Below are 56692 nucleotides of genomic sequence, written 5' to 3' on the forward strand. Positions count from 1 at the left end.
CTGGCCGTGCACTGGGCCTATCAGCTCCAAGAGCGCTTTCCCGACGGGCAGCTCTACATCAACCTGCGCGGATACGACCCCGGAGCCCCGGTGGGAGCCCACGAGGCGCTGCGCCGCTTCCTCACATCCCGGCCCTGAATTCGGCGTCCACGCCGCTGCGGCACTCGTCGGCATGTCGGCGTCTCGAACCCGGCAGATACTGGATTCCCTGGTCGGCGCGCATCTCATCGAGCAATGCGGCCCCGACCGCTACGAGTTCCATGACCTGCTCCGCGCCTATGCCACCGACCAGGCGCAACGCGAAGAGCCGGCCGAAGAACGGGCGGAAGCGATCCAGCGTGTGCTGACCTGGTACCTCCACACGGCCGCCGCCGCCCAGGACTGGATTAGGCCGACCAAGGAACATGTGGTCCCCGCGTCACCAGCAAACGACGTGCACCCGTTGGCTTTTCCGGACTTCGACACCGCCGTGGACTGGGCGGAGGCCGAGCACACGAACATGCTCCGATCCGTACGTGCCGCCGAGGCGGCGAGGCTCGACCGGCTCACCTGGCAGCTGGCCGCCGCCCTGTGGAATGTCCTGCCCTCGTCCGCCTCCGTCCCCGATTCCCTGGCCGTGGACCGCATCGGGCTGAACGCGGCGGTCCGGCTGGGCGACCGCGCCGCCGAAGCGCTGCTGCTCACCTGTCTCGGCGTCGATCAGACCCGGCTGAACCGCTTCTCTGAGAGTCTGGACCACTATCAGCACGCTTTGGCGATCCGGCGCGACTCCGGCGATCGCGGCGGAGAGGCGGATTCGCTCAACCTACTCGGGCTGACCCACCTTCGAATGAGGCACCTCGATGACGCGGCCCTAAACTTCGAGGCGGCGATCACCCTGTTCCAGGAGCTTGGATCCACTCGTCGGGCGACGAACTCACTGTCCAACCTCGCCAGCACCCACTACCGCGCCGGGCACCTGACTGATGCTGATGCCGCCGTCCGCGAGGTACTGGCGGCACACCGGCCGATCGAAGACCGGCGGGGTGAGGGCAATGCCCTGCGCCTATTGAGCGATGTCCAATGCGAACAGGGCGACATCGAAGGCGCACTGCACACGGCCCACGCCGCGCTCGACATCGCCCTTGACCTGCGCAACCAGCGGCTTGAGGGATTCTGGCTCAGCACCCTCGGAAACGCGCAGCACGCCAACGGGGATTTCGCGGACGCCCTGGAGTCCTTTCAGCGGTCCGCTGTACTGCACCGGCGCCTCGGCGACCGCAGCAGGGAAGCCGTGGCCTGGCAGGGTGCCGGCGAGACCTACCGCAGCCTCGGCCGCCCCGATGAGGCCGCCGACTTCCACCGCCAAGCCGCGGCAACACACCGCGAACTCCACGACCCGTGGAACGAGGCCCTGGCCCTCGACGGCCTGGCGGCAGCCCTCATCGGAGAAGATCCGGCGACGGCGCGGCGGCACTGGACGGCGGCGCTGGACCTGATCGCCGAGTACAACGACACACGCGCCACACAGACGCGGGAGCGCATCGGCCGCCGACTCACAGACCCGACCTGACCCGCGTGTCCCCCCCTGCGCATCCGTCCCGCCGTCGACCGCAAACGATGTGGCCGCCGGCGGCTCCTTTCCCTCGGTCGCGTGCCTAGGGCTCCTCGGGCCGGGGGGCCTCACCCTCGTCCGCCGGGCCGCGGGTGACGGCCAGCGCGCCCTCGACCGCGCGGCGCAGGTGGACGCGGGCGCCCCCGGTGTCGGCCTTGGACCTGAGGATCGCGAGGAACTCCGCGTCCGGGTACCCCGCGACCCCCGCCCGCCGGGCGGTGTCGGTCTGCGCCCACAGCGCGATCATCATCTCGTTGCACGCCCGCGCCTGGCTCAGGGCGTCCGGGGCCTGCTCGGCGAAGATCTCGCGCGCGGATATGCCGAGCCGGTGCCCGAGCGCGCGCAACAGCGCGTCCCGCGACCCCGACTCCAGGACCGCGCGGAACTCCTGTTGGACCGTCACTGGTCCATGTCCCAGAAGTCCTCGTCGGTCATGGGCTTCTTTCCTCCGTACGGCTCCCGGGGAAGGGAGTCGATGTCGTACCCGCGTTCCCGCAGGACCGCGATCCTGGTGTTGCCGTTCATGATCGTTCCGTCCGGCTTGACCTTCAGCGACTCCTCCGCGCCGGGCCGCAGCGAGGCGACGATCTCGTCGGTGTCCTTCTTCTTCCAGAAGTCCAGCGAACTCTTGTCGAGGGAGCTGTCCGGGTGCAGCGACTTCAACGGGGGGCCGCACGGGTCCGCGTTGGAGTTGTGGACGAGGACCGGCTCGACCGCGCCCGCTCGCACATAGTAGGTGTGCAGGTCGGCGACCGTCAGGTTGTACACCCGCTGCGGGGCGCTGCGGACCTCGGCGCCGGTGACCCGGGCCCAGTCCCCGGTGTCCGTGCGGAGCACCGTTCCCGTGGCCAGTTCCTCGGCGGCGGCCCACTCGGCGGACTCCGGGTCCCAGAAGGGGTGGCCGCCGGTCGCGGTGATGGTGCCCGTTGAACCGCCGCCGATGACGGTGATGTCGACGAGGGTCTTCTCGCCGGAGCCGCGGATGAGGTCGGTGACCGGGCGCGGGCCCTCCTCTCCGGTACTCGGATCGAAGGCGTGGACCTCGTCGCCGACGCGGATGTCCTCGATCGGAGCGGTGGAGCCGTCGGCCAGCAGCACCGGGGTGCCCGGGGCGAAGCTGTTGGGCGCGGGTGCGCGCGTGGGGCAGCTCTTCGGCCTGTCCTTGTCGCCGTTCTTGTCCGGGTCCTTCTTCTGCTGGTCGCGCTTCTTCTTGAGGTCGTCGAGCTTCTTCTTCTGCCTGTCGAGCTGGCCCTTGATCTTGTCGTAGGCCTTGGTGCCCTTGCGCCACTTGTCGAAGAGCTTGTACGCCTTGGGGATCTTGGAGACGAACTTCAGCGCCTTGCCCCACGGAAGGGCCGTGATCGCGGTCTCCAGGCACGCGAGGATGTCGCCCTCGGTGAAGCACTTCTTGGCGTCGTTCCAGCCGATCAACTCCTTGAGGAGATCCATCAACTCCTCGTCGATGTCGCCGGCTTCGCCCTTCTTCTCGTCGTGCTCCTTGAGAAGGTCGTCGTACTTCTCTTGGGCATCCTTGATCTGCTGTTCCAGTTCGGGGTCCGACCCGGGGCCGGTGCCCGCCTCCTGCACGCCGTCCTGCGGATCCCCTGAACCATCAGAGTCGCCGGGGCCTCCCTCGCCGGGGCCGTCACCCGGGGCCCCGCTCGGCTCGCCTCCCGGCTCTCCGCCCGGCTCTCCGGATCCGCCGTCGCGGTCAGCGCAGTGACCGGCGTCGTACAGGTCGCACACCGCCGCTGTGACGGCCGGGGTCACCTGGCTCGGCACTCCGCTGCCGATCAGCGCCGCGACCAGCGCGGCGGCCAACGCGACCAGCGCGCCGTACTCCAAGGTGCCCGCGCCGGAATCGGCTCGCCACGACCAGCGCATCGGATCTCACTCTCGTGATGGGGGTGACCCGCCGGAATCCGACACAAGCGGTGCGCGGGCGGCCCTCGCGCGCAGGATGTCGGCCTGAATCATCCAGATATCGGGAGAATGTATCGGATACCCGGCACGGGAATCGCCTGGGACCTCCGGCGCAACCGCTACCGCGCCAGGCTTCCTCGCCAGAACGGCCACCCCCTGGGCCGCCTGTGGCGCTGCACCGCGCCCTCAGGCAGAGGCGTGCAGGAAGTGCGCCAAGGTGATGCCGAGTTCGGCGGGGGCGTCCTCGTGGACGAGGTGGCCGGCGCCGGGGATGGCGCGGAACCGGGCGCCCGGGATGCGCGCCGCGAGTTCGCGGCCGCGATCCACCGGGATCCAGGTGTCGTCGGCGCCCCAGCACACCAGGACGGGGACCTCGATCGCGCCGTACCGGTCCTGCATGGCATCGGTGTAGTCCTGGTCGTCCAGGCGGCCGATGATCTGGCGGTAGAAGGCCGCCTGCCCGGCGTCGCCGAGCCACGGCTCGACCAGCGCGTCGAGGACGGCGGGGTGCAGGCCGGGGCTGCTCGCGGAGTCGACGTACTCGCGCACGAGGGCGCCGTGCAGCGCGTGCGGGAGCCGCGCGAACGTCCCGGCGTCCGCTCCGACCAGGCGGAAGAACGGGCTCCCCCACGGAGCGAGGGAGACGGCGTCCACGAGGGCGAGCCGGCGGTAGCGCGCACCGTGCACCAGGTGCGCGCCCAGTGCGACGGCTCCACCGGAGTCGTGGGCGACCACCTGCGGCTCCGCCAGTCCCCAGTGGTCCAGCAGTTCGGTGAAGATCCGCGCCTGCGCCGCAAGGGAGATGTCGTGGCCCTCGGACTTCTCCGAGGCGCCGTAGCCGGGCATGTCCCAGACGTGGACGCGGTACCGGTCGGCGAGCGCGCGGGCGATGCCGCGCCAGATGAAGGACGAGAACGGCGTGCCGTGCAGCAGGACGACCGGAGGGGCGTCCGGCTCACCGAAGCGGGCCCAGCGCACATCGCCCGAAGTGCTGCGGTAGGTCTCGCCCAACTGCCAGTCGCTCACGACTGCTCCGTCCGATCGTCCGCTGAGTGCCGACGGGGCGCGGCCTCCCGCGATGGTCAGAGGCTGCGGTGCTTCGCGACGGAGAGGAAGGCCCGCCACTCGCCGGAATCGAAAAGAAGCGCGCCGAGTTCGCGGTGCTGGGTATCGCGCACGGCAGAGGTGGAAAGAGCGTCGGCAATCTCCACGCAGTTGCCGTTACCTGCGCTGTAGCTGGACTTGCGCCACTGGTGATCTTGGCGGTTCACGGTAGCTCCTTGCTGATCCGATCGATGAGTTCGTGCGATTCGGATGCATTCAACGCTACCTGGCTCAGTCGCCGCACCGTCTCCTGGTACACGGCAACTTCATCCAACTCCTCCAGGAAGAGCCCGGAGATCTTTCCCTCCAGATACACGATCGCCGGGTCGTCCCCGAACTCGAATACGACGCACGGCGACTCGGCGCTGGCGTGCTGGCCCGCTGAGAATGGGACCACCTGGACGAGCACGTTCGGACGCTCGGCGGCGTCCAGGAGTTGCTTCAACTGGCGCTTCATGATTTGCGGGTCGCGAGCACGGTGCAGCGCAGCTTCGTCCAGGATGGCGACCAGCTCGGGCGCATGATCCGGCCGTGACAGTACAGACTGGCGCGCCATCCGCGCGGCGACCTTGGTCTCGATGACCTGTGGACTGTCATCGAAGTTGCTGGCCTGGATGATGTCGCGCGCGTACTCGGCCGTTTGCAGGAGGCCGGGAATGAGCATCAGCTCGAAGTTGACGATGCGACTTGCTTGTTCTTCCAGCGCAATCGTGCTCTGCGCGTCTTCGCGCAGATGACTCTCGTAGGGCTGCCACCAGCCCAGCTCGTTCGTTCTCTCAGCGAGATCCAGGATCTTGCGTTGCTTAGTCAGCGGGACGTCGTAGACATCGAGCAACCGCTCGGTCTCGTCAACGCTCACCCCGCGCTTACCCGACTCGATGCGGCTGAGCGTGGGGCCCGACATGGCTGCACGGCTCCCGGCTTCGTCCGTGCTCAGGTTCACGCTCTCGCGCAGCAGCCGAAGGTCTCGGCGCAACCTCCGACCACGGGCCGTCGAGCCGAACTTTCGGGACATCCGGGTATCTCCTCCTGGGTCAACACAGACCTTAGCCGGGTCACCTGGTTCCACCGGCACCTCCTAGATTCAATCGGTGCAGTTTTTCTGAAGCGCTTCAGTTTTTGTGAACTGTAACTTAACCTAAAGCCGTTGGTTCACAGACTGTCATCGGCTCAACGGAGGACACCATGGTCGGAACCCAGCCGCCCCGAGGGGTCGGCGTCGGGATCGCAGACTCGGACAACGGGGACTGGACGCGGTTCGGTCAACGCGTGCGGGCTGCTCGCGAGCGCGTGAAGCTGTCGTCGGCCGAAGTGGCACGGCGCACGGTGATCACGGAGCGCGAGCTGAAGGCGATCGAGTCAGGCGACTCCGACCCCGGGCGCCGAGTGATCGACGCTATGGACGGGGCATTCGGCGCAGAAGGCGTCCTCATGGACGCCTGGGCGCAGATCCACATCAGCCGGCACGTCAAGGCGGGTTCATGCGTCGATGACGTGACGTCCGAAGCCGCCCAGATCCGCATGTTCGCGCCGCTGATGATCCCCACCTGCTGGCCTACACCCCGCACCCGCGCGGCCCCGGGCACCTCGTCACCGACGCGACCCAGATCAAGGGCTACGCCGACCTGTTCGCGACATTGCAGGGCGCCGCTCTGCCCACAGACGCATCCCTCGCACTCCTGGACCAGGCCGCGGGCGGCGACCAACCGCGCCGCGCTCTCACCGCCGGGGCCGACCCGGTGCCGCCCGTCCCCGGATCCGCAACCGGCCGTAGGGTCCCGGCCCGCGCCGCCCACTACTGAACGCTCCGGTCGGCCGGGGCATGAAAAAGCCCTGGGGGCGCGTGAACACCCCCAGAGCGGGCCGACAGCATGCCACCTCGAACACGAACTGCCAAAGGACTGCCGACATGGCCATCATGCCGCACACCACACCCGCCTCGTATGCGTTACCCGGAATCCGGTGGGCGCCGCGCCTCTACCCGGGGGAGGCGGCGGAGGCCGCCCGCGTCCGATCCGAACTGCGCACGGACCTCGCGCGGCTCCCCGGCCTGCCCGCCGAACTGGTGGACGCCATGGCCCTGTGCGCCAGCGAGGCGTTCGCCAACGCCACCGCGCACACCCGCTCGGGTGAGCAGGGCGGGCGGGTCGTGCGCGCGCTGTCGTTCCGCGGTCCGGGGCGACTGCGGTTCACCCTCATCGACGACGGCGCGGCCACCGCGCCCCGAGTCCCGCACCAGCGCACCGACGAGGAGTGGGACGGCGCCGAAGACGGTCGCGGGCTGCTGCTCATCGACTCCCTGGCCGCCGCGTGGGGCACGTTCGCCGTCGTCCCGTTCCCGTTCTGCGCGGGGCTCGGTACAGCGGTGTGGGCCGAGTTCCCGCTCTCCTCAGTGGGGGACCGCTGCGGCCTGGGCCGCTCGGTCCACACCGGTTAGGGACTGTGGCGGCCGTTCGGAACCACACGGTCTTGAGCCTCCTACCGACCGCCATTCCATTCACGGGCCGAGGCCCACACGACGCTACGAGACCGAGGAACCACCATGTCCGAGCACGTCACCCAACGGACCCTCACCGACACGCGACGCATTCACGCGGAGGAACCGCCGGTCCCACCGCAGCGCCCGCCGAGCGGGCGCGCTCCGCGCGACCGGGAGCAGGACGCGGAACTCGCATCACTGATCCGCCGGCTCGCGACGATCCGCCCCGACGTACTCCTCACGCCGAGCGGGGCCGCCCAGTCGGCTGCGGAACGTACGGCAGCGGCGGCGCCCGTGGCGCTTGCGACAGCGGTGGGATCCGCCGCGATGGCCACGACCGACGCAGGTGCCGCGACAGTGCCGACGCCTGTCCCGGCGCCGCAGACCCTGCCCATCGGCGGCGGACACGAGCAGGCCGCGGGCGGGGCCGGGGTCGGGGCCGGGCCCAGGCACGCCGACGTCCCGCTGCACTTGCTAACACGGGAGGACTTCCCCGTCGACCGCGACAGCGTCGTCCTTGTCGCCAAGTTGCGGGCCATGTCCAACGGCGCGCACAAAGCCGGTGACTACTGGCCCGTCCATGCGGGCCCCGACTTCCTCGACCGGAAGCGCCGCCCTCCCCTGCGCCGCCGCGTCGCCCGTGCCGCCGCCCACTGCGCCCGCCAGGCATGCATGGCCACAGGGGCGATCACCCTTACCGCGCTTCCCGTCCTGGGGGTCGCGCTGCTCGCCGCCGCGCAGCTCCCGCATTGACGACGGCGGAGCATCCGCGACCAGGCGCACATGACAAGTCCGCTTGACACTAAATTTGGGTGTCAAGTACGCTTGTCATGTGGAAAGCGAAGTCAGGGACCTCCGAGTCAAAGCGGGACTGTCCCAAGGATCATTCGCGAAGATCCTCGGCGTATCCCGCCAAACCATCAACGCAATCGAGACCGGGCGCTACGACCCGTCGCTCACATTGGCCGTGCGAATCGCCCGACACTTCGACAAACCAGTAGAGGAGATCTTCCATGTTGATGACTAAACGCCTCTGGCTGGTCGCAGCAACACTCGTCCTCGTCGGCGTCGCATTCAGCACCTTCGCGTTCATGGTGTCCGCGAACTGGATCTTCCCGACGATCCTCGTCGCCGTCTTCTGCTACTCCCTCTGGACCATGTTCCGGACCCACCTCCGCCCGGACGAAGCCTCAGACGGAGCCCGACTGGGATCAGGGAAACTGCTCGATGAGCGCGACAGGTCGATGCAGCAGAACACCTTCGCGATCGTCGGCTACGTCGCCGTTCCGCTGGGAATCCTCAGCTCGTACTCCATCATCCTCTTCGACACCCTCGACCCGAAGAACGTCGTCCACGCCCAGTTCGTGATCCTCCTGATCACCTGGACAGCGGCAGGCACCTACGTCACCCGCAAAAAGTAACCCGAAGCCCTGCTGTTCGGCTCCGTCCACGACGGCTGGAGCGGTCTGTCTGATCCGCGCCCTAAGTTGGCGGCGTCACCGCCACGGTTATCTCTCCTGAGGGACGGCATTCCAGAAGTACTCGACGCTCCGGGGCGAACACCCAGAACACGGGGCCGACCTCAACAACGGACTCGACGTGGGAAATGAGGGTGCTCGCAGGCAGCAACATGCTGGGCAGGTCGAGCGAACCCCAGAACAGCACGACAACTGGTTCCCGATCGATTCGGTCAACCACGAGCTGTCGGACGAGCATGACTGCGTCGGCTTCATCCTCGTAGATGTGAGTTTCGGCATCGGGCGTCGAACTCCAGTCCAGCCCTCCTGTCGATTCCGCAGGGAACAGGTCCATGCTAACGGACTCGAACTGACGACTCTCATCGAAGGAGAGAAAACGGACTCCGGAATTCTCGGTACGAGCCGCCCTCCGCAATCCGTCGGGAACGGATCCGCGGTTGGCCCCGTAGACCTCGCTGGGCCTCATGTGTTGTTCTTCAGGAGTTTGGCGAATTCGTCTTCGGTTCCCTCCCAGGGAACCGCGTACTTCTTCGCAGTTTTTCCTTTCCCAACCATGATGTTGATGTGCGGTCCCTTCTTTGGGTCGTAGTCCATGCGGAACTCCTTGTAAACACCATTCACTCTTGTGGTGAACCCAGTTTTCTTTCCGTATGTGGAGGTCGCCGTCTCCAGCCGGCCGTAGAGCGGCTTGCGAGTTGCGGGGTCGATTTCCCCGAGCAGATCCAACGCCTTATTGCGCGCCTGCTCGAACTTGTCGAACTTGTCGAGGACGATTTCAGGGCAGCGCTCATCGTTGTGCGTCAGGAGACCGGAACCGCGTCCTACATAGTAGGTGTGCAGGTCGGCGATGGTCAGGTTGTACACGTCCCGGTCAGGGGAGGTGCGGGTGGCGGTGGCGCGGACCTCGGCCCATTCGCCCTCGGCTGTGCGCAGCCGGTCACCCGGGCGGAGGTCTTCGGCGTCGAGCCACTCCGCGTCTTCTGGGGACCAGAAGGGGTGTTCGTCGGTGGCGGTGACGGTTCCAGTAGCGCCGCTGTCGTCGGTCACGGTGATCGTGACGAGGGTCTTCTTGCCTGAGCCCTCGATCAGGTCGGTGACCGGGCGGGGGCCCTCTTTGCCCGTGCGGGGGTCGAAGGCCAGCACCTCGTCGCCGACCGCGATCTCTTCAATGGGGAGAGTTGAGCCGTCGGCCAACAGGACCTGGGTCCCTGGAACGAAGCTGTTGGGCTTCTTACCGCCGGCCTGCGGCATCGGGCAGCTGGTCGGCTCCGGTTCCTTCTTTTTCTTCTGCTCTTCGCGCTTCTTCTTGAGGTCGTCGAGCTTCTTCTTCTGATCGGCGAGCTGCTTCTTGACCTTGTCGTAGGCCTTGGAACCCTTGCGCCACTTGTCGAAGAGCTTGTACGCCTTGGGGATCTTGGAGACGAACTTCGCCGCCTTGGTCCACGGGATCACCTCCAGCGCGGTGCTCAGGCAGGCCACGACGTCGCCCTCGGTGAAGCACTTCTTGGCGTCGTTGTAGCCGATCAGTTCCTTGAGCAGGTCAAGCAGGAGCTTGTCGATCTTCCCCGCGCCGGACTTCTTCTCATCGGCGTCCTTGAGAAGGTCGTCGTACTCCTTCTGGGCGTCCTCGATCTTCTTGTCGAGGTCGGGGTCCACCGCGGCGTTGTTCCCGGCCTGCGAGGTCCCGCCGTCCGGGGCCGCGGGGTCCCCCTGACCCGCTTCGTCAGGGTCGCCCGCTGCGTCGGGGTCGCCCCCACCGCCATCGGGATCGCCCGGTGCGTCCGGGTCGCCGCCCCCGCTGGGGTCGCCCTGGCCGGGTGCCGCAGGGTCGCCGGGCTCGCCCGGGCCTCCCTGGTCGTCGGGTTTCGACGCGGAGCCGTCCGGGCCGCCCTTCGCCGGGTCGCAGTGCGCCGCGTCGTACAACTCGCACACCGCCGCCGACACGGCCGGGGTGACCGCAGTGGGCAGACCTGCCGAGATCAAAGCTGCGACGATGGCCGCGGAAAGGACGACGAGTGCGCCGTACTCCAAACTTCCCGCACCGGAATCGGCGCGCCAAACCCAGCGCATTGGATCTCACTTTCGTGATGGGGGATGATCCACTGCTTCCGACGCATCGTAGCCGGGCCGCGTTCCGACCGCGCATTGGTTTTCGACCGCATCCGGTCACGCGGATTGATCGGCGCTCTCCGGATATGAGTCACCTGCATGGTTGCGGCCGTCGCAACGAATGGTGAGGGGGGTCCAAGCGACCATCCGCAGATTCCGGACGGTCAGGCGAGAGCGCTCCGCAGCCGGTCGAGGAAGGGGCGCTGGGCCTTGATGATCTTCTCGGCGGCTTCTTCGAGGGGGAACCAGGCGGCGCGGTCGATCTCGGGGAAGGTCTGCATTCGACCGGAGCCTTTCGGCCATTCCATCTCGAAGGTGCCCGGCACCACCAGGCCCGGGTCGAGGTCGCCGCGCAGCGCCCAGGCCGTCACGATCTTGCCGCTGGACTGGCGGACGGTGCCCAGATCCAGCAGCTCGCCCGATGGCACCGGAAGCCCCAGCTCCTCCTGGAATTCACGCCGCGCCGCGGATTCGGGTGTCTCGCCGGGCCCGTACTCGCCCTTGGGGATCGACCACGCGCCGGCGCCGCGCCGCTCCCAGAACGGCCCGCCCATGTGTCCGAGGAGCACCTCGGTGTCGGCGTCCGACCTGCGGAACAGCAGGATCCCGGCGCTGCGCTGTGCGACCACGACGCCAAGTGTGCCCGACCCGCACGGCTCAAGCAGCGTCCGACACTGCCTTTGGAGGCCGTCGCGGCCTTCGGCCGCATGCCCGCGGGATCAACGGCGTCTACCTACCGTTCAGAGGCTGAGAGTGCTGCGCCGAAACGCCTCCGGTAGGCGGTGGGGCTCAGGCCGGTGCGGCGGCGCATCTGGGCGCGCAGGTTCGCGGCCGTGCCGAGTCCGCTCGCGCGGGCGACCGCGTCCAATCCCAGCCCGCCGCGCTCGATCAGCCGGCGGGCCAGCTCCACCCGCTCGGCGATGAGCCACGCCAGCGGGGTCGTACCCAGCTCGGCCTGGAAGCGCCGGTGCAGGGTTGCCGGGCTGACCGCCGCCCGCTCCGCGAGGTCGGCGACGGTCAGCGTCCGGTCCAAGCGCGCCTGCGCCCACGCGAGTACGGACGCCAGGGAGGTGTCCCCCACCACGGGAACGGGCCGTTCGATGAACTGCCGTTGGCCTGCGTCGCGGTGCGCGGCGAACACCAGCCGCCGGCCGACCGTGTTGGCGATCTCGGCGCCGTGGTCGCGGGCGATCATGTGGAGGCCGAGGTCGAGCGCTGCCGCGCTCCCCGCCGCGGTGAGGATGTCGCCGTCGGCCACGAACAGGACGTCGGGGTCGAGCCGCACCTCGGGAAAGCGGTGGCCGAACGCCTCTGCCCAGCGCCAGTGCGTTGTGGCCCGGCGCCCGTCGAGCACCCCCGCCGCGGCCAGGGTGAACGCCCCGGTGCAAAAGCTCGCCAGCCGGGCGCCGCGCCCGGCCGCCCGCCTGATCGTCGCCAGTACCGCCGCGCTCGGCGGCACCTCCGGGTCGGGCCTGTTGGGCGCGATCACGGTGTCGGCGCGTTCCGCGCGGTCGAGCCCCGCCACGCCGGTCAAGGTGAGGAGGCCGTCGTGCATGCGGACGGTGGGCTCGGGGGCGCACACGACGAAGTCGTACCAGGGCCGGTCGATCTCGGGGCGGGCCAGCCCGAAGAGCTCGGTCGCCACGGACATCTCGAACGGGTTCGACCCATCCTCGACGACCATCGCGACCCGGTGCCGCGCACCGCGGCCGCCGTTCTGGTCGTTTTGGTCGTTCGAGCCATACGGGTTGTGCGAGGATCCATGCGGCATGTGCAATTCCTAGCACTCACACCACTGCCGCGCCACCGGCCAGGATGAGCGCATGAGCACACAACCGATCGACCTGGAGTCCGCGTTCGCAGGCTTCGACCAGGTCTGGAGCCCTCGAATCGTCACCCGGGTCAACGACTACGACGTCCGTATCGCCAAGGTGGCCGGTGAGTACGTCTGGCACGCCCACGCGGACACCGACGAGTTCTTCCTCGTTGTCGAAGGAGAACTCAGCATCGCGCTGCGCGACGGCGGGGACGGCGCGGACGGCGCGGACGGCGCGGACGGCGCGGACGGCGGGGAACGCGTCGTCGTCCTGCCGAAGGGATCCGTGTTCGTTGTGCCGCGCGGGGTGGAGCACCGGCCCTTTTCGGACGGTGGCGCGCGGATCCTGCTGTTCGAGCCGAGCGGCACGGTGACCGTCGGGGACTACAGCGGAACCGTCCCCGACCACATCGAACGGACCACCGGGCACGCATTGGCCTGAGGACGCCAGGGCACCGGGATGGTGGGACGGCGGACCTGCCGTTCCGCTACCGTCCCGGTGACGAGAGGGGTGGTTCGATGACGGCCGCCATCGACGCGTGGGACCGGTTGTTCGGCGCGGCCACGGGTCTCGCCGTCGCCGCGGGCGGCGCATGGGAGGACGCCGTCCGGCTGCCGTTCGGCACCGGTGCCCCCGAGGACACCGGGCCGTGGCTCGCGCGGGCCGGGTCCGATGTGGCGATCGAGGTCGCATTCGACACCGGCGCGTTCGTCGGTGTCCGGCTGCGGCCCGACGAACGGAGCAGCGCCGTGAACATCGTGACGGCACTGCACAGCGGACTCGGCACTCTCGCCGACGCCGGGCCGGTGCCGGCCTCTGCCGCCATGGAGCGCGTCGAACGCGTGGTCGGACCGCGGTTCCACCATGTGCGGCCCGACCACGCCGAACTGGGCGTCCTCGACCGATGGCAGAGCCTGGGCCATCTCCGGATGGAACTGCCGGTCCCGATGAGCCCGCCGACCGGCGCACCCGGCGTCCCCGCCGACGCGCCCGGCCCGATCATCATGGAGATCGGCTTCGGCCCCGAGGCCGACGGGTGGCTCGGCGCTCCGGTCTCGGCCTCCGTCCCCGGCCGGGGGCACCGTGTCGATCCCGCCCGGTGGCGCGCCGTCGCACTGCTCCCGACCGATCTTTGCGTCCGGGCGGGCTGCCGGGATCACCCGTGACCATGTCCGGAGGACTCCCTTCGGCACGCCCGCTTCGGCACGCCCGCCCGTCCGGCTCCGTACAGCGGCGACCGGTTCCCCACCGGTCAGGCCGGGCCTTTGCCCGCTTCGGATGTGCAGGCGGCGCTGCTGCGGGCAGGGGGCCGGGCGGTACGGCATCCGCACGATGGAGGCAGCCTGATGCAGATCGGATACAAGCTGTTCGCCGAGGGGTACTCGCCGCAGGAGATCGTCCGCCAAGCGGTGCGCGCCGAGGCGGTCGGCTTCGACTTTGTCGAGGTCAGCGACCACTTCCACCCGTGGCTGCCCGAGCACGGGCACTCCGGGTTCGCGTGGTCCATCCTCGCCGCGGTCGCGGCCCGCACCGAGCGGATCACCATGGCGACCGGCGTCACCTGCCCGTTCATTCGGTACCACCCGGCGATCATCGCGCAGGCGGCCGCGACCACGGCGCTGCTGTCCCAAGGCCGGTTCGTGCTCGGCCTCGGCTCGGGCGAACAGCTCAACGAGCACGTCGTCGGACGGGGATGGCCGCCGGTCGACCGGCGGCACGCCATGCTCCGCGAGTCCCTGGAGATCATCCGGCTGCTGTGGTCGGGCGGCTACCACTCCTACGACGGGAGGTACCTGACCTTGGAGGACGCCCAGGTGTTCGACCTCCCCGAAGAGTCCCCGCCGATCATCATCGCCGCCGGCGGGCCGGCGGCGGCCCGCATCGCCGCCGAAATGGGCGACGGGGTGTTCGTCACCCAACCCGACGCCGGGCTGCTGCGCGCCTACACCGAGGCGGGCGGCAAGGGCGACCGCTACGCGGAGGTGCCGTTGGCCTGGGCGACGGACGACGCCGCGGCGCTCGCCAGCGCGCGCTCGATGTTCCGGTTCGGCCTCACTGGTTGGAAGGTGCAGGCGGAGCTGCCCAACCCCGTCAACTTCGACGCGGCGACCGCGTTCATCGACAACGCCGACATGGCGTCCGCGTTCGGCTACGGCCCCGACCCCGAACGCCACATCGAGGCGGTGCGGACGTTCAGCGACGCCGGGTACGACCGGCTCACCCTCGTCAACGCGGGTCCCGACCCCGACGGCTTCTTCGACTTCTACGCGACGGAACTCGCCGAACCGCTGCGGTCGGGGGCACTCTCCGGCCGAGGCTAGGAGGTTTTCTGTGGGGCGTGTTCTGTGGGGCGTGGTTCTGCCGGAACGGAGCGCCGACCAGCACCACGACCGCCCAACCGCCCTGCTGTGAGTTCTCGCCTCGCCGTGCGGGGGTGGGGGTGGGGGTGGGTGCCGAGAGCGTCCTGCGCCGCGGGGGACCTGGGCTGGGCTGCCGTTGAGCCTGCGCAGCAGCGTCGGCCGAAGCGGACGCCGGGCCTTTTCTGCTCGGGGAGGGGCTGAGGGCAGGGAGGGGCGACGTGGGTGTCTGACGTGGGTTGTGTGGGGGGCGAGCCCGGCGGTCGTAGTGCGGGGTGTGTTTCGGCCGTCGCGGGCCCCCGCTGCGCGACAATCGCGAAGCGGCGCAGTAGGGGCGTGCGCAGGCTTTCCGGCAGCCTGGCTGCTGTCTGCTGAGGTTGAGGACGCTCTCGCCCGTGGGCGGCTGTCGGCTGGGGCGGGGGACACTCTCGCCCGTGGGCGGCTGCCCACTGGAACGGAGGGCTCTTCCCCTGTGGCCTCTACGATTCAGACCCGGGGTGCGAGGGCGGCCCTGGGGAGTGCTTCGTGGACGCTTCCGGTGCGGCGGTGGACGGGCGTCCTCCCGTGACTTCGCGCGGGGGTATGCGCCACCATGGGCGTCATGGACATCGTGGACACCCCGAGCGCCGAGTGGACCACCATCGCGCACTACGAGAACCTGCCGGGCTGCCCGCATCCCATGGCGGCCGCCCGCACATGACTGCGCGAGCGCGGCATCGACTGGACGCCGTTCGAGCGTGACGAGGTCGCCGTGGATCTCGCATGCGGCGTCGGTGCGGACGGGCGCTGGCACTGCTGGTCCATCGTCCGCGTCCGGGCCTACGCGCTGCGGCGGCTCGGCCTGCACCCCGACCAGCCGACCGCCGCGGTCACCGGTCCGTCGCCGCCCGGATGGTGGCACGCCGCCGCGGAACGCAACGCCCGCTAGCCGACGGGTGTCACCCCGGCTCCGCACGCTGTCGGCGGGGTCGGTCGCAGCGCTCGGTGGCGGTAGTCGGCCGCACGATTCAACCGCAGCGCTCGGCGGCTGTAGTCGGGCGCGGCAGTCGGCCGCAGTGTTCCGCCGCGGCAGTCGGGCGCGGCAGTAGGGCGCAGCGCTCGGCGGCGGCGGTCGGGCGCGGTAGTCGGGCGCAGTGTTCCGCCGCGGGGGTCGGCGGCGTTGCGCCGCCGACCCGGCCCCCGCCATACGGGTTAGTGGTAGTGGTACATCGCGGGCTGGACGTTGTTCCGTCCGACGAGGAACCAGAGGATGCTGCCCACGAACGGCGCGAGGAACACGAGGACGCACCAGACGAGCTTCATCCCGCCGGTGAGGCGCGCACTGATGATGCCGATCACCGCGGCGATGATCAGGACCACGTAGGCGATCATGGCCGCCGCAACGGCGGCGAGTCCGGCGATGGCGATGATTTCTTCGGACACTGGGATCCTCCTGCTCGGTGTGCTGCACGTGCCGGCGGTCAGCACGCTTCTCCGCCGGCCGCCTGGTCCACGGTGACGCCAGCAGCGGCTTCGGCCTCCTCTTCTGCAAGGACGAGACCTAGTCTTGCCGGGAGCGGGGCTCGTGCGCATGGGACGCAAGTGACCGGCCGACTTGACCAAAGTCAATGGCCGCCGTCGACTTTCGCAGCGGACGCCGCTCCGGGCCGGGTCCGCGCGTTCGTGCGGCCCGCTGCCGCGCCGGACGCGGACGCGCGCCGGACCCGCGGCGGTCCGCGGCGGTCCGCGGCACCCGGGCCGGACCCGGGCCTGACCCGAGCCGGACCCGCCGGGCGCGGTCACGCGGGCCGGATCGGTGGCGATCAGGGCACTGCCGACCGAGCATGAGGGTGATCGGAATGGGACTAGAGTCTGCACGATAGATCAACCGCTCGTCATGCGCGCTGCTACTCCGGGAGTTCCCATGGACCGCCACCAGCGGCTCACCGCTGTGCTCGACCTGCTCTCGGAGCGCGGCTCGCTCACCGTCGACGAGGCGATGGCCGACCTCGGCGTGTCACCCGCGACGGTGCGCAGGGACCTCGACCAGCTGGCGCAGCAGCAACTCCTGACCCGGACCCGCGGCGGCGCCGTCGCGGCGACCGTCTCCTACGACCTGCCGCTGCGCTACAAGGCCGGGCGGCAGGCGCCGGAGAAGGAGCGGATCGCCCAGGCCGTGGTGGACCTCATCGCGCCGGGGTCGGTGGTCGGGCTCAACGGGGGGACGACGACCACCAACGTCGCCCGCGCAATCGCGCTGCACGAGGGCTTCCACGGCGGCGACCAGGGCGCCGGTGTCACGGTGGTGACCAACGCGCTGAACATAGCGAACGAGCTGGTCGTCCGCCCGCACGTGAAGCTGGTGGTCGTCGGCGGTGTCGTGCGCGCCCGCTCCTACGAGCTGATCGGGCCGCTGGCGGCGCGGCTGCTCGACGCCGTCGCCATCGACACAGCGGTGATCGGGGTGGACGGAATCAGCGCCGAGACGGGGGCCGCCGCGTTCGATGAGGGCGAGGCCGCGATCAACGCCCTGCTCGCGGGCCGTGCCGAGCGGGTGGTGGTCGCCGCCGACAGCAACAAGATCGGGCAGCGCGCCTTCGCCCGGATCCTGCCGCTCAGTGAGGTGGACATCCTGGTCACCGACACGGGCATCAGCGAAGAGGCGGCCCAGGGCTTCGAGCAGGCCGGGGTCAAGGTCATCCGCGCCTGAGGGCTCCCGGGACCGCCCGGGGTCTCTGGAGGTCCCGGGCCGGGATGCGTCTCCGCGCGGAGTTCGGGATGCGGAGTGCGGCGCGTGCCCCACACCGCCAGCGGTGGCATGGGTCTGGCGGGAACACCACAGCGTGGTGTTTCGTGCCGCCGGGTGCTTCACATCCGCGACGGCAGCCACTCCTCGGGTCCCCAGTGCGCGGACTCCCACCCCGCGCCCCCAGTACACGACCCCCGCGAGCCCAGCGCGCGCGACCCCCACCCCCGAGCCCAGTGCACCCCGCGTTCCCGATTCGCGTGGTCCCGGGGTCGGGGACCGCCCTTCGTCGCCCGACCCCCACGGCCCCGGGCATGGGTGCGCGCGGACTCCGTGCGCGAGTGCTGTCCGACTGGCGGGGAGCGGGTTCGGCGTGCGGAAACGTCGGGAATCCGGGCTCGCTGGCGTGATCATCGGCTGAATGCGAAATGATTAATGTTGAGCACTTGACGGTCAAAACGCTTGACGTCGCTCATGGCTCCCGTGACGATTGCCACCAAGATCCGACGAAGTGGACGGGTGATGGCGGCTTCTCACGGGACTAGAACCGATGCAACGGCGTCCGCGGGCACCGATGTCCACCCGGATGAGGGGCGCGCGGCGGCCCGCCGGTCCGGTCGCGGCCCCGGGCGGCGCGCCGGCCTGTGGGAGCGCACCGTCCCGCTGCGGTGGCTGGCACCGAGCACCGCGCTGATCGCACTGGTCATCGTCTTCCCCGCCCTCTACATGGGCGCCATGGCGTTCATGAGCATCAACCAGATCGGCATGATCACCGGGTTCGCCGGGCTCGACAACTTCCGGACGCTGTTCGCCGAACCCGCGCTGTGGCCCGTTGTCACGAACACCGCGTCGTGGCTGGTGGTGGTCGTCGGGATCACCGTCGTCCTCTCACTGGCGCTGGCGCAGTTCCTCAGCAAGGACTTCGTCGGCCGGCGCTTCGTGCGCCTCGCTGTCGTCGTGCCGTGGGCGGCGTCCCTGGTCATGACGGCGACCGTCTGGCGCTTCCTGTTCGAGGGCGGCAACGGGCTGCTCAACCGGCTGCTCATGGACCTGTCGATCCTCAGCGCGCCGCACGACTGGTACAAGGACCCCTCGACGGCGTTCGCGTCGATCATGGCGGTCGGGGTCATCACGTCCATCCCGTTCACGACCTACGTGCTGCTGGCGGGGCTCCAGTCGATCCCCGGCGACCTGCACGAGGCCGCGCGCATCGACGGCGCCGGGGCGTGGCGGGCGTGGCTGCACGTCACCCTGCCGATGCTGCGGCCCTCGCTGCTGGTCGCGCTCGTCCTCAACATGCTGCACGTGTTCAACGCGTTCACCGTCATCTGGGTGATCTCCGGCAAGACCGCGGGGACCAGCGCGGACACGACGGTCACGTGGATGTACAAGATCGCGTTCACCACGCGGCTCGACCCCGGCGAGGCGGCCGCGCTGGCAGTCCTCAACGTGGCGTTCCTCGTCCTGCTCATCGCCGTCTTCGGGCTGCTACTGCGGCCCGTCCGGCGCCCGGACGCGCCGGTCGCCGCGGGGCCCGCGGCAGAGCCCCCGCGGGAGGACCGCGCCGAGCGGCGCGCGGCCCCGCCGCCGCGCGCCGCCGCTCCGCCGTCCCCTGCCATCGTGGCGCTGCACCGCGGGTGGCGGCGGGCGCGGCCCGTTGTGCTGCCGTTCACGGGTCTGCTGGTCGCGGCGTTCTTCCTGGCGCCCTACGTCGCCATGTTCCTCGGCTCGCTCAAGACCGACGCGGAACTGTTCGAGGTCCCCGCGAACTACCTGCCGCGCGAGTGGGCGTGGTCGAACTACGCCGACGTGTGGCGCGTGATCCCCCTCGCCGACTACTTCCGGGTGAGCCTGACCCTCGCCCTCTCGGCGACGGCGGTGGTGCTCCTGGTGTCGGCCCCGGCGGCCTACATCCTGGCCCGCACGGAGTTCCGCGGCAAGGCGGCGTTCCTGATGCTGATCCTGGTCACGCAGATGTTCCCCGCCGTCGCGCTGATCATCGGGCTGTACCGCGAGGCCCTGTTCCTGGGCGGCGTGCACCAGTACTGGTTCATCATCGCGGTCAACTCCGCGTTCAACATCGCCTTCGCCGTGTGGATCATGCACGCGCACTTCCGGTCCATCCCCGTGGAGATCGAGGAGGCCGCGATGCTCGACGGCCTGGGCCGGCTGCGGATCATGCTGCGGCTGATCGTCCCGCTGTCGGCGCCCGCCATCATCACGGTCACGATCTTCACCTTCATCCAGGTGTGGAACGAGTTCATCGTCGCCCTCACCCTCTTCAACGACCCACCGAACGGCCGTGTCCCGCTGACGGTCGGCGTCCAGCAGTTCGTCGGGCTCTACGAGACCAACTACCAGTACCTGTTCGCCGCCGCCCTCATGGCGATCGTCCCCGCCGTCATCTTGTTCGCACTCATCGAGAAGTACCTGGTGAGCGGCTTGACGACGGGCAGCGGGAAGTGACCCGGCGGCCGAGAAGGAATGAGACCCCCATGCACCCAGGCAGAACGGCACCGCTGAAGGTGCTCGCGGCCGCCTCGACCGCGGCGCTGGCGCTGAGCACCCTGACCGGATGCGGCAGCGGCTCCGACGACGGCGCGCTGAAACTCGTCGTCGCCCAGTACACCGAGGGCACCCAGCCCTACTGGAAGGACTTCGTGGCGTCCTTCGAGGAGGAGAACCCCGACATCAAGGTCGACGTCCAGGTCATCGACTGGAGCAACCTCCAGAACCAGATCAACACCATGGTGCAGACCCAGCAGCTGCCCGACATCCTCAACACCAACGTGTTCGCCGACTACGCCGAGTCGGAGCTGCTGTACCCGGCGGAGGAGGTCATGTCCAAGGAGCGCATGGCCGACTTCCTGCCCCAGTTCGCCGACAACGCCTCCTACAAGGGCGAGCAGTACGGCCTGCCGTTCGTCGGCACGGTCAACGCCATGTACTACAACAAGGACATCTTCGCCGAGGCGGGGATCAAGGAGCCGCCGAAGACCTGGGACGCGTTCCTCGACACCGCGGCCAAGCTCGAGAAGGAGGACCCCGACACCATCCCCTACGCGCTCGCGCTGGGTTCCGAGGGCGGCCACGGCGAGTTCGGGACCTGGGCGCGCGCCAACGGCGGCGACTGGAAGAGCGACGAGGCGTGGACCGTCGACAGTGAGCGCAACGTGGAGACACTGGACTTCCTGCGCGACCTCACCGTCGAGCACGGGTACACCCAGCCCAACCCCGGCAAGACCAACCGCGCCGACGGCACGTGGCCGCTGTTCGCCCAGGGCAAGGCGGCGATGGTCTACGGGTCGCTGGGCACCCGCGCGTTCCTCGACCCGGTCGAGAAGGCCGGCGTCGACTACGGCATCGCGACCCACCCGGTGAACCACGGCGCCGAGCCGTCGGCGCTGGGCATCCAGGACTACCTGATGGCGTTCAACGCGGGCGGCGACGCCAAGAAGCCGCAGATCAAGAAGTTCCTGGACGCCTTCTACGAGCCCGCGAACTACGCGAAGTACCTGAAGACCGAGGGGCTGCTGCCGACCACGGAGTCGGGTTCGGAGACGTTCCGCGACGACCCCGACTACGCCGAGTTCGTGGAGATGATCCCCAAGGCGCGGTTCGACCCGACGTCCGACGGCGCGTGGGCCAAGCTCAAGGGCGGCCTGGACAACGAGCTGGGCACGGCCGTCGCCAAGGACGGCGACCCCGCCGAGGTGCTGGCCCGCCTCCAGCAGAGCACCGACGAGGCGTCCTGACGCCCCGCTGAACAGCGGGGACGTCCCACGATGCGCCGCGGCGGGCGGTACACCGCCCGCCGCAGCGGGAGACCAGGGGGTGCGGCGTGCGCCGTGAGAGTGCCGAGTTCGATGTGGTCGTGACCGGCGGCGGGCTGGCCGGGGTGGCGGCGGCGATCGCCGCGGCCCGGCTCGGCGCCAGCGTCGCCCTCGTGCACAACCGGCCGGTGCTGGGCGGCAACTCCAGCAGCGAGGTGCGGGTGTGGGTGTGCGGCGCGACGGCCGCCGGGGCGCAGCGCTACGCGCGCGAGACCGGCATCGTGGGCGAGCTGTACCTGGAGAACCAGTACCGCAACCCCGAGGGCAACCCGGTGTTCTGGGACATGGTGGTGCTCGACGCCGTGCGCGCCGAGCCCGGCATCGCGCTGTACCTCAACACCGACGTGCGCGAGGTCGAGGCGGAGGGGCCCGAGGACGCCCGCGTGATCCGCTCGGTCACCGGCTGGACGATGGCGTCGGAGCGCGAAACGCGGTTCGTCGCCCCACTCTTCCTCGACTGCACCGGCGACGGCCTCGTGGGACACCTGGCCGGCGCCCGCTACCGCGTGGGCAGGGAGGCGCGCGCGGAGCACGGGGAGTCGTGGGCGCCGGAGGAGGCCGACGAGCTGCTGCTCGGCAGCACGATCCTCTTCTACACCAAGGACCTCGGCCACCCGGTGCGCTACGTCCCGCCGGACATCGCCGCCGACATCACGGCGACCGGCATCCCCGAGCGCCGCGTCATCAAGGCCGGTGCGAACGGGGCCGCGTACTGGTGGATCGAATGGGGCGGCGAGCTCGACACGGTCCACGACAACGAGCGGATCCGCGACGAGCTGTGGTCGGTCATCTACGGGATCTGGGACTACATCAAGAACTCCGGGAGGTTCCCCGACGCGGCGAACCTCACCCTGGAGTGGGTGGGTTCGGTCCCGGGCAAGCGCGAGTACCGCCGGTTCGTCGGCGACCACGTCCTCACCCAGTCCGACATCGTGGGGCAGCGCGCGTTCGACGACCGGATCGGCTACGGGGGCTGGTCGATCGACCTGCACCCGCCCGGCGGGATGTACGCCGCCGAGGGCGGCGCGGCCCAGTACTACCCCGACGGCGTCTACCACGTCCCCTTCCGCTCCCTGTACTCGGCGAACACCGCCAACCTGCTGTTCGCGGGGCGCGACATCTCCGCCACGCACATCGCGTTCGGCAGCACCCGGGTCATGGCGACGTGCGCGGTCATGGGCGAGGCCGCCGGGACCGCCGCCGCGCTGTGCGCGCGCGGCGGCACGGTGCCGCGCGCGCTCGCGTCGTCGGGGATCGCCGCGCTCCAGCGCACACTCCTGCGCCAGGACGCCGCCGTCATCGGCCTCCGCTACGACGACCCCGCCGACCTCGCGCAGCGCGCCGAGGTCGGTGCGTCGTCGACGCTGACCGCGCTCGCCGTCGAGCCCGGCGCGGACGGTCCGGACGGTCCGGACGGTCCGGCCACGTCGCCGTGGCCGCTGGCCCACGACGCCGGGCTGCTGCTGCCCGCCGACCCCGGCATCGACGGGGTGCGGCTCCTGGCCGACGTCGCCCCGGACGGCGCGGGCACCGAGCTGGCCGTCGAGCTGTGGGACACCGGGCGGCCGGAGAACGCCGTGCCGCACACCCTGCGCGCCGCCGTCCGCGTCCCGCTGGAGCAGGGCGGGCGCCAGTGGCTGCGCGCGCCGCTGCGATGGGCGCCCGCGGAGCCGGGCAACGCGTTCCTCGTGGTGCGCGCCCACCCTGGTGTCGCCCTGCACGTCGCGGCGGCGATGCGCACCGGGGTCCTCAGCCTCACGCGCGCCGGGGCGGTGGACGACGGCGACGTCGACACCGGGCAGGTCTACCAGCCGGTGGTGGACTGGCAGACCAAGCCGCTGCGGAGGCGCTCGTTCTGCTTCCGGTCGGACGCGCCGACCGGCGCGTTCGCCGCCGAGCGGGCGGTCGGCGGCTACGCGCGCCCCTTCGGCGGGCCGCAGATGTGGGTCTCCGACGGCCTTGCCGCGCCGCAGCACCTCCGCCTCGACTGGCGGGAGCCGGTGGCGGTGGGCCGGGTCGAACTGGTCTTCGACGACGACGTCAACGAGTACATGAACAACCTGCATTACCACCGCAGCCCGTTCGCGGTCATGCCGGAGCTGGTCCGCGACTACACGGTGGAGGCGCGCACCGGGGCGGGGTGGACCCCGCTGGTGGCCGAGAACGGCAACCGGCGGCGGCACCGCGTCCACGTGCTCCCCGAGGCGGTGCGCGCCGACGCGCTGCGCCTGACGGTCGCGGCCGCCGAGGCCCACGTCGTCGCCCTGCGCGTCTACGGCCCCGACACCCCGCCGTGAGTGACTGTTGGGGTACCGGTCCGGAGTCCGGCCGAGAGGAGGTGCTTCGGCGGTCGCTGCTGCGCAGCCGCCCCGCAGCCTTGTCCTGTCCCCGTGGGTCACGGTGAGCTGGCCGCGCACCCCCGCGCTGCTCCCCGCCGCGACCGCCGAACCACCTCCTGACCGGGACAGGGCTGCACCCCAACAGTCACCGAGTCAGCCGCCCCGGCCCCGCTGGCCGGCCGGCGGCGGGCCGCCGCCGCGGTCCAGCCCGGCCTTGAAGGCGAGGAGGCCGGCCTGGGTGCGGTTGGTGCACTGGAGCTTCACGAGGATGTGGGAGACGTGGCCCTTGACGGTGGTCTCGCTCAGCACCAGTCTGCGCGCGATCTCGGCGTTGGAAAGGCCCTCGCCGAGGCACGACAGCACCTCGGACTCCCGTCCGGTCAGCCCGTCGAGCAGCGCGCGGCCGCGCCCCCGGTCGTCCTGCGCGCCGCCCGCGGCGCCCACCAGCCGCCGGGTCGCCGCGGGCGAGAGCACCGTGTGTCCGTCGGCGGCGACCCGGACCAGGCCGATCAGGTCGCGGGGGCGGGTCGACTTGAGCAGGAACCCGGCCGCACCGGCGCGCAGCGCGCGCAGCAGGGCCTGATCCGCGTCGAAGGTCGTCAGCACGACCACGACGGGCGCGCGGTCGAGGGCGGCGATCTGCCCGATGGCGGTGATGCCGTCGACACCGGGCATGCGCAGGTCCATCAGGACGAGATCGGGCCCGTGCCGGAGCACCGATTCGACCGCCGCCGCGCCGTCGTAGGCCTCGTCCACGACCTCGATGTCCTCGGCCGACCCGAGGATGGTGCGCAGGTGGGCGCAGACCATGGCCTCGTCGTCCACCACGACCACGCGGATCATCGCGCCCCTTCCGGCCCTGCGGCGGCCGGGACGTCGGCCGGCAGCGCCGCGTCCACGCGGAACCCGCCGTCGCCCGCCGGCCCGGCGCGCAGCACCCCGCCCACCAGCTCGACGCGCCGCCGCAGGCCGAGCAGGCCCGTCCCGCCCCCGGTCCGCGCGAGCGCGGGGTCGCCGCCCCGGGCGGATGCGGTGGTGCTGACGTCGACCCGCACGCCGTCGGGGCGGTAGCGGACCCGGACCCGGGTGTCGGCGCCCGGCGCGTGCTTGTGCGCGTTGGTCAGCGCCTCCTGCACGATCCGGTACACGGTCCGCCCGATGACCGGCGCCGCGAGGTCGGGGGCGCCCACCTCGTCGAACGCGACCGGCAGCCCCGCGGCCTCCGACGCCGCCACCAGCTCCGACAGCGGCGGTACCGGCGGGGGCGCGGGGCCGTCGGCCGCCGCTGCTCCGCCGTCCGGCGGTTCGGCGCCGCGCAGGACGCCCACGACGTCGCGGAGCTCCTCCAGCGCCTGGCAGCCGGTCGCGCGCAGGCCCTCGGCCGCGTCCCTGGTGGCGGCCTCCCCCGAGGTCAGCCCCAGCGCGCCGGCCTGGAGGACCATCAGGCTGACGCGGTGCGTCACCACGTCGTGGATCTCGGCGGCGATCCGCGCCCGTTCCTCGCCGCGCGCCTGCTCCGCCCGGAGGAACCGCTCGCGCTCGGCCCGTTCGGCGCGGTCGAGGAGCGCGGCGAGGAGCCTGCGGCGCGCCCCGGCGTACAGTCCGCCTGCTGCCGCCCCCACGACGGTCAGCGCCGAGGCGACGCCCGCCTCGAAGACCTGCGCCGTCCCCGCGGCGGCGAGCGGCAGCACCGCCAGCGCGGCGAGCGGCGGCCACACCGCGCGGCCGCCGCCCGCGAAGGCCCCCGCGCTGTAGGCCGCGAACGGGGCCGCCGGGAGCAGGCCGAGGAACATCAGGGCCCCGGCGCCCGAGCGGACGAGACCGCCCGGTGCGGCGGCCTCGACCACCACGATGGCGGCCAGCGCGGCTGCCGAGACCCAGGCGACGCCGACGGGGAAGCGGCGGCGCAGCGCAAGGGGCAGCGCCGCCGCCGCCAGCCCGGCGCCGGCCGCGCCGCCGTAGGGCTCGACGACCCCGCCGGGGCCCGCTGCGGCGAACCCCGCCACGGCCGCGGCACCCACGATCAGGACGTCGACCGCCGTCGCGCGCAGCCGCGCCGCATCGATCCGCCTCACGGGGTCCAAGGTAGGCGCGGCGGCCGCCGGAACGACGTCCCGCGGGCGAATCCCGTACGAAAGTCGTGCACCGGGGCGCCCGCCGACACGAAGGGAGGGGGTGATCCGGCGCGTTCGGCGCTGTCGCCGATGTACCGCGGTCGGCTCGAATCGAGGCGGGCGCCGCGGCCGCATCCTGTGCCGCGCCGCCGGGAACCGGCCGGGACGACGATGGGGGCAGGCGCGGACATGGACACCGGACTACGTCGGAACTGGCGGCCGATCGTGCTGCTCATGGTGCTCGCACCGGTCATAGCGGAGATCCTGGGCGGCGCGATGCCGGTGGCCGACTTCGTGCAGCCGGGGATCCTCATCCCGTTCACCGTGTTCCTGTACGGGCTGCCGGTGCTGGTCATCCGGGAGGTCGCGGCGCGCCTGCGGTTCGGGCTGCCCGCTCTGTGGGTCCTCGGGATGGTCTACGGCCTCTTCAACGAGGGCCTGCTGTCGGAGACGCTGTACGCCGGGCTCGACCACGCGATCGCCGCGCACGCGGACTACGGCGTCGTGGCCGGGATACGCGTCCCCTGGCTTCTCTACATCCTGCCCTGGCACGGGCTGTTCTCCGTGGTCACGCCCATCGTCCTCGTGGACGGCCTGTTCCCCGCACGGGCCGGCCGTCCGCTGCTGCCGAAGGCGGCCGCGTGGTGCATCGCGGTCGGCGTCGGCGGGCTGGCGGTCGCCCGCTTCCTGCTGTGGGGCGAGAACCGGGAGGTGCAGGACACGGGGCTGTTCGCCGCCCACCTCACGCTCGTGGTGGCCGCCGCCGCGGCACTGTGCCTGATCGCCGTGCGGGTCGCGGCCGTCCTCCGTGTCGAGGACGGTGCGGAGCCCCGCGGGTCCCGCTGGACGGCGTTCGCGACAGGGGCCGCGCTGTACCTGCTCGCGTTCATCGGGCTCTCACTGCTGGTGGAGGCGGCGGCTCCCCCGCTCGTCACCGTGGCCTACTTCGCCCTGGTGGTCGCCTGCGGACTCCGGGCGGTGACCCGCAGGCCGCACCTGGCGCGGGCCGAGGGGACGGCGTTCGTCCTCGGCAGCGGGTCGGCCTACGCCGGGTTCGCGGTCGTCGCCGGCTCGCTGCTGGGCGACGTCGTCTGGGCCGCAACCGGCGCCTGCTTCCTCGCCGCCTACCTCACCGCGGCGACCCGCATCGCCCGCAGCCGCTGACCCGGCGAGCGCGGCCGGCCCCCGTGGTCAGCCGCGCGCCGGGGCCCCTCCGGTGTCCGTTTCGTGCGCCGGGTCGGCGTCGGCGGTCTCCGTGCGGACGTGCCGCAGCAGCGTCCCGGTGACGACCGCCAGCGCGACCGCGATGGCGGCGTTGACGACAGCGGCGGTCTGCACACCGGTTGTGAACGCCTCGCGGGCCGTGTCGAGCACGGGGCCGCCGAGCGCCGCGGGCAGCCGCTCCGCGGCGGCCACCGCGTTGCCGAGCGTCTCGCGCGCCGCCGCGGCAAGGTGGGCCGGGACCTCGGCGGGCAGGGCGCCGGGACCCATCCCGCCGCGGTACACGGCCGTGGCGACACTGCCCCCTACCGCGACCCCCAGCGCCATGCCCAACTCGGTGCCCGTCTCGCCCATCGCCGATGCGGCGCCGACCCGTTGCGGGGGCGCGCTTCCCACGATCAGGTCGTAGCTGAGGGCGAGCACCGCTTGCAGTGCGAAGGAGGGGACCGCGAAGCCGACGACGGCGAGCAGCGGCCCGGAGCCGGTGGTGATGAAGACGTTCACGAGGAGCCCCGCGGCGCCGAGGGCGAACCCCGCCGCCATAACCGTCGACGGGCGCACCCACCGCAGCGCCGCCGGCGCCAGCAGGGTGCCCGCGATCCCGGCGAGCATCGGCGGCAGCGCCAGGACCCCCGCCTCCAGCGGTGACAGCCCCAGGCCCGACTGGAGGTACTGGAGGATGAGGTACTGGGTGCCCGCCAGGACGAACAGCGCCATGGTCTGGGCGCCCAGGGAGACGCTGAACGCCGGGCGGGCGAACAGCCGGAGGTCGAGCATCGGCTCGGCGAGCCGGAGTTGGCGGCGCACGAACACGTAGCCCGCCGCGAGCCCGATCGCGACGGCGGCCGCGGCGGTCGCGGTGACACCGTCCTTGGCGACCTCCTTGAACCCGTAGACCACCGGGATGATCGCCGCGACGGAGAGGGCCGCGCTGGCGACGTCCAGGCCACCGGTCCGGTCCGTGTCGCGGTACTCGGGCAGCAGTGGCGCACTGACCAACAGCAGCGCCATGACGGGGATGGCCAGCAGGAACACCGAACCCCACCAGAAGTACTCCAGGAGCGCGCCGCCGACGAGCGGGCCCAGGGCGCCGCCGACCATGAAGTTGGTCATCCACGCGGCGATCGCGAACCGGCGCTGGTCCGGGTCCTGGAACATGACGCTGATGAGCGACAGTGTGGACGGCATCAGGGTGGCCCCCGCGACGCCGAGCGCGGCGCGCGCGGCGATCAGCACCGGCACGCTCGTGGCGAACGCCGCCAGCACAGAGGCGAGGGCGAACAGGACGGCGCCGATCAGCAGGAGCCTGCGTCGCCCGATCCGGTCGCCCAGGTTCCCCATGGTGATGAGGAAGCCGGCGATCAGGAACCCGTAGATGTCGACGATCCACAGCACCTGGGTGGCGCTGGGGCGTAGTTCCGCGCTCAGGTGCGGAACGGCGAGGTGCAGAACGGTCATGTCCAGGCCGATGAGGATCGTCGGCAGGGCGAGGACGGCCAGGCCGAGCCACTCGCGTGCTCCGGCCCGGGGGCGGATGCTGGTAGCCATGCGGATCCCTTCCTGCGGCGGCTCATGCAACCGCCATCCTCAAAGTTCACGTTAACTTGAAGTCAAGGTGATGTGACCCGGATCACCGCGCATGCTCCGCCGTGTTCGCATCGGTGCGTGCGGCAGCGGCGGGGGCCTCCGGGTCCCGCGCGGTGGGAGCAGGATCGGGGGCGGTGGGGCGGCGGTAATTCGCGTGCCCGCCCGCTGCCGCGTTGTTAGCGTGCGGGGCATGGAGGACCGGCCCGGCGGGCTCGACGAGGGCGACCTGCGCGACGCCCTGAAGGCGTGGGGCATCACCGCCGCGGCGCTGGAGTACGCCCCCGTCGGCTTCGGCGACTACCACTGGACGGTCGGCGACGGCGAGGGTCCGCGCTGGTTCGCCACGGTCTCGGACCTGCCGGCCAAGAACCACTGCGGGACGGGCGCCGACGCCGCCGGGCGCGAACCCGACCCGTCGGCCATGGAGTTCTACCGACTCCGGTGGGACCTTGAGGAGGCCGCCGGGTACGTCGACCAGTTCCGCTCCCCCCATGAGCGCACGCCCGACACCGAAACGGCCTGGTCGGATCTCAGCGGCATCGTCGCGCAACTCGCCGGAGACGGCCCCGCGTGAACGGGGGTCCGGCCGCGGCCGCACGCGGCCCCGTTGGACGGCGGCCGACCGGATCGCCCCCCGCCCACCCCCACCCCGGCAGGCGTCGCGGCATCCGGCCCGTCGTCCGTCGTCCTACGGCGCCGCGGCGCCCGACTGCTCGCACTCCGCGATGGCGGCCCGCGTCGCCGCCTCGTCGGAGAACCACGCCGCCAGCGTCCCAGGGTCGTCGAACCCGTTGGCGAAGCGGTCGGCGAGGGTCTGGTGGCGGCCCGCCGCCGCGCAGAAGTCCAGGACGTCCGCAGGAGTGTAGTGCAGCCGCTCGGCGAGTTCGCCGGTGAACGGGCCCGCGTAGGCCATGTAGCGGGCGAACACGGCGCGCATGAAGTCGTGGTCGAACGGTCGGGCGCCGTGCGCGAGGATCGCGTCGAGGTAGATCGTGGCGGCCATGCACGCGTTGTTGGCGTCCTGCTGGAGCGCCGGTGAGGTGACCACGACGCTGTCGCCCATGCCGAGCACGGATCCCCCCGAGGGCAGGTGCGCGATGGGCTCGCGGACCAGCGGGTTGGCGTGGTCCATGGCGACGGCGCGGTCGTCGGCGAGCCGGGCGCCTTCGTAGGCGGGATAGCGGTGCGGCAGGTACTCCCTGATCAGGCCGAGCATCACCGTGAGGTGCACGTCCGGCGTGGTGCGCCGGGGGAAGCGCGCCATCGGGCCGTCGGCCGGCCCCGTCACGCACAACTGGCGGCAGGTGCCATTGACCGAGTACCCGGGCCACGCGATGACGTGCCCCAGGCCGGGCACGATGTCGACCCCGATCCGCTCGTGGTCGTGGTGGTCCGGCGCGTCCTCGATGTAGGCGATGGCGGTCGCCACCGGCGGCATCCGCGCCAAGGCGCGCCCGGTGTCGACGGGGAACATGTCGGCGAGTCCACTGTGCCCCGTGGCGACGACGGTCAGCTCGAACATCAGCGCGAGCCGGTCGAGGTCGCTCACCGTGGCCCCGTGGAGCAGCACCTTGCCGCCCCGCTCCTCGAATACCTCCTGCCAGACCGCGATCTTGACCCGTTCGTCGATCGACTGCGCGGCGGCGTCCAGCCGCCCGGTCCAGTCGAATGCGGTCGCCCCGTCCGGGGTGTGGCCGGTGATTCGCATTCCATTGAGCGGCCGCGCCTCCTCGTCCCAGAAGTTCAGGCCGTATTCGCGCTCGGCGCCGCGCGCGGCGTCGAAGAGGATCTGCATGGACACGGCACGGCCGCCGTACAGCTCTGCCGAACTACGCACCGTCATGAGTGTCACGTCGTAGTCGTGTTCCTGGAGGCACAGCGCCAACTGGAGCCCCGACTGACCGCCACCGACGATCAAGATCTTGCGCATTGTTCTCCATTCATGAATTGCGGAATGACCGATAAAACCCCCAACCGGATTGAACACCGGGAGCACCTAAGATCCCGATAACGCAGCAAGCGTGCCGCATCGCATTTCCATACTTGTTTCACGTCTTTTTCGCAACGCACGCCGGATACGCCCGTTTGGCTGCGTTATGCACCCCGCCGGGGACGGCCCCGCCGCTCGGCGCCGGCGGACGGATGGACATCCCCGCCGGATCCCGGGGCATGGCCGCCGGGCCGCGCCCGGACCAGGATCCGGGGTATGACATCACCAACGACACTGGTCCTCGGCGGTACCGGCATCACGGGACGCCGGGTCGTCCAGCACCTCCGCGCCCAAGGCACACCCGCACGCGCGGCCTCCCGTTCCGGCGACACCACATTCGACTGGACCGACCGCGCCACCTGGCGGCCCGCGCTCGACGGCGCCGACGCCGCCTACATCGTCGCGCTGGACACCACGCCCTCACCGACACCCGCCTTCGTGGCGGAGGCGGTCGCGAGCGGGGTGGAACGGCTCGTCCTGCTCTCCGCCCGCGGCGTGGACGTCCCCGGGTACTTCGCGCCGGGCTTCGACGGCGCGCCACCGCACCTCGCGGGCGAGGCGGCGGTGCGCGACTCGGGGGTGCCGTGGACGATCCTGCGCCCCGGCTGGTTCGCGCAGAACTTCAGCGAGGGCGTCTTCCGGGACGGTGTGCTGGCGGGGGAGCTGGCACTCCCCACGGGCGACGGCGCGGGCGCGTTCGTGGACGCCGACGACATCGCCGCGGTCGCCGTCGCCGCCCTCACCGGCCCGGGGCACGCGGGCGAGGTGTACGAGCTGTCCGGCCCCAGGGCGCTGACCATCGACGGCGTCCTCGCCGCCATCGCCGCCGCCGGCGGCCCCACGGCCCGCTATGTGCCGGCGAGCGACGCGGAGTTCCGGAAGCGCCTGGTCGCCGAATGGGGCGACGAGGAGGCGGCCGACCTGTGGACCAGCGCGCTGCACCCCATCCGCACCAGCCAGGAGGCGCCGGCCACCGATGGCGTGAAGCGGGCGCTGGGCCGCGAACCGCGCGGCATCGAGGAGTTCGCCGCGGCCGCCGTCGCAGCAGGCGCGTGGCGCGGTTGACCTGGTGACCGGCTGACCTGCTGTCGAGCGCGGCGCCCCGCCATGGCGGGGCGCCGCGTCGGGGCACCGACCCGGCGTGGCGCGGCGTCGGGGCACCGCGTTCCGCCTCGGAACCGGCAGGGCTTTCGACGGACGGGACGCGCTTCGGCGGTCGCTGCTGCACAGCAGCTACCGCCGAAGTACACCCTGGCCGACTCCTTCCGGACCGGCACCCCGGCAGGGGCTCAGCCCGTCGGCGCCTCGCTGCCGTCGAGCACCGGGGCGCCGCCGTCGCGCCGGAACGCGCTCGGGCTCACCCCCTGGACGCGTTTGAAGGCGGCGCTGAACCCGAACGCGTCGGCGTAGCCCACGCGGTGCGCCACCGCCGCGACCGTCAGATCGGGCCGGCCCAGCAGGTCGGCCGCGAGCGTCATGCGCCATTCGGTCAGGTACGCGACCGGCCCGTCGCCCACCAGTTCGGTGAACCGCTTCGCCAGCGTGGTCCGCGACACCCCCGCGCGCGCGGCCAGCGACGCCGTCGTCCACGGGTGGGCCGGGTCCTCGTGCATGGCGCGCAGCGCGGCGCCCGCGACGTCGTCGCCGAGCGCGCGGTACCACTTCGGCGGGTCGGCCTCCGCCCCGTCGAACCAGTCGCGCAGCGTGCACACCAGCAGCCAGTCGAGCAGCCGGTCGAGCACGATCTGGCGGCCCGGCCGCGCCCCGGTGATCTGCGACTCCAGGTAGTCGCGCATGGGCGCGCAGTCCTCGTCGTCCGGCACGACGAGGACCGGGGGCAGCACCCGCAGCAGGCGCCGCGGGACCTCGGCCCGGACGTCGTAGGCGCCCGCCAGGAGCACCGTCGGGCCCGCGAACTCGTCCGCTGTGGCGCAGTCGTCGGGGGCGCAGTGCACCTCGCGCACCGGCGCGGCCGGCGCCGCAGGGTCGTCGGTGAACACGAAGGGCTCCGGCCCGCGGACGATGGCGGCCTCGCCCAGCCGCACCTCGCGCGGCTCGCCCTTCGCGGGCACGATCCACCCGCCGCCCCGCAGGGGGACGCACAGGGTCAGGTAGACGTCGTCGGTGAACCGCAGCGACCACGGCGGCCACAGCACCGAGCGGCCGAAGACCGCACCCTTCCCGCGGACCCCGCGCAGCAGCTCATCGAACACGTCCATGGGGGCAACGATAGGCGGGCCGGACGATCGCCTATGCGCCGCGGTCGCCCGCCCATGGGCTCCGGGCGGCGACCGCTGTTGACTCGGGGCATGACAAAGAACAGCACCACCAGCAGCCCCATCACGGGGGACGTCCTGGTCCTCGGCGCGACCGGCAAGACCGGCCGCCGCGTCACCCGGCGGCTCCGCGACTCCGGCGTGCGCGTCCGCGCGGCCTCGCGCTCCGGCGAGGTGACGTTCGACTGGACGCGCCCCGCCACCTGGGAGCCCGCGCTCGCAGGCGCCTCGGCCGTGTACCTCGTCCCGCCGGACGACCCGGCCCCGATCAAGCAGTTCGCCGCCGACGCGGTTGCGGCGGGCGTGCGCCGCTTCGTGGCGCTGTCGGGGCACGGCATCGACCACATCGCCGGGGACTTCGGGCAGGGCATGGCGGCGGGCGAGGCCGCGGTCCGCGACTCCGGGGCCGAATGGACCATCCTCCGCCCGAACAACTTCTTCCAGAACTTCGACGAGGACCTGTGGCACGCCCCGCTGCTGGCCGGGCGCCTCGCGCTGCCGATCGGGGCGGTACCCGAACCGTTCGTGAGCACCGAGGACATCGCGGAGGTCGCCGCGGCGGCGCTCACCGGCGACGGGCACGCCGGGCGCGTGTACGTGCTGTCCGGGCCGCGCGGGCTGACCTTCGCCGAGGCGGTGGCGACGATCGCCGGAGCGTCCGGCCGGGCCATCCGCTACGAAGAGCTGTCACCCGAGGCGTACCGGGCCGAACTGCGCGCCGAAGGGGTGCCGGAGGCGTTCGTGACCGCACTGGACACGCAGTTCGCCCTGCACCGCGAAGGGCACTCGGCCGAACCGGGCGACGGCGTCCGCCAAGCCCTCGGCCGCGCCCCGGCAGACCTCGCCCCCTGGGCCCGCCGCATCGCCGCAACGGGCGTGTGGTCCCCGCCCGCGGGCTGACCACGCCGGGGCGACGGCGCGCTTCCGGTGACCGTGGGCGGAGGGCGGGCTACCGTCGCGGCAGCTCCCCCTTCACCCGCGCCACCGGAGCCTTGAAAGGGCCGCCCCGTCAGGCCGGGTATGACTCGACCTCGGTCGCCTTGACGCCGGCCCACACTGCGTCGCCGGGCGACAGGCTGAGGTCGGCGAGTGCGGCGGGGGTGATGTCGGCCGACATCGGCAGCTCGCCGTCGAGGTGCACACGGACCTGGTCGCCGAAGCGCTCGATGCCGTCGATGGTCATCCGCCACACGTTGCGCGGGCTGCCGTCGGGCCGTTCCCGGTACAGGGCCACCGCGCGGGGCGGGAACGCGACGAACACGTCGCCTTCGGTCTCCTCGTGCAGCGCGACCCGCGCCTCCCCGGCTTCGACCCGGACCTCGCTCCGCTCGGCGTTGCCCCGGTACAGGTTGAGCCCCACGAGCCGGGCGACGTACTCGGTGCGGGGGCGGCGCGCGACGTCGGCCGGTGCGCCGTACTGCACGACGGCGCCGTCCTCGATCACGGTGACCTTGTCGGCCAGCACCATCGCGTCCAACGGGTCGTGGGTGACGACCACGGTCGCGCCGTCGAAGTCGCGCAGGTGGCGGCGCAGGTGGGAGCGGACGGTGAGGCGGGTGTGGGCGTCGAGCGCGGAGAGGGGTTCGTCCAGCAGCAGCAGCCGCGGACGTACGGCGAGGGCGCGGGCGAGGGCGACCCGCTGCGCCTGGCCGCCCGACAGGGTGGCGGGACGGGCCGCGGCGTGCTCACGCAGCCCCATGCGGTCCAGGAGCGCCGCGGCCTCGCGGCGGGCCCGCCGCGCGTCGACGCCGTGGCAGCGGGGGCCGAACGCGACGTTCTCCACCGCGCTCATGTGGCCGAACAGCAGGTAGTCCTGGAACACCATCCCGATGGGCCGCCGCTCGGTGGGGGTCGTGGTGATGTCCTCGCCTTCGAGCACGACGCCGCCCGCGGACATGGGGGCGAGCCCGGCGAGCGCCCGCAGCGCAGTGGACTTGCCCGCCCCGTTGGGGCCGAGCAGGGCGAGGACCTCGCCCCGCTGGACCGCGAGTTCGGCGTCCAGGCGGAAGCCCGGCCGGTCGACCACCAGGTGCGCCCGCAGGCTCGGCGCGCTCACAGGGCGCCCACCCACCGCTCGCGGAGGCTGACCAGGATCAGCAGCGACACGAGGAGCAGGACGAGGCTGAGCACGATGGCGGACTCCGGGTCGGTCTGCATGGCGAGGTAGACCGCGATGGGCATGGTCTGCGTTCGGCCGGGGAAGTTGCCGGCGAAGGTGATCGTCGCTCCGAACTCCCCGAGGGCGCGCGCCCAGCACAGCACCGCCCCCGCCGCCACCCCCGGCAGCACCATGGGCAGGGTGATCCGGCGGAAGACGGTGACGCGGGTGGCGCCGAGGGTCGCCGCCGCCTCCTCGTAGCGGCGGTCGGCGCCGCGCAGCGCCCCTTCGACGCTGATCACCAGGAACGGCATCGCGACGAACACCTGCGCGGCGACGACCGCAGCGGGGGTGAAGGGCATCGTGTAGCCGAACCAGGCGTCGAGGTACTGCCCGACGACCCCGCGGCGGCCCAGCGCGAGCAGCAGCGCGACACCCCCCACGACGGGCGGGATGACCATGGGCACCGTGACCAGCGCGCGCACGACGCGGCGGCCGGGGAACGCGGCGCGGGCCAGCAGCCACGCCAGCGGCACACCGAGAACGAGGGCGATGGCCGTGGCGAGTGTCGCGGTCCCCAGCGAGAGGAGGAGGGCGCCGCGGATCTCGGGCATCAGCAGCCGGGTGCCGAGCGTCGACCACGGCGCGCGGATCAGCAGTCCCGCGAACGGCAGCACCAGGAAGGCGATCCCCACGACCGCGGGGACGACCAGCAGCCACGGAAAGCGCCCGGCGCCCACGCGAGGGGCGCGCTCCCGAGCGGCGCCCTGGCGGGACGGTACCGGGGTCACGGGCTGCGCTCCGCACCGGCGACCGGGGCGGGGACGGCCACGAGAGGGGTCCTCGGCGTCACGGCGCGCGGAATCCGGCGTCGGTCAGGACCTTTGTCCCCGTGTCGGAGGTGGTCAGCGCGATCCACTCGGCGGCGAGGTCGGCCTCTGGCGCGTCCTTCAGCGGCGCGATCGGGTAGTCGTTGACGGCGTGCTCCGATTCGGGGAACGCGATGCCCTTCACCTTGTCGCCCGCTGCGATCACGTCGGTCTTGTAGACGAGCGCCGCGTCGACCTCACCCAGCTCGACCTTTGTCATGGCCGCCTTGACGTCCTCCTCCTCGGTGACGGGGGTGATCTCGACACCGGTCTCGGCCATGACCTTCTCGGCAGCGGAGCCGCAGGGCACCTCGGCCGCGCACAGCGCGACCTTGGTGTTCTCGGCGGCGAGGTCGTCGAGTTCCTGAATGTCGGCGGGGTTGTCGGGCGGGACCGCGATCTCCAGGGTGTTCTGCGCGAACACCGTCGGCTCGCCCTCGGCGTCGCCTTCGTCGGCGACGAGGTCCATGTTCGCCGGGTTCGCCGAGGCGAAGACGTCGGCCGGCGCGCCCTCGTTGATCTGCTGGGCGAGTTCGGAGCTGCCGCCGAAGTTGAACTCCACGGTGACGCCGGGGTTGTCGGTCTCGAACCGCTTCTTGAGGGTGGTGAATGACTCGGTGAGCGAGGCGGCCGCGAACACCGTGAGGGTCCGCGTCTCGGCGCCGCCGGAACCGCCGCCCTGCCCGCCGTCCTCGACCTGGCCGCAGGCCGCTGCCGCCAGCAGGCCCACAGCGGCGATCGCCGCGCCGATCACCTGTGTCCGTGCCCCGCGGGGTCTAGGCATGGCGGGCTCCCGTTGCGTCGCCGGTCTCCACGACGACGTTGGTCGACTTGACGATGGCGGTCGCCGGCGCGCCGACCTCCAGGCCGAGGTCGTCGGCCGCCTCACGGCTCATCAGGGAGACGACCCGGTGCGGGCCCGCCTGGATCTCCACGTGCGCCATGACGCCGTCGCGGATCACGTTGGTGACGAGCCCGCTGAAGCGGTTGCGCGCCGAGGAGGACTGCCGGGCGGGGTCCTCGTGGGCGCCGCTGCGCATGAACGCCGCGAGGTCGACGCCCTTGACCTGGCGGTGGCCGTTCGGCCCGCGATCGGCGGCGAGCCGGCCGGAGTCGACCCACCGCCGGACGGTGTCGCCGCTGACGTCGAGCAACTCGGCGATCTCACTGATTCGGAAAATCGACACAAGGAGACCATATACCTGGCAAACACGAATGCGAACCGTCATTCGGGTAGGCATTCGCGAAGTTTCCCCGATGCCCCGCACCGCCGGGACCCGGCGGTGCGGGCCGGGCTCGCTCATCGGCCGCGCACGGGGTAGGAAGGGGCCTGCGTACACGCACCCCCCGGAAGGCAGGGACGAATGGTCGACGTGCTGGTCGTCGGCGGCGGGATCGCCGGTACCGCCGCCGCTCTCGCGCTCCGCAAGGCGGGCGCCGACGTGGCGGTCCACGAGGCGCACCCCGACAGCGGCGACGACATCGGCGCGTTCCTGACCCTCGCGGGGAACGGGATGACCGCGCTGGCGCAGTTCGGCGCCGATGCCGAGGTCGCCCGGCACGGCTTCGCGCTGACCGCGATGCGCGTCAGCGACGCCGGGGGCGCCGAACTCGCCACCTCGCCGCTCGGGCACCCCGGCGACCCGCTCAGCCGGTACCGCTGCCTGCGCCGCGCTGCGCTGTGCCGCGCGCTGCGCACGGAGGCCCGGCGCCAGGGGATCCCGGTGCACCAGGGACGGCGGCTCAGCACCGCCGTCGAGCGGGCGGACGGCGTCACCGCGGCCTTCGCTGACGGCAGCACCGCGACCGCCGACCTGCTGGTCGGCGCCGACGGGCTTGGGTCGGCCGTGCGGCCGCTCATCGACCCCGCCACCGTCCCGCGCAGGTACGCCGGGCAGAACGTCTTCTACGGCTACGCCACCCGCGCCGACCCGCCGCACGAGCCCGAGCGCATCGAGATGATCCGGGGCAGCGGGTCGTCCTTCGGCTACGCGGTCTCGCCCGAGGGCGAGACCTCCTGGTTCGCCCGGCTGCCCGGGCCGGAGCTCTCGGCGGCCGCCATCGGCGGCGCCGCGCCCGGCCACTGGCGGCGGCACCTGCTCGAAGCGCTGGCCGCCGACGCGACCCCCGCCGCCGCCATCGTCGCCGCGACGGACGGCCCCGCCATGGTCACCAACGCCTACGACCTGCCGGTGGGCGGTGTCTGGCACACCAGGCGGATGGTCGTCATCGGCGACGCCGCCCATGCCGCCTCGCCGGCCACCGGCCAGGGCGCGTCCATGGCGTTGGAGGACGCCGTGGTGCTGGCGAAGGCGCTGCGCGACGCCGACGGCACGGCCGCGGCGCTCGCGGCGTACGACCGGCGCCGCAGGGACCTGGTCGAAGGGAACACGCGGCGCAGCGCCCAGCTGACCCGGTCGCCCGCGGGGCGGCCGCCGCCGGACCGGCCGTCAACCACGGGCGACCGGCCCCCGGACCGCCACATCGCCTGGGACGAACCGCTGCCCTTGGGCTGACCCCCGATGCCCGCCGTTCGGCGGCCAGGGGCCCCGCCATGGCCCGGCGAGCCGATGCGCGCGGCATGGGGCCCATGGGCGCCGACCTGCTACCCCGGGGCCGCCGGGACCCCGGGGAACGCGCGGAGGGTCCGTGGGGGGTGCCCGCCGATCCGCTCGATGGCGTCGGTCACCTGGTAGAGGTCGTGCCCCGACCCGATGAGCCGGAAGATCTCCCAGAGCTTCGACAGGTGCTCGACCACGTGCGGATCGCGGTAGATGGCGATCGCGCGCCGCTCCCAGTCCGCCGGGGAGGCGTCGGTATAGCGCACATCCGCACCGGCCGCCGCGCCGAAGGCCCGCACGATCTCGCCGACGCTCAGGATCTCGCCGGTGAGCAGGCAGACGGGGTCAACGTCGAGAGCGGGGTCGGCGAGGATCCCGGCGGCGACCCCCGCGACGTCGGCCGCCGCGACGAGGGGGACCACGGTCTCGGGGGAGCCCAGCGGGAGCGCGAGTTCCCGGCCGCCGCCGGCGGCCAGCACGACGGCCAGGTTCTCGAAGAACACGGCGGCGCGCAGGTGCACCGCGCCGACCCCGGCCCAGTCGAAGACCTGCTCCGACAACCAGTGCTGCCGCATGTGCGGGGTGGGGGCATCGGGGCCCGCCGCGAGTTGCGACACGTTGACCAGCCGCTCGACACCGCACTCGCGTGCCGCGACCGCGACGGCGCCGGTGGCGTCGAGGAGGCCGTCGGTCACCGGGTAGGTGAAGAACACGCGGCGCACGCCGTCGAACGCGGGCAGCACCGAGGAGATCTCGCGGAGGTCGCCGACGACGACCTCGGCCCCCAGCCCGCGCAGCCGATCGGCGCGGTCGTCATCGGTGTGCACGAACGCCCGGACGTCGTATCCGCGTCGCAGGAGCAGTTCGGCGACGGTCCGGCCGGTGGAGCCCTGCGTGCCGCCTGCCGCCCCCGTGACCAGAATCGGGTCCATGGGGTCACCCCTTCTGGGTCGGAAGGTCGACGGTGAACGCGCCGAGCCGTTCGAGCGTGCGGAGGAACGGCCCCGCGGGGAACGCCTCGGCCGAGCTCAGGACACCGCCTGTGGCGGGGCCCTCGCCGCCCGCGAGCCGCTCCGCCCCCTCGACCGAGGCCAGGGCCGCCGCGCGCCAGAGGTCGGCACCCGTGATCCGCCCGCGTGCACCGGCAGGGCCGGCGACGGCATCGACCGCGACGGTGAACTCGGATCGTGCCCGCGCCTCGGTGTCGATGTGCTCGCTGGTGAAGACGTGCTCCTCCTCGAAGGTCGCGGCGGTGAGCAGCAGGTCGACGTTGCGCGCGGCGACGTGGCGCGGGATGGTCACGATCTCGCACGAGGGGAACGGCGCGATCATCGTCCGCGGGCCGATGGGCGGCGGGAAGGCGAACACAGAGTTGCGCGGCTCGACGTACCCCACATGCTGGACGCCGTCGCTGAAGGTGATCCGCTCGGTCTCGGCGAACAACTGCGCCGCGGTGTCCTTGGCGGCGGTGGTGAGCCGCCACCCGCTGACCGCGTAGGCCACGACGACACGCTCGATGTCGGAGAGGCCGTCGGCCACGGCGGACGCGAGGAGGTCGCCGAGCCCGCCGTAGAAGCTCAGGCCGGGGACCACGACCACACCGGCGTCGCGGGCGGGCCCCTGGAAGTCGTCGAACAGGTGCTTGACGTGGTGCGACTCGACGGCGTGGTCGATGTAGTGGCAGCCGGCCCCGATGGCGGCCGCTGCGACCGGGGCGCCCGTGATGGAGAACGGTCCGGCGCAGTTGACGATGACGGCCGCGCGCTCTGCGAGCGCGCGCAGCGCCGACGGGTCGTCCAACGGCGCCGGGTGCGTATGGACGCGCTGCGGATCGGCGAGTTCGACGGACATGGCCGCGAGGGCCGCGGCGTCGCGGCCGGCAAGGACGACGTCGTGGCCCCGGGAGAGGAGTTCGCCGGCCACCAGGCGGCCGGTGTGCCCCGTGGCCCCGTAGATGGCGATGAGAGGTGTGGTCACGAGCCGCCCGCTTCCCTATCGCAGAATCTGCATGATTATCGAACGTATATTCGAACATGACGCCCGTCAAGGATTGGGCCGCATCAGGCCAATTGGCGGGCCGTCGTCCCGAGTGCGCCTCACACGACGGCATTTCCGCCGCCCGGAGCGCCCGGCCGTCGCCCCGGCGGGCGCGACCGCCACGCACGCGGCATGGAGGAGCGGCCACGCCAGGGGGCCGCCCGCGCCGTACTCGGCAGCGGCGGCCGAACCGCGCCCGCCTCAGGCGGCGCCGCAGCGGGCGAAGAACCCCCGGGTGGCGGTGTCACCCGGCGTCTGGGTGAGGATGTAGCCGCCCGGTTCCGCGACCGGCCGCAGGAGCGCGAAGGCCAGCCTGAACGCGGCGCCATCGGCGCCGGCATCCGCGACGTCCACCGTCGTCGGCGCGAAGTCCGCCACGGCCCGGCACCGCCACCAATGCGCGGCGTCAGGACGCTCTGCCGCGAGGAGCCCGACGATCTCGGCCGCGCGCGGGTCGTCGGGCTCGTGCCCGGTCGCGGCGCGGAACTGCCGGTAGAGGCCGCGCAGCAGTGGTCCGCCGCCGATCAGCCGACGCCCGTCCCCGGCGTCGGACGCCAGCCGGAGCAGCAGGTTGCGCCGCGCCTGCGGGGCGTCGCCCGGGTCGCCCCAGAACCGGCGGTACGCGGCGTTGCTCGCGAGGATGTCCAGCCGCGCGTCGAGGACGAGGGCGGGGGTAGTCGGCCACGCGTCGATGAGGTCCTGTGTCGCCGCCCCAACAGCGGCACCGCCCTCCTGCCCGAGAGGCGTGGCGGTTCGGAAGCCCGCCAGCGACAGGGCGTGCCGATGCGCGTCCGGCGCCATGCGCAGCGCGCGGCACACCGCGTCGATGACCTGCCGCGAGGTCGTCACCCGCCCCTGCTCCAGCCAGGTGTACCAGGCGACGCTGACTCCGGAGAGGGCGGCGACCTCCTCGCGGCGCAGCCCGGGCGCGCGCCGCCTGCCGCCGCCGTCGAGACCGACGTCTCGGGGCGCGACCTGCGCACGCGCGGCGCGCAGGTGCGCGCCGAGCTCCCGCCGGAGTGCCATGTCCATGGTGCGGATCCTATGAGTCCGCGTCACACCATGAACGGTGGACTGCCTGCCGCCGCCGCGCGGCGGCAGGCTGCCGCCATGACACGACAGCACGACGCCCCGCAGGTGTGGCGTACCCGGAACGACTCCAGCGGCCGCACGGAACCGCGCGTCCTCATCCGGGTGTTCCTGGCGCCCGACGGGCTCGACACCGGGATCGCGTTCTACGAGCGCCTCCAGGACACCGAGGCCGACGCGCGGTTCTCGTTCCCCGCGGCGCGGCTGCGCCTGGCGGTGGTCGGCGCGTTCCTGCTCATCGCGGGCACCGACGAGGCGCTTGCCCCGTTCCGCAGTACCACCGGCACCCTGCTGGTGGCCGACGTCCGGCCGTACTACGACCGCCTCGTCGCCGAGGGCGCGGAGATCGTCTTCCCCTTGCAGGAGGTGCCGACCGGTGCGGGGTTCAACGCGCGCCACCCCGACGGCACCGTGGTCGAGTACGTCCATCACCGACCCGCCCCCGACGGCAGCTGACGGCGGCCGGGCCCCGCTGTCAGAAGGCGGGGGATGGGGCTACGGGGAGGGTGTCGAGGACGGCGGCGAGCTTCTTCTCCTCGTAGCGGAAGTGCGTTTCGAGGATGGCGGAGAGGCCGTCGAGCTCGGCGCGGACGCGCTGGGCGTCCTCGGCGGCAGTCCGCTCGCCGAGCCCGTCGACCAGCACCTCCAGGCTGCGCAGGATCCCGGTGACCACGTGGTGGTCCTGCTGGAGCTGTTCGAGAACGGGGCGCAGTTCGGGATGCCGTTCCGCCAGCGCGGGGAACGCCCCGTCGTCCTCCCCGGTGTGGTGCCGGGTCAGTGCCGAGCAGAACGCCAGGCAGTGGGAGCGCAGGTCGCGCGGGAGGTCGCCGCCGCCGTCGAGGAAGGAGTCGACATCCGCGCGGAGCCGTTCGAGGTCGTCGCGGAGCCTGATGTGGACGTCGACAAGCTGGTTGCCGAGCGCCGCGATACGGGCGCCGGGTCCGGTGGAAGCTTCCATGGCCGCCCAATGATTCGACGCCCTCCGTGCCCTCGGCGGCCTCCTTGCCGGGTGCATCGGGACGCTGACGTGGGATTCCATCACCCATTGGCATGAGCAGTCAAGACGCGCGCGGCGCGGCCCCGCCATGTCCGTTGCGTCCAAGACGGGCCGGGCGGGTCCTGCCACGCTGGGCCCATGACGATCGACATCGCGGCCGCGGCCTCCTTCATGGCCACCCACGCACGGGTGCTGGACCGGCGCCGCTTCCACCTGCTCCTGGACGAGACCGGCCCCGGCGCCGTACTGGCCGCCGTCGACGCCTACCGGAACCCCGACGGCGGCTACGGCTGGGGCCTCGAACCCGACCTGCGCGCCCACGAGAGCCAGCCGGGCGGCGCCCTGCACGCCTTCGAGGTCTTCCACGAGATCGCGCCGACGACAACTGGGCGCGCCGTCGAACTGTGCGACTGGCTCGGGTCGGTGTCGCTGCCGGACGGCGGGCTGCCCTTCGCCCTCCCCGTCGCCGACCCCGCGGGGACCGCGCCGTTCTGGGCGCAGGCCGACCCGGCCGTCGCCAAGTTGCAGAGCACCGCGTTCGTCGCCGGGGTCGCCAACAGCATCGCCGCGCACGACCCCGCGGTCGCCGAGCACCCCTGGCTGCGGGCCGCCACGCGGTACTGCCTGGACGCCATCGCCGCGATCGACACCGCCCCGCACGCGATCGAACTGTCCTTCGCCGTCCGGTTCCTCGACACCGTGCACGCGTCCCACCCCGAAGCGGCCGCGCTGCTCGACCGGCTCGGCGCCTTCATCCCCGACGACGGGCTGGTCCGCGTCGAGGGCGGCGCCGAGGACGAGACCATGCGCCCGCTCGACTTCGCGCCGCTGCCGGACACCCCGGCCCGCGCGCTGTTCTCGGCGGCGACCATCGACGCCGAGCTGCGCCTGCTGGCGGAGCGGCAGCAGGACGACGGCGGCTGGACGGTGGACTTCGCGAGCTATTCGCCCGCCGCCGCATTGGAGTGGCGCGGGTACGCGACCGTGTCCGCCGTGTCGGTCCTGCGCCACAACTCCGCCCTCTGACCAGGGGCGGGTGCGCCGCAGCGCCGGGGCGCCCGCACCGCGCCCGCCGCGCACCCGCACCGGGCGCGGGCCGGGTGCCCGGGTGTCGCTGCGCGAGAAAAAGGCGCCGCCGGGGCCTGTGGGGATTGCGCGCACGGTGTGCCGCGGGTTACAAAGTTTCCGCTTGTGACCGGCACACCACGCATCGAAACCCCCGAGGCAGGCATGGGTCATCCGCAGCCCCCCGTTCCCCCCGTCCCTGCTCACGGCCTTCCCCCGGGGGAACTCAGCCGCAGAGACCTCTTCGAGAAGAGCGGCAAGGCCACGGTCGCCGGCGGCGCCGTGTGGCTCCTCGCGCCCACACCGCACGCGGCCGGGGAGGAGGAGCCGGCCGGGGCGAAGGTGACCGTCACCCAGGGCACCAACATCTCCGCAGCGGCGTCGCCCGACGGCGAATGGATCGCATTCGACCTGTACACCGCCATCTGGCTGGTCCCGGCCAAGGGCGGCAAGGCCCGCCGCCTCACCGGCGACGGCACCGACGCCACCCGGCCGCGGTTCTCCCCTGATTCCGCGCGCCTCGCCTTCCAGGCGTACCGCGACGGCAACTACCACGTCTACCTGGCGGACGTGCCCGACGGCGAGCCGCGCCGCATCACCGACGGCCCCCACGACCACCGCGAACCGGCGTTCTCGCCCGACGGCACGCGCATCGCCCTGTCCAGCGACCGCGGCGACGGCTACGGCATCTGGCTGTACGACATCGACTCCGGCGACCTCACGGAGATCCCCGGCACGGCCGCCGACGAGGCCGAGCCCGCGTGGACGCCCGAAGGCGACCGCATCGTCCACACGGCCGACAAGACCAGTGTGCGGTCCATCGGTCTCAAGGGCGGCGACGGCGAGGAGCTGGTGCCCGCCGCCGAGCACACCACCGTGTTCTCCCCGGCGCCGGGGCCCGGCGGGCGGCTCGCCCACGTGCGCGCGCACGCCGCGACCGTGCGGCTCGTCGTCGACGGCGAGGCGGTGAGCGGCGACGAGGACGTCTTCGTCGGCGCCGTCACCTGGACCGCCGACGACCGCCTGCTCTACACCGCCGACGGCGCCATCCGCGAACGCACCCTCGGCTCCGGCACCGCCGACATCCCCTTCAGCGCGTCGGTCCGCTACCTGCGCCACGAGCAGCGCAGGGCCCGCCGCGACATCGACGACACCGGCGCGCACCCGGTGCGCGGCATCGCCGGGCCGGTGCTGTCCCCCGACGGGAAGCGGGTGGCGTTCCGGGCGCTGGGCGCCCTGTGGGTGATGCCGATCGGCGGCGAACCCAAGGCGGTCGCCGACGACGAGGGGGTCTTCAACTCCGACCCCGACTGGCACCCCGACGGCGGCTCCCTGGTCTACTCCAGCGACCGCTCCGGCTCCCCCGCCCTGTGGCGCTACGCGTTCGACACCGGGAAGTCCACCCGGCTCACCGTGCTCGACGGCGCGCAGATCACCCCCCGCTGGTCGCCCGACGGCGACCGGATCGCCTACCAGGACCAGGACGGCGCGACCTGGGTGTTCGACGTCGCGGCCGGCGCCACCCGCAAGGTCCTGCCCGCCCTGTTCCAACCCGGCCGCCCCACCTGGTCCGCCGACGGCCGGACCCTGGCGCTCGCCGCGGTCAAGCCCCGCTCGAAGCGGTTCCGCGAGGGCACCAGCCAGATCCTCACCGTCGACCTCGACAGCGGCACCACCGCCTACACCGAACCCGCGCCCTACCGGTCGCTGTCCACCCGGGGCGACGACGGCCCGGTGTGGTCGCCCGACGGCAAGCACCTCGCCTTCGTCATGGAGAGCGTGCTGTGGACCGTCACCGTCAACGCCAAGGGCGAGTTCACCGGGGAGCCCCGGCAGCTCACCACCGAACCCACCGACGCACCGAGCTGGAGCGGCGACTCCAGGACCCTGCTCTACCTCGGCAACGGGCGGCTGCGCCGCATCGCCCGCACCGGTGGCCGGCCCAGCACCGTCAAGGTGCGCCTCACCTGGCGGCGGCGGCGCCCCAAGGGCCGCGTCATCGTGCAGGCCGGTGCGCTGTGGGACGGCAAGGCCGACCGGCTCCGCCGCGACGTGGACATCGTCATCGACGGCAACCGCATCACCGCCGTCGAGAAGCGCCGCGACCGCGCCGAAGACGGCGACACCACGGTGGTCGACGCCACGGACCTCACCGTCATGCCGGGCCTCATCGACGCGCACAACCACTGGCACCTGCGCGGCCGCCAGTGGGGGTCCCGCCAGGGCCCGTTGTGGCTGGCGTACGGCGTCACCACCACCCGCTCCCCCGGCGACCCCGCCTACCAGATGCTGGAGACCAGGGAGGCCCTCGACTCCGGCGCCATCACCGGGCCGCGCTACCTCGCCACCGGCGAGGCCATCGACGGCTCGCGCGTGTACTACAACTTCATGCGCCCCACCCGCGACGCCGAAGGGCTCGAACGGGAGGTCGAGCGCGCCTTCGAGCTCGACTACGACCTCATCAAGACCTACGTGCGGCTCCCCGTGCGGTCGCAGCGCACCGTCATCGAGCGCGCCCACGCCGTTGACCTGCCGCTCACCTCGCACTACCTCTACCCCGCTGTACACCTGGGCATGGACGGCATGGAGCACACCGGTGCGACGAACCGGCTCGGCTACTCCCACACGGTGAGCCTGCTCGGCCGCGCCTACGAGGACGTCACCGCCCTGTTCGCGGCGTCCGGCATGTCGGTCACCCCCACCCTGTTCAACTCCTCGGCCATGTACGCCGACGACCGCTCCCTTGTCGAGGACGAGCGCACCCGCCGCCTGTTCCCCGCGTGGGAGTACAAGGCGCTGGTGGAAAAGGCCGACGCGGCGGCCGCCGACGGCGCCGCGGCCCGGCTGGCGCGCGAGGCGCTCGCGGGCAACGTCGCCATGCTGCACAGCGTGCACAAGAACGGCGGCCTGGTGACCGGCGGCACCGACGCGCCGCTCGACAACATCGCCGTGAGCCTGCACCAGAACATGCGCGCGATGGTCGAGCACGGGTTCACGCCGCGGGAGGCGCTGACCGTGACCACGTCGACGGCGGCGGGATGGCTCGGCCTCGGCGAGCACCTGGGCGCGGTCGAGCCGGGCCGCCTCGCCGACCTCGCCGTGGTCGACGGCGACCCGCTCGACGACATCAAGGCGGCGGCGAACGTCCGCATGACGATCGCCAACGGGACCGTGCACACCGTCGAGGAGCTGCTGAAACCGTTCAAGGAGGCCGACGAGGAGTCCGCTCCGCGCACCACAGAGGAGCGCACCCCGATGTCCTCGGCCGCGGGCGACGACCCGCACTGGTGGCACGGCGAGTCGGAACGGAGCAGCCCCCACCGCTGCTGACCACACGGCCGTACAGAGCGGCGCAGCAGTACGCGCGAGCGCTCACCCGGCGCGCGGGGACGCCGTTGTGCGCTTGTCCGGCGCGGCGTCCGGGTCCTCCGGGCTGACCGAGAACACCGTGTTGCCCGCCGACACCACGAGGACGTCCCCGGCCCGGCGGACGGACGACGGCGCCTCCATCTCACCGGTGTCCGTCCCGCCGTCGCGGGCGCGCGCCCCGGTGCGCCAGCGCTCGCTGCCCGTTCTCCGGTCGAGCGCGACCAGCCGCCCCTGGCCGTCGGCGAAGTACACCTCGTTGCGCCGGGTGGAGACGTCGGGCGCGGAGGGCTGCTCGTACGGGCCGCGCGCCAGCCACCGCTGGGCGCCGCTGCGCGCGTCGGCAACGAGCACCTCGTTGCCTCGCTGCCGGAAGTAGACGTCGCCCGCCGCGAGGTCGGCCTGCGCGCCGTCCCTGACGTTCGCGGGGAGGGCGACCCGCCGTTCCCCGCCCGTTCGGGCGTCGACGCGGACGAGTTCCTCGTACTCCTCCTCGTGGTACCCCTCCTCATCGCTCGCGTCCGGCAGGAACACCAGGTCGCCGCCGTCGTAGCCGAGGTACTCCGCACCGAGCCCGCCCAGGTCGACCTCTGCGATCCGGTGCATGGCCGCCTCCTCCGGGTCGACGCGGTACCAGGTCGCGGTTCCGGCCGCCTCGTCCCCGGTGCAGGTGACGAAGGTCCGCCCGGCGGCGGCGGTCGGCGCGCAGTACTCGTCGTCGGCGGTGCCGATCCGCCAGCGCTCCTCGCCGGTGTCCGGATCCCAGCCGATGATGTCGCCGCCGGGATCCGCGCTCGGCGGGCTCTCGCCCTCGTCCGGGTCGGTACCCGGCGGCCAGCGGAGCTTGGTGGGCTCGTCGCCGACGATGCCGTCGCGGGTCAGCACGGGAGCCGAGTCGACGGGTTGCGCCCAGCGCTGCGCGCGGGTCTCCTCGTCGAGGGCGCGGACGTGCCGCCGCGGCTCGGCTGAGTAGTCCTCGGTGGTGGTGAAGACGAGGCCGTTGCGGTGGCCGAAGTCCCGGAGCGCGCCCGGCCGCTTGCCCGGCCGGTGGGCGCCGTCGCGGACGCTGAGGCGTTCGTGCCTGAAGCCGGTGCCGGAGCAGCGGAGCAGGTCGGGCTCTGCCCTGGTGCGGGTGCAGCCGTTCTCCTCGCCCTCGCCCGGGGAGTCCTCGCGTTCGCCGTCGACGATCGCGGTCTCCCAGGGCCGCCACCCCTCGGGCTCCGCCACCGGCGGGACCGCCGCGTCCGCGGGCCCGCAGCCGACCGCCGCGAGCAGCACGACCGCCAATCCCGCGCCCGCGGCGCCGCCCGACCGTGCCGCACCGCGCCGCGGTCCCCGCGGTTTCCCCGTTCGCCGTACCACTGCCGCCCCTTCCCCGTCCGCCGTACTCCGGCCGAGGACAGGGGCCGACCGCGCCCAGGGTAGGGCCCCGCCGCAACGCCGTCCACGCGACGGGGGCACGGCGCTTTCGCGGGGCGGACCGGGGCCCCGCGTTGCGGTTCCGGCCCTCTTCCGGGAAGGATTGCCGCGTGCTGTCGATCCTCTCCGCCCCGACCGATCTCGGCCTGCGTCCTCCCGAGCCGGGTGCGACACCCGGCACGAGCAAGGCGCCCGAGGCGCTTCGCGAGGCCGGCCTCCATGACCGGCTGGTGCGGCGCGGCGCACACGAGGCGGGCGTCGTCCTGCCGGGACGCTACGTCGAGTCCGCGGACCGCGGCCCTCGCGAGGTCCGCAACCAGGCCGCGATCATCGACCACGCGCGCCGCGTCGCCGCCCGCATCGCCGACCTCATCGGACGCGGCACGACACCACTGGTCCTGGGCGGGGATTGCAGTCTGCTCCTCGGCGCCGGGCTCGCCCTCCGGCGCTCGGGGGAGTTCGGGCTGGTCCACGTCGACGGCCACACGGACTTCCGGCACCCGGGCAACAGCACCGAGTGCGCCAGCCTCGCGGGCGAGGACCTCGCCGCAGCGATCGGCCTGCACTGGCCCGCGGTCGGCGACATCGACGCGCTCGGCCCCTATTTCGCCCCGCAGCGCACCGCGCACCTCGGCTGCCGTGCGGACGACGAACACCTCACCGAGGTTCGCGGCCTGCTCGGCGCGGTCGTCACCGCGTCCGGGCTGAGTGGCGCCGCCCTCCCGCATGCCGCGGAGCAGGCCCGGCGGACCGCGCTGAGCGGCGGCGCGGACGGCTACTGGCTGCATCTCGACGTCGACGTGCTCGACCCCGTCCACATGCCGGCCGTCGACAGTCCGGACCCCGGCGGAATCGACCCCGACGGACTGGTCCGGCTCCTTCGCGCCCTCGCCCCGCAGGCGGTCGGGATCCAGGTGACCGTCTTCGATCCCGACCTGGACCCCGACGGCCGATACGCGCGGCTCCTCGCCGACATCCTCGACGACGGCCTCGCCGGGTACACGGACCCGGCCCGTGCGGCGCCGGGCGCGCGGCCCGGGGCCTGAGGCCACGCCGCGCTGCGCGTCCGGGGGTGGCTATTCGCGGGCGCTGACCAGGTCGGCGATGCGGCCGAGGGCGGAGGTGCGGCGGAGGCCGGCGTTCTCCCTGCGGTCGGCCTCGCGGTAGAGCGCGTACACGCCCTGCGCCCCGATCCAGCGCAGCGGTTCGGGCTCCCAGTCGCGGGCGCGGTGGTCGACCCATGGCAGCCGGGTGAGCGGGGTCCGCTCGCGCAGGACGAGGTCGCGCAGGGTCCGCCCGGCGAGGTTGGTCGTGGTGACGCCGTGGCCGACGTAGCCGCCGGCCCAGCCCAGCCCGGTGCGGTGGTCGATCCCCGCGCTGGAGCACCAGTCGCGCGGCACGCCCAGGATGCCGCTCCAGGTGTGCGCGATCCCGGCGTCGCGGGCGGCGGGGAAGTAGCGGGCCAGGACGTTCCACAGCGCCAGGATGGTCTTGGGGTGGGTGCCGCCGTCGGCGTCCCAGCGGGAGCCGTAGCGGTAGGGGACGCCCCTGCCGCCGATGGCGATGCGGTCGTCGGCGGTGCGCTGGCCGTAGACGTAGGTGTGGGCGTTGTCGCTGAACAGGTCGCGCCCCTGCCAGCCGATCTCGTCCCACACCGCGGCGGGCAGCGGTTCGGTGACGATCATCGAGCTGTTCATGGGCAGCAGCGTCCGCTCGGCGCCGCGCAGGGACGCCGTGAAGCCCTCGGTCGCGCGGATGACGTACTCGGCGCGGACGGTGCCGCGGTCGGTGACCGCCGCCGCCGGTGCGCCGCCCGTGCGCGGCCGCAGTTCGGTCACCGCCGTGCCCTCGAACAGGTCGACGCCCATCGAGGCCACCGTCCGGGCGAGCTCCAGCGCGAGTTCCGCCGGCTGGATCCGCGCGCCGTGCGGGGTCCAGGACGCCGCCGAGGCGCCGCGCACCGCGATGCGGGCGGCGCGCTCCTCGGGCGGCAGCAGGCGGAGGTCGTCCTCTGTGCAGCCCCACGCGCGCAGGGCCTCGACCTTGGCGTGCAGCCGATCGCGCTGGGCGGCGCCGACCGCGACGCTGAACACGCCGCCGCGGACGACCTCGGTGGCCAACTGCTCTTTCTCGACCACCGAGGCGACCTCGCCGATCGAGGCGCGCATCTCGTTCTGGAGGTCGATGACGGCGCCGCGGCCGTGCGTCTTGGCGAACCGGCGCTTCGATCCGGCGAGTTCCGCCGACAGCCAGCCGCCGTTGCGCCCCGATGCGCCGAACCCGGCGAACTCCTTCTCCAGGACGGCGATGCGCAGGTCGGGGCGGGCGGCCTTGAGGTAGTACGCCGTCCACAGCCCTGTGTACCCGCCGCCGGCGATGCACACGTCGTAGTCGGCGGAGCCGGGCAGCGGTGGCCGGGGCTCGGGCCGGCCGGTCTGCCGCAGCCAGAAGGACACTCTTCCGTTGGCGAAGTCGTCCGCTCGGGGAACGTGACGCAGTGCGCTTCCGGACATGGTGGTGACAACTCCGTGAGTTGGGTTTCCGGGGTCGCTTCGGCGGCGGAGGGCCGGCCGCGACGGGATTCGGGCCATGGAATCACAGTTCAGAGCATTGTGTAAAGAAAACTTATCTGGGACAAAACCAATCTTGCATTGTGCCGGTGCGCTCGGTAACTTCGCTGATCATGAACGAGCCGACTCCGCCGCCTTCGACCCCCGACCAGGGGCGCGACGCCAAAGAGGGCATCGGCCCGCGATTGCGCCGCCGCCGCAAGGCCAAGAGGTTCACCCTCGCCCAGACCGCCCGGCAGGCGGAGCTCAGCGAGGGCTTCCTCAGCCAGCTCGAACGCGGCCGGGTCAGCGGCAGCGTCGCGACGCTGCAACGCGTGACCGCCGTGCTGGGGCTGACCGTCGGCGAACTGTTCGACGAGTCCTGGTCGGACGACACCGCGCTGCACCGCTACGCCGAGGCGTCCCCGTTCCGCTTCGGCACCGCGGCCCGCAAGATCCGCCTCACCCCCAAGGGCAACAACCACCTGGAGGTCTTCCTCGGCGAGTTCGAGCCGGGCGGCACCACCGGCGACGAGCCCTACGCGCACGGCGACTCCGAGGAGCTCCTCCTTGTCATCTCCGGCCGGATCGAGGTCACCCTCGGCGAACAGCGGCACCTGCTCGGGCCGCTCGACTCCGTGAGCTACTCCAGCGCGACCCCCCACCGCGCCAGGGAGGCCGACGGCGGGACCGCGCAGGTCCTGTGGAGCATCAGCCCGCCCAGCTACTGACCGGCAGGCGAACCGACCGGCAAGCGAGCGGAACCGGACCGCGACGAAAGGACATCCGTGCGAATCGGCATCGAGTGCGGCGGCACGTTCACCGACCTGGTGGTCTTGGACGGCAACGGCGCGATCCTCGCCACCAACAAGGTCTTCTCCACCCCGTCCGACCCCGCGCGGGCCGTCGTCACGGCGCTGCGCGAGCTCCCCGCCGGGCTGGTCGACGGGGCCGAACTGCTGCACGGCAGCACCGTCGCCACCAACGCGCTGCTGGAGCGCAAGGGCGGCCCCATCGGGCTGCTCGTCACCCGCGGCTTCCGCGACGTGGTGTTCCTCCAGCGCCAGGACCGCCGGACCATGTACGACCTGAAGTACCGCAAGCCCGAGCCGCTCGTGGGGCGCCGCGACATCCGCGAGGTCGACGAGCGCGTCGACGCCTCCGGCGCCGTTGTGCGCGAACTCGACGAGGACTCGGTCCGCGCAGCAGTGGCCGACCTGCTCGAACGCGGCGTCGCCGCCATCGCCGTAAGCCTGCTGCACTCCTACGCCGCCCCGGAGCACGAGCAGCGGGTCCGGGCGCTCATCGCCGAGATCGCGCCCGACCTGCCGGTGTCGACGTCGAGCGAGGTCGTCCGGGAGTTCCGCGAGTTCGAGCGGACCACCACCACGACCGTCGACGCGTTCATCCGCGGCCGGGTCACCGAGTACATCCGCAACCTCCAGGACGCGGCCGGCACGCTCGGCATCCGCTCGTTGCAGGTCATGCAGTCCAACGGCGGCATCGTCCCGCCGGCGGCCGTCATCGCGCGCCCGGTCACCATGCTGCTCTCCGGGCCCGCAGCGGGCGTGTCCGGCGCGATCACGGCGGCCGGCAACGCCGGGTTCGACGGCATCGTGACCATGGACATGGGCGGCACCAGCACCGACGTCGCCTTCGTCGACGGCGGCCGGCCGACGATCGCCACGGAGACCTCGGTGGACGGCCTGCCCGTCCGGGTGCCGCTCATCGACATCAACACCGTGGGCGCCGGCGGCGGCAGCATCATCGCCGTCGACCGCGGCGGGCTGCTCACCGTGGGGCCCGAGAGCGCCGGCGCCGACCCGGGCCCGGCCTGCTACGGGCGCGGCGGGCGCCGCCCCACCGTCACCGACGCCAACCTGGTGCGCGGCGCCATCCGCGCCGAGACCAAGCTCGCCGGGCGCTTCGCGCTCGACCGCGACGCCGCCGTCGCCGCGCTCGCCCCCGTCGCCGAACGCCTCGGCAGCACCGTGGAGGCCGTCGCCGAGGAGGCGGTGCGGCTCGCGAACGTCGCCATGGCCAACGCCATCCGCGTCGTCTCCGTGGAGCAGGGCCACGAACTCGACGGGACGACGCTGCTCGCCTACGGCGGGGCCGGGCCCCTGCACGCCGCGGCGGTCGCCGACGAACTCGCCATGCGCCGCGTCCTCATCCCGCCGCACTCCGGGCTGACCTCCGCATACGGCCTGCTCACCGCGGGATTCCGGCGCGAGTTCTCCCGGACCTGGCTGATCGCCGACGCGGCCGGCGCCGGCGCGGCCGACCTGCACACCGTCATGGCGGAGATGGCGAAGGAGGCCGAGGAGGAACTGGCCGGGCAGGGGGTCGAGGCGCAGGGCGCCGACCGACTGTGGGCCGCCGACCTGCGCTACGCCGGCCAGGGGTTCGAGCTGCCCGTCCCCTTCGACCCGGCGGCCCTCGACCCCGCGGCGCTCATCGCGGACTTCCACGCCGCCCACGCGCGCCGGTTCGGGCATAGCGACCCCGGGCGCACCGTGCAGATCGTCGCGCTGCGGCTCACGGTCGAGGACCGCCGCCCCGACCTCCCGCTGCCGCACGTCATCCCGTCATCGGAGGAATCGGGCGAGACCCCGTTCATCGAGGACGGCCGCCGGACGACCGCCCGGTACGCGCGCCGCGACGGCCTCGCCCCGGGGGCGGCCGTCGACGGCCCCGCCGTCATCGAGGACACCGGGTCCACCGTCGCCGTGCCCTCGGGGTGGCGGGCACGGGTCGACGCCCACACGAACCTGCTGCTGGAGAGGGCCTGACATGACGCTGGAAGCCGCCCGTATGGGCGTGTTGAAATCGGCTTACGAGTCCATCACCCGCGAGATGGCCGCCGACCTGAAGCGCGCGGCGTTCTCCTCCATCGTGCGCGAGGCGCGGGACTTCTCCGTCGCGCTGACCGACCGCCGCGGCGAGGTCATCGTGCAGGCCGAATGCATCCCGATCATGACGGCCGGCATCTCCCTCGCGCTGCGCGGGCTGGCCGAGCACGTCGACATCGACGCGCTGACCCCCGACGACGCGCTGCTGATGAACGACCCCTACAGCGGCGGCCAGCACCTCCAGGACATCTACCTGTTCACACCGATCTTCCTCGACGGCGACCTGGTGGCGTTCGCGGCGAGCGTCGCCCACCACGTCGACGTCGGCGGCGGCCACGCCGGGCTCAACGCCGAGGCGACCGAGGTGTACCAGGAAGGGCTGCGGCTGCCGCTGTCGCGGTTCTCCGCGTCGCGCGACTGGAACGGCGGCTTCGTCGAGCAGCTGATCCGGGCGAACGTGCGCGTCCCCGACCTCGTCATCGGCGATCTCAACGCCCAGTTCGCCGCGAACCGCACGGCCGAGCGCCGGTTCGCCGAACTCGCCGGGCGGCACGGGGCCGCGGACTTCCTCGCGGCGATGGATGAGCTCAAGGACTACGCCGAGCGCCGCGTGCGCGCCGCAATCTCCCGCATCCCCAACGGCGTCAGGGAGATCACCGAGTACCTCGACGCGTCGCCGTGGGGCGGGGGGACCGCGAACGTCACCGCGCGCATCACGGTCGACGGCGACGAGCTGCGGGTGGACTTCGCCGGCAGCAGCCCGCAGATCACGGGGAACGTGAACTGCCCGTTCGCGTCGACGGTCTCCGCTGCGCAGAGCGCCATCCGGTGCATGCTGGACGACCAGGACCTGCCCTTCAACGAGGGCTGCAACCGGCCGGTCACCATCACCGCGCCCTACGGGTCGATCCTGAACCCGCGCCCGCCGGCGGCGGTGCGCGCCCGGCTCACCCCGGCCAGCCGGGTGTTCAACGCGATCGTCCGCGGCCTCGGCGAGGTCCTGCCCGAGCAGGCCGTCGCAACGGGCTTCGACACCACGACCGCGTTCGCCGTGAGCCACCTCGCCGCGGAGACCGGCCGCTACCAGGTGGTCCTGGAGATCCTGGGCGGCGGCTGGGGCGCGTGCTCCGAGCACGACGGCGCCGACGCACTCGACAACCCCATCTCCAACTGCGCGAACTCACCGGTCGAGGCGCTGGAGACCGACTACGACCACTTCCGCATCACCGAGTACGCGCTCGTGGGCGGGAGCGGCGGCGACGGCGCCCGGCGCGGCGGCCTCGGCATCCGCAGGGTGTACGAGGCGCTGCGCGACGGGGTCAGCGTCGCGGGCTACGCCGACCGCCACCGCACGGGCGCCTCGGGGCTGTCCGGCGGCGCCGTCGGGCAGACCGGCGACTTCAGCATCACCCGCGCCGACGGGACCGTCCAGCACCTCGACTGCGTCTTCAGCGAGGTCCTCGACACCGGCGACCGGATCGCGGTCGTCACCGGCGGGGGCGGCGGCTTCGGCGACCCCGCCGACCGCCCGCCGGAGCAACGGACCGCCGACCGCCTCCACCAGGTCGTCTGACCCCGGCACGGCACGCAGGGGCGGGACCGCCGCAGCCGCACGCGGCGGCCCCGCCGACATCCCGTCCCCGCCCCACCCCAGCCCAGCCCCACCCGCCCCGCTCGTTCATCCCCAGGAGGTGCACACCGTGGACAAACCAACGGCGTCGGCCCCCACTCAGACCCCGTCCGTCTCGCTGCCCCGCGTCGCCGCGGCCTCAGCGATCGGCACGGCGATCGAGTGGTACGACTTCTTCATCTACGCGCAGGCCGCGGCGCTGGTCCTGAACGCGGTCTTCTTCCCGGAGGCCGCCCCGATGACCGGCATCCTGCTGTCCTTCGCGACCCTGGGCGCCGGGTTCGTGGCCCGCCCGCTGGGCGCGGTGGTCTTCGGGCACTGGGGCGACCGCATCGGGCGCAAGAAGACCCTGATCGCGACCCTCGTCATCATGGGCGGTGCGACGTTCGTGATCGGCGTGCTGCCCGGCTACCACCAGATCGGGCTCGCCGCCCCGATCCTGCTCGTGGCGTGCCGCCTGCTCCAGGGACTCGCCGTCGGCGGCGAGTGGGGCGGCGCCGCGCTCATCGGCATCGAGCACGCGCCCGCGCACAAGAAGACCCTGTACGGCTCGTTCGCCCAACTGGGCTCGCCCATCGGGCTGCTGATGGCGACCGGGGTGTTCCTCGGGACCGGCGCGCTCGTTGGCGACGCCGCCATGGCGGACTGGGGGTGGCGCATCCCGTTCCTGCTCTCCATCATCCTCGTGCCCATCGGGTTCCTGATCCGCGCCAAGATCGCGGAGTCGCCGGAGTTCGAGGAGGCGCTGCGCAACCAGGAGTCGCGCAAGGCACCGCTGGCCGTCGTCTTCCAGACCCAGGTCAAGCAGCTCCTCATCGGCCTCGGCGCGTTCTCCGCGGTGTTCGTCACCTACTACCTGATGACCAGCTTCATGCTGGTCTACGCGACGGAGACGCTGCACATGTCGGCGTCGGTGTCGCAGTCGGCGAACCTGGTCGCCGCGGTCGTGCAGGGCACGGCCATCGTCATCGCGGCGATCGCGGCGAGCCGGTTCAACCCGCGCGCCATCGCCGCGTTCAGCGCCATCGGCCTGCTCCTCTGGTCGGGGCCAGCGTTCCTGCTGGCGAGCACGGCCGACCCGATGTACCTGTACATCGCGGTCGGCGTCGCGATGGTCTTCATCGGGGCGTCCTACAGCGTGCTCGCCGCGGAGGTGGCGCAGCTGTTCAGCCCCGAGACCCGCTACACGGGCGCCTCGCTGAGCTACCACTTCG

The 56692-nt window shown here is 72.4% G+C and carries 51 protein-coding genes and 1 pseudogene (1 of these 52 cut by a window edge); 27 read left to right on the forward strand and 25 right to left on the reverse strand.

Annotated elements, in window-relative coordinates:
* Positions 1–172 precede the first annotated feature (172 nt).
* On the forward strand, positions 173–1552 hold the full coding sequence (locus CLV63_RS29060; RefSeq protein WP_106586446.1) for a tetratricopeptide repeat protein: 1380 nt from the start codon (positions 173–175) through the stop codon (positions 1550–1552).
* 85 nt (positions 1553–1637) lie between these two features.
* On the opposite strand, the gene CLV63_RS29065 is transcribed toward CLV63_RS29060, so the two are convergent.
* From CLV63_RS29065 to CLV63_RS29085, 5 genes are all read right to left on the reverse strand, one after another.
* On the reverse strand, positions 1638–1997 hold the full coding sequence (locus tag CLV63_RS29065; protein ID WP_106586447.1) for a hypothetical protein: 360 nt from the start codon (positions 1995–1997) through the stop codon (positions 1638–1640).
* Positions 1994–3478 (reverse strand): Hint domain-containing protein, encoded by a 1485-nt coding sequence (locus CLV63_RS29070; RefSeq protein ID WP_211301527.1) that lies wholly within the window; start codon positions 3476–3478, stop codon positions 1994–1996. The genes CLV63_RS29065 and CLV63_RS29070 overlap by 4 nt, the downstream gene beginning before the upstream one ends.
* A 225-nt stretch (positions 3479–3703) precedes the next feature.
* Positions 3704–4543, reverse strand: coding sequence for an alpha/beta fold hydrolase (locus CLV63_RS29075; RefSeq protein ID WP_106586448.1), 840 nt, complete (start codon positions 4541–4543; stop codon positions 3704–3706).
* A 56-nt stretch (positions 4544–4599) separates the two neighbouring features.
* Positions 4600–4788 carry a DUF397 domain-containing protein gene (locus CLV63_RS29080; RefSeq protein ID WP_106586449.1) on the reverse strand — a complete coding sequence of 63 codons (189 nt, stop codon included), beginning with the start codon at positions 4786–4788 and terminating at the stop codon, positions 4600–4602.
* Positions 4785–5636: a helix-turn-helix domain-containing protein gene (locus CLV63_RS29085; protein ID WP_106586450.1), complete on the reverse strand. Its 852-nt coding sequence runs from the start codon at positions 5634–5636 to the stop codon at positions 4785–4787. The genes CLV63_RS29080 and CLV63_RS29085 overlap by 4 nt, the downstream gene beginning before the upstream one ends.
* Before the next feature lie 170 nt (positions 5637–5806).
* Between CLV63_RS29085 and CLV63_RS35330 the strand changes: the two are divergent.
* The 5 genes and pseudogenes from CLV63_RS35330 to CLV63_RS29105 all read left to right on the forward strand — a co-directional run.
* Positions 5807–6052, forward strand: a pseudogene (locus CLV63_RS35330) (helix-turn-helix domain-containing protein); the annotation flags it as partial.
* 478 nt (positions 6053–6530) lie between these two features.
* Positions 6531–7058 (forward strand): ATP-binding protein, encoded by a 528-nt coding sequence (locus CLV63_RS29095; RefSeq protein ID WP_106586451.1) that lies wholly within the window; start codon positions 6531–6533, stop codon positions 7056–7058.
* Between the two features lie 105 nt (positions 7059–7163).
* Complete coding sequence (locus CLV63_RS33340; RefSeq protein ID WP_146165694.1) at positions 7164–7853, forward strand: hypothetical protein; 690 nt, start codon at positions 7164–7166, stop codon at positions 7851–7853.
* A 79-nt stretch (positions 7854–7932) separates the two neighbouring features.
* Positions 7933–8127, forward strand: coding sequence for a helix-turn-helix transcriptional regulator (locus CLV63_RS29100; RefSeq protein ID WP_106586452.1), 195 nt, complete (start codon positions 7933–7935; stop codon positions 8125–8127).
* Positions 8114–8521, forward strand: coding sequence for a hypothetical protein (locus CLV63_RS29105; protein ID WP_146165695.1), 408 nt, complete (start codon positions 8114–8116; stop codon positions 8519–8521). Before CLV63_RS29100 ends, CLV63_RS29105 begins: the two co-directional genes overlap by 14 nt.
* Positions 8522–8582: 61 nt before the next feature.
* Here CLV63_RS29105 and CLV63_RS29110 read toward each other — a convergent pair whose 3' ends face one another.
* From CLV63_RS29110 to CLV63_RS29125, 4 genes are all read right to left on the reverse strand, one after another.
* A complete protein-coding gene (locus CLV63_RS29110; RefSeq protein WP_106586454.1) occupies positions 8583–8912 on the reverse strand; it encodes a hypothetical protein in 330 nt (109 codons plus the stop codon).
* A 128-nt stretch (positions 8913–9040) separates the two neighbouring features.
* Positions 9041–10648 carry a polymorphic toxin-type HINT domain-containing protein gene (locus CLV63_RS29115; RefSeq protein ID WP_146165696.1) on the reverse strand — a complete coding sequence of 536 codons (1608 nt, stop codon included), beginning with the start codon at positions 10646–10648 and terminating at the stop codon, positions 9041–9043.
* A 203-nt stretch (positions 10649–10851) separates the two neighbouring features.
* Entirely contained in the window at positions 10852–11316 is a 465-nt protein-coding gene (locus CLV63_RS29120; protein ID WP_106586456.1) for an NUDIX domain-containing protein, read from the reverse strand.
* A gap of 104 nt (positions 11317–11420) precedes the next feature.
* On the reverse strand, positions 11421–12371 hold the full coding sequence (locus tag CLV63_RS29125) for a helix-turn-helix domain-containing protein (RefSeq protein WP_245929171.1): 951 nt from the start codon (positions 12369–12371) through the stop codon (positions 11421–11423).
* 139 nt (positions 12372–12510) lie between these two features.
* Between CLV63_RS29125 and CLV63_RS29130 the strand changes: the two genes are divergently transcribed.
* The 4 genes from CLV63_RS29130 to CLV63_RS29145 all read left to right on the forward strand — a co-directional run bounded on the left by CLV63_RS29130 (position 12511) and on the right by CLV63_RS29145 (position 15789).
* Positions 12511–12945: a cupin domain-containing protein gene (locus CLV63_RS29130; RefSeq protein WP_106586458.1), complete on the forward strand. Its 435-nt coding sequence runs from the start codon at positions 12511–12513 to the stop codon at positions 12943–12945.
* Between the two features lie 77 nt (positions 12946–13022).
* A complete protein-coding gene (locus CLV63_RS29135; protein ID WP_106586459.1) occupies positions 13023–13670 on the forward strand; it encodes a hypothetical protein in 648 nt (215 codons plus the stop codon).
* Between the two features lie 180 nt (positions 13671–13850).
* Positions 13851–14825 (forward strand): TIGR03557 family F420-dependent LLM class oxidoreductase, encoded by a 975-nt coding sequence (locus CLV63_RS29140; protein WP_106586460.1) that lies wholly within the window; start codon positions 13851–13853, stop codon positions 14823–14825.
* Between the two features lie 787 nt (positions 14826–15612).
* Positions 15613–15789 (forward strand): hypothetical protein, encoded by a 177-nt coding sequence (locus CLV63_RS29145; protein WP_211301528.1) that lies wholly within the window; start codon positions 15613–15615, stop codon positions 15787–15789.
* A gap of 263 nt (positions 15790–16052) precedes the next feature.
* On the opposite strand, the gene CLV63_RS34175 is transcribed toward CLV63_RS29145, so the two are convergent.
* The gene (locus tag CLV63_RS34175; RefSeq protein WP_245929166.1) at positions 16053–16283 is read right to left on the reverse strand and encodes a PLD nuclease N-terminal domain-containing protein; all 231 of its coding nucleotides are present in this window, start codon (positions 16281–16283) and stop codon (positions 16053–16055) included.
* A gap of 481 nt (positions 16284–16764) precedes the next feature.
* Here CLV63_RS34175 and CLV63_RS29155 point away from each other — a divergent pair, with 481 nt between their 5' ends.
* The 4 genes from CLV63_RS29155 to CLV63_RS29170 all read left to right on the forward strand — a co-directional run bounded on the left by CLV63_RS29155 (position 16765) and on the right by CLV63_RS29170 (position 23716).
* The gene (locus tag CLV63_RS29155) at positions 16765–17550 is read left to right on the forward strand and encodes a DeoR/GlpR family DNA-binding transcription regulator (protein ID WP_106586463.1); all 786 of its coding nucleotides are present in this window, start codon (positions 16765–16767) and stop codon (positions 17548–17550) included.
* Between the two features lie 558 nt (positions 17551–18108).
* Positions 18109–20052 (forward strand): ABC transporter permease, encoded by a 1944-nt coding sequence (locus tag CLV63_RS29160; protein WP_106586464.1) that lies wholly within the window; start codon positions 18109–18111, stop codon positions 20050–20052.
* A gap of 29 nt (positions 20053–20081) precedes the next feature.
* The gene (locus CLV63_RS29165; protein WP_106586465.1) at positions 20082–21341 is read left to right on the forward strand and encodes an extracellular solute-binding protein; all 1260 of its coding nucleotides are present in this window, start codon (positions 20082–20084) and stop codon (positions 21339–21341) included.
* A gap of 86 nt (positions 21342–21427) precedes the next feature.
* On the forward strand, positions 21428–23716 hold the full coding sequence (locus tag CLV63_RS29170; RefSeq protein WP_106586466.1) for an FAD-dependent oxidoreductase: 2289 nt from the start codon (positions 21428–21430) through the stop codon (positions 23714–23716).
* 195 nt (positions 23717–23911) lie between these two features.
* Here the strand turns inward: CLV63_RS29170 and CLV63_RS29175 are convergent, their stop codons facing one another.
* Together CLV63_RS29175 and CLV63_RS29180 are read right to left on the reverse strand one after the other, a co-directional pair.
* Positions 23912–24601: a response regulator gene (locus CLV63_RS29175; RefSeq protein WP_106586467.1), complete on the reverse strand. Its 690-nt coding sequence runs from the start codon at positions 24599–24601 to the stop codon at positions 23912–23914.
* On the reverse strand, positions 24598–25833 hold the full coding sequence (locus tag CLV63_RS29180; protein WP_211301529.1) for a sensor histidine kinase: 1236 nt from the start codon (positions 25831–25833) through the stop codon (positions 24598–24600). Before CLV63_RS29180 ends, CLV63_RS29175 begins: the two co-directional genes overlap by 4 nt.
* A gap of 228 nt (positions 25834–26061) precedes the next feature.
* On the opposite strand from CLV63_RS29180, the gene CLV63_RS29185 reads away from it, so the two are divergent.
* Complete coding sequence (locus CLV63_RS29185; RefSeq protein ID WP_106586468.1) at positions 26062–27036, forward strand: hypothetical protein; 975 nt, start codon at positions 26062–26064, stop codon at positions 27034–27036.
* A gap of 27 nt (positions 27037–27063) precedes the next feature.
* Here the strand turns inward: CLV63_RS29185 and CLV63_RS29190 are convergent, their stop codons facing one another.
* On the reverse strand, positions 27064–28641 hold the full coding sequence (locus tag CLV63_RS29190; protein ID WP_106586469.1) for an MFS transporter: 1578 nt from the start codon (positions 28639–28641) through the stop codon (positions 27064–27066).
* Positions 28642–28870: 229 nt separating this feature from the next.
* Between CLV63_RS29190 and CLV63_RS34180 the strand changes: the two genes are divergently transcribed.
* Positions 28871–29254, forward strand: coding sequence for a hypothetical protein (locus CLV63_RS34180; RefSeq protein ID WP_211301530.1), 384 nt, complete (start codon positions 28871–28873; stop codon positions 29252–29254).
* A gap of 114 nt (positions 29255–29368) precedes the next feature.
* On the opposite strand, the gene CLV63_RS29200 is transcribed toward CLV63_RS34180, so the two are convergent.
* The gene (locus CLV63_RS29200) at positions 29369–30610 is read right to left on the reverse strand and encodes a styrene monooxygenase/indole monooxygenase family protein (RefSeq protein ID WP_106586470.1); all 1242 of its coding nucleotides are present in this window, start codon (positions 30608–30610) and stop codon (positions 29369–29371) included.
* A 276-nt stretch (positions 30611–30886) separates the two neighbouring features.
* On the opposite strand from CLV63_RS29200, the gene CLV63_RS29205 reads away from it, so the two are divergent.
* Entirely contained in the window at positions 30887–31735 is an 849-nt protein-coding gene (locus CLV63_RS29205; RefSeq protein WP_106586471.1) for an NAD(P)H-binding protein, read from the forward strand.
* A gap of 224 nt (positions 31736–31959) precedes the next feature.
* Here the strand turns inward: CLV63_RS29205 and CLV63_RS29210 are convergent, their stop codons facing one another.
* Positions 31960–32889 (reverse strand): AraC family transcriptional regulator, encoded by a 930-nt coding sequence (locus CLV63_RS29210; protein WP_106586472.1) that lies wholly within the window; start codon positions 32887–32889, stop codon positions 31960–31962.
* A gap of 90 nt (positions 32890–32979) precedes the next feature.
* Here CLV63_RS29210 and CLV63_RS29215 point away from each other — a divergent pair, with 90 nt between their 5' ends.
* On the forward strand, positions 32980–33846 hold the full coding sequence (locus CLV63_RS29215) for an NAD(P)H-binding protein (protein ID WP_106586473.1): 867 nt from the start codon (positions 32980–32982) through the stop codon (positions 33844–33846).
* Positions 33847–33955: 109 nt separating this feature from the next.
* On the opposite strand, the gene CLV63_RS29220 is transcribed toward CLV63_RS29215, so the two are convergent.
* Genes CLV63_RS29220 through CLV63_RS29235 form a run of 4 tightly spaced genes read right to left on the reverse strand, consistent with a single transcriptional unit; the run spans position 33956 to position 37100 of the window.
* Positions 33956–35002 (reverse strand): ABC transporter ATP-binding protein, encoded by a 1047-nt coding sequence (locus tag CLV63_RS29220; protein ID WP_106586474.1) that lies wholly within the window; start codon positions 35000–35002, stop codon positions 33956–33958.
* A complete protein-coding gene (locus CLV63_RS29225) occupies positions 34999–35835 on the reverse strand; it encodes an ABC transporter permease (RefSeq protein ID WP_211301531.1) in 837 nt (278 codons plus the stop codon). The genes CLV63_RS29220 and CLV63_RS29225 overlap by 4 nt, the downstream gene beginning before the upstream one ends.
* 58 nt (positions 35836–35893) lie before the next feature.
* On the reverse strand, positions 35894–36697 hold the full coding sequence (gene modA / locus CLV63_RS29230) for a molybdate ABC transporter substrate-binding protein (RefSeq protein ID WP_106586476.1): 804 nt from the start codon (positions 36695–36697) through the stop codon (positions 35894–35896).
* Positions 36690–37100, reverse strand: coding sequence for a TOBE domain-containing protein (locus CLV63_RS29235; RefSeq protein ID WP_106586477.1), 411 nt, complete (start codon positions 37098–37100; stop codon positions 36690–36692). Before CLV63_RS29235 ends, modA begins: the two co-directional genes overlap by 8 nt.
* A 177-nt stretch (positions 37101–37277) precedes the next feature.
* Here CLV63_RS29235 and CLV63_RS29240 point away from each other — a divergent pair, with 177 nt between their 5' ends.
* Complete coding sequence (locus tag CLV63_RS29240) at positions 37278–38429, forward strand: FAD-dependent oxidoreductase (protein WP_106586478.1); 1152 nt, start codon at positions 37278–37280, stop codon at positions 38427–38429.
* Between the two features lie 89 nt (positions 38430–38518).
* Here CLV63_RS29240 and CLV63_RS29245 read toward each other — a convergent pair whose 3' ends face one another.
* The 3 genes from CLV63_RS29245 to CLV63_RS29255 form a co-directional block, all read right to left on the reverse strand.
* Complete coding sequence (locus CLV63_RS29245; RefSeq protein ID WP_106586479.1) at positions 38519–39406, reverse strand: NmrA family NAD(P)-binding protein; 888 nt, start codon at positions 39404–39406, stop codon at positions 38519–38521.
* Positions 39407–39410: 4 nt separating this feature from the next.
* The gene (locus CLV63_RS29250) at positions 39411–40451 is read right to left on the reverse strand and encodes a saccharopine dehydrogenase NADP-binding domain-containing protein (RefSeq protein WP_106586480.1); all 1041 of its coding nucleotides are present in this window, start codon (positions 40449–40451) and stop codon (positions 39411–39413) included.
* 261 nt (positions 40452–40712) lie between these two features.
* Complete coding sequence (locus CLV63_RS29255; protein WP_106586481.1) at positions 40713–41543, reverse strand: helix-turn-helix domain-containing protein; 831 nt, start codon at positions 41541–41543, stop codon at positions 40713–40715.
* Positions 41544–41621: 78 nt separating this feature from the next.
* Here CLV63_RS29255 and CLV63_RS29260 point away from each other — a divergent pair, with 78 nt between their 5' ends.
* The gene (locus tag CLV63_RS29260) at positions 41622–42056 is read left to right on the forward strand and encodes a VOC family protein (protein WP_106586509.1); all 435 of its coding nucleotides are present in this window, start codon (positions 41622–41624) and stop codon (positions 42054–42056) included.
* Between the two features lie 19 nt (positions 42057–42075).
* Here the strand turns inward: CLV63_RS29260 and CLV63_RS29265 are convergent, their stop codons facing one another.
* Positions 42076–42558 (reverse strand): hemerythrin domain-containing protein, encoded by a 483-nt coding sequence (locus CLV63_RS29265; protein ID WP_106586482.1) that lies wholly within the window; start codon positions 42556–42558, stop codon positions 42076–42078.
* 177 nt (positions 42559–42735) lie between these two features.
* On the opposite strand from CLV63_RS29265, the gene CLV63_RS29270 reads away from it, so the two are divergent.
* Both CLV63_RS29270 and CLV63_RS29275 read left to right on the forward strand, forming a co-directional pair.
* Positions 42736–43623, forward strand: a complete 888-nt coding sequence (locus CLV63_RS29270) for a hypothetical protein (RefSeq protein WP_106586483.1) — start codon at positions 42736–42738, stop codon at positions 43621–43623.
* Between the two features lie 165 nt (positions 43624–43788).
* Positions 43789–46992, forward strand: a complete 3204-nt coding sequence (locus CLV63_RS29275; protein WP_245929168.1) for an amidohydrolase family protein — start codon at positions 43789–43791, stop codon at positions 46990–46992.
* A 42-nt stretch (positions 46993–47034) separates the two neighbouring features.
* Here CLV63_RS29275 and CLV63_RS29280 read toward each other — a convergent pair whose 3' ends face one another.
* Positions 47035–48306, reverse strand: coding sequence for an outer membrane protein assembly factor BamB family protein (locus CLV63_RS29280; RefSeq protein WP_245929172.1), 1272 nt, complete (start codon positions 48304–48306; stop codon positions 47035–47037).
* A 251-nt stretch (positions 48307–48557) separates the two neighbouring features.
* Between CLV63_RS29280 and CLV63_RS29285 the strand changes: the two genes are divergently transcribed.
* Positions 48558–49493: an arginase family protein gene (locus tag CLV63_RS29285; protein ID WP_106586510.1), complete on the forward strand. Its 936-nt coding sequence runs from the start codon at positions 48558–48560 to the stop codon at positions 49491–49493.
* A 30-nt stretch (positions 49494–49523) separates the two neighbouring features.
* Here the strand turns inward: CLV63_RS29285 and CLV63_RS29290 are convergent, their stop codons facing one another.
* Positions 49524–50960 (reverse strand): NAD(P)/FAD-dependent oxidoreductase, encoded by a 1437-nt coding sequence (locus tag CLV63_RS29290; protein WP_106586486.1) that lies wholly within the window; start codon positions 50958–50960, stop codon positions 49524–49526.
* 170 nt (positions 50961–51130) lie between these two features.
* Here CLV63_RS29290 and CLV63_RS29295 point away from each other — a divergent pair, with 170 nt between their 5' ends.
* The 4 genes from CLV63_RS29295 to CLV63_RS29310 all read left to right on the forward strand — a co-directional run.
* On the forward strand, positions 51131–51727 hold the full coding sequence (locus CLV63_RS29295; RefSeq protein ID WP_106586487.1) for a helix-turn-helix domain-containing protein: 597 nt from the start codon (positions 51131–51133) through the stop codon (positions 51725–51727).
* Between the two features lie 57 nt (positions 51728–51784).
* Positions 51785–53788 (forward strand): hydantoinase/oxoprolinase family protein, encoded by a 2004-nt coding sequence (locus tag CLV63_RS29300; protein WP_106586488.1) that lies wholly within the window; start codon positions 51785–51787, stop codon positions 53786–53788.
* A 1-nt stretch (position 53789) separates the two neighbouring features.
* Positions 53790–55421 (forward strand): hydantoinase B/oxoprolinase family protein, encoded by a 1632-nt coding sequence (locus CLV63_RS29305; protein WP_106586489.1) that lies wholly within the window; start codon positions 53790–53792, stop codon positions 55419–55421.
* 127 nt (positions 55422–55548) lie between these two features.
* Positions 55549–56692 carry the 5' portion of an MFS transporter gene (locus CLV63_RS29310; RefSeq protein ID WP_106586511.1) on the forward strand. The gene runs 170 nt beyond the window's last position, so only the first 1144 of its 1314 coding nucleotides appear in the window; the start codon lies at positions 55549–55551; its stop codon lies beyond the right edge, outside the window.

This window comes from Murinocardiopsis flavida, assembly GCF_003014485.1.
In the GTDB taxonomy this organism is placed as follows: Bacteria; Actinomycetota; Actinomycetes; order Streptosporangiales; family Streptosporangiaceae; genus Murinocardiopsis; species Murinocardiopsis flavida.

Coding starts and splice junctions, on each gene's coding strand:
- CLV63_RS29060 (WP_106586446.1), top strand. CDS start 173: ATGTCGGCGTCTCGAACCCGGCAGATACTGGATTCCCTGGTCGGCGCG.
- CLV63_RS29070 (WP_211301527.1), bottom strand. CDS start 3,478: ATGCGCTGGTCGTGGCGAGCCGATTCCGGCGCGGGCACCTTGGAGTAC.
- CLV63_RS29085 (WP_106586450.1), bottom strand. CDS start 5,636: ATGTCCCGAAAGTTCGGCTCGACGGCCCGTGGTCGGAGGTTGCGCCGA.
- CLV63_RS29095 (WP_106586451.1), top strand. CDS start 6,531: ATGGCCATCATGCCGCACACCACACCCGCCTCGTATGCGTTACCCGGA.
- CLV63_RS33340 (WP_146165694.1), top strand. CDS start 7,164: ATGTCCGAGCACGTCACCCAACGGACCCTCACCGACACGCGACGCATT.
- CLV63_RS29105 (WP_146165695.1), top strand. CDS start 8,114: ATGTTGATGACTAAACGCCTCTGGCTGGTCGCAGCAACACTCGTCCTC.
- CLV63_RS29110 (WP_106586454.1), bottom strand. CDS start 8,912: ATGGACCTGTTCCCTGCGGAATCGACAGGAGGGCTGGACTGGAGTTCG.
- CLV63_RS29115 (WP_146165696.1), bottom strand. CDS start 10,648: ATGCGCTGGGTTTGGCGCGCCGATTCCGGTGCGGGAAGTTTGGAGTAC.
- CLV63_RS29125 (WP_245929171.1), bottom strand. CDS start 12,371: ATGGTCGTCGAGGATGGGTCGAACCCGTTCGAGATGTCCGTGGCGACC.
- CLV63_RS29130 (WP_106586458.1), top strand. CDS start 12,511: ATGAGCACACAACCGATCGACCTGGAGTCCGCGTTCGCAGGCTTCGAC.
- CLV63_RS29135 (WP_106586459.1), top strand. CDS start 13,023: ATGACGGCCGCCATCGACGCGTGGGACCGGTTGTTCGGCGCGGCCACG.
- CLV63_RS29140 (WP_106586460.1), top strand. CDS start 13,851: ATGCAGATCGGATACAAGCTGTTCGCCGAGGGGTACTCGCCGCAGGAG.
- CLV63_RS29155 (WP_106586463.1), top strand. CDS start 16,765: ATGGACCGCCACCAGCGGCTCACCGCTGTGCTCGACCTGCTCTCGGAG.
- CLV63_RS29160 (WP_106586464.1), top strand. CDS start 18,109: ATGGCGGCTTCTCACGGGACTAGAACCGATGCAACGGCGTCCGCGGGC.
- CLV63_RS29165 (WP_106586465.1), top strand. CDS start 20,082: ATGCACCCAGGCAGAACGGCACCGCTGAAGGTGCTCGCGGCCGCCTCG.
- CLV63_RS29175 (WP_106586467.1), bottom strand. CDS start 24,601: ATGATCCGCGTGGTCGTGGTGGACGACGAGGCCATGGTCTGCGCCCAC.
- CLV63_RS29185 (WP_106586468.1), top strand. CDS start 26,062: ATGGACACCGGACTACGTCGGAACTGGCGGCCGATCGTGCTGCTCATG.
- CLV63_RS29190 (WP_106586469.1), bottom strand. CDS start 28,641: ATGGCTACCAGCATCCGCCCCCGGGCCGGAGCACGCGAGTGGCTCGGC.
- CLV63_RS34180 (WP_211301530.1), top strand. CDS start 28,871: ATGGAGGACCGGCCCGGCGGGCTCGACGAGGGCGACCTGCGCGACGCC.
- CLV63_RS29200 (WP_106586470.1), bottom strand. CDS start 30,610: ATGCGCAAGATCTTGATCGTCGGTGGCGGTCAGTCGGGGCTCCAGTTG.
- CLV63_RS29205 (WP_106586471.1), top strand. CDS start 30,887: ATGACATCACCAACGACACTGGTCCTCGGCGGTACCGGCATCACGGGA.
- CLV63_RS29210 (WP_106586472.1), bottom strand. CDS start 32,889: ATGGACGTGTTCGATGAGCTGCTGCGCGGGGTCCGCGGGAAGGGTGCG.
- CLV63_RS29215 (WP_106586473.1), top strand. CDS start 32,980: ATGACAAAGAACAGCACCACCAGCAGCCCCATCACGGGGGACGTCCTG.
- modA (WP_106586476.1), bottom strand. CDS start 36,697: ATGCCTAGACCCCGCGGGGCACGGACACAGGTGATCGGCGCGGCGATC.
- CLV63_RS29240 (WP_106586478.1), top strand. CDS start 37,278: ATGGTCGACGTGCTGGTCGTCGGCGGCGGGATCGCCGGTACCGCCGCC.
- CLV63_RS29245 (WP_106586479.1), bottom strand. CDS start 39,406: ATGGACCCGATTCTGGTCACGGGGGCGGCAGGCGGCACGCAGGGCTCC.
- CLV63_RS29255 (WP_106586481.1), bottom strand. CDS start 41,543: ATGGACATGGCACTCCGGCGGGAGCTCGGCGCGCACCTGCGCGCCGCG.
- CLV63_RS29260 (WP_106586509.1), top strand. CDS start 41,622: ATGACACGACAGCACGACGCCCCGCAGGTGTGGCGTACCCGGAACGAC.
- CLV63_RS29265 (WP_106586482.1), bottom strand. CDS start 42,558: ATGGAAGCTTCCACCGGACCCGGCGCCCGTATCGCGGCGCTCGGCAAC.
- CLV63_RS29270 (WP_106586483.1), top strand. CDS start 42,736: ATGACGATCGACATCGCGGCCGCGGCCTCCTTCATGGCCACCCACGCA.
- CLV63_RS29290 (WP_106586486.1), bottom strand. CDS start 50,960: ATGTCCGGAAGCGCACTGCGTCACGTTCCCCGAGCGGACGACTTCGCC.
- CLV63_RS29295 (WP_106586487.1), top strand. CDS start 51,131: ATGAACGAGCCGACTCCGCCGCCTTCGACCCCCGACCAGGGGCGCGAC.
- CLV63_RS29305 (WP_106586489.1), top strand. CDS start 53,790: ATGACGCTGGAAGCCGCCCGTATGGGCGTGTTGAAATCGGCTTACGAG.